At 58.6% G+C, this 57671-nt stretch carries 43 protein-coding genes (2 of these 43 only partly in view); 26 read left to right on the forward strand and 17 right to left on the reverse strand.

The window, feature by feature from the left end; genetic code table 11:
• The 5 genes from ACM6HV_RS15210 to ACM6HV_RS15230 form a co-directional block, all read right to left on the reverse strand.
• Positions 1-216 carry the 5' portion of a serralysin family metalloprotease gene (locus ACM6HV_RS15210; protein WP_414904626.1) on the reverse strand. 1248 nt of this gene lie to the left of the window's left edge, so 216 of the gene's 1464 nt are visible here — the first part of the coding sequence; the start codon lies at positions 214-216; its stop codon lies off the left edge, out of view.
• A gap of 437 nt (positions 217-653) precedes the next feature.
• Positions 654-1739 carry a polyamine ABC transporter substrate-binding protein gene (locus tag ACM6HV_RS15215; protein ID WP_414904627.1) on the reverse strand — a complete coding sequence of 362 codons (1086 nt, stop codon included), beginning with the start codon at positions 1737-1739 and terminating at the stop codon, positions 654-656.
• 56 nt (positions 1740-1795) lie between these two features.
• Positions 1796-2140 carry a cupin domain-containing protein gene (locus ACM6HV_RS15220; RefSeq protein ID WP_414904628.1) on the reverse strand — a complete coding sequence of 115 codons (345 nt, stop codon included), beginning with the start codon at positions 2138-2140 and terminating at the stop codon, positions 1796-1798.
• Between the two features lie 30 nt (positions 2141-2170).
• Complete coding sequence (locus ACM6HV_RS15225) at positions 2171-3577, reverse strand: NAD(P)/FAD-dependent oxidoreductase (RefSeq protein WP_414904629.1); 1407 nt, start codon at positions 3575-3577, stop codon at positions 2171-2173.
• Positions 3578-3629: 52 nt separating this feature from the next.
• Positions 3630-4445, reverse strand: coding sequence for an AraC family transcriptional regulator (locus ACM6HV_RS15230; RefSeq protein WP_086791340.1), 816 nt, complete (start codon positions 4443-4445; stop codon positions 3630-3632).
• 263 nt (positions 4446-4708) lie between these two features.
• Here ACM6HV_RS15230 and ACM6HV_RS15235 point away from each other — a divergent pair, with 263 nt between their 5' ends.
• Positions 4709-4981 carry a DUF1652 domain-containing protein gene (locus tag ACM6HV_RS15235; protein WP_414904630.1) on the forward strand — a complete coding sequence of 91 codons (273 nt, stop codon included), beginning with the start codon at positions 4709-4711 and terminating at the stop codon, positions 4979-4981.
• A 61-nt stretch (positions 4982-5042) separates the two neighbouring features.
• Here the strand turns inward: ACM6HV_RS15235 and ACM6HV_RS15240 are convergent, their stop codons facing one another.
• Entirely contained in the window at positions 5043-7517 is a 2475-nt protein-coding gene (locus ACM6HV_RS15240) for a UvrD-helicase domain-containing protein (protein ID WP_414904631.1), read from the reverse strand.
• Between the two features lie 280 nt (positions 7518-7797).
• Between ACM6HV_RS15240 and ACM6HV_RS15245 the strand changes: the two genes are divergently transcribed.
• Positions 7798-8493 (forward strand): pirin family protein, encoded by a 696-nt coding sequence (locus tag ACM6HV_RS15245; protein WP_414904632.1) that lies wholly within the window; start codon positions 7798-7800, stop codon positions 8491-8493.
• Between the two features lie 179 nt (positions 8494-8672).
• Here ACM6HV_RS15245 and pgm read toward each other — a convergent pair whose 3' ends face one another.
• From pgm to ACM6HV_RS15265, 4 genes are all read right to left on the reverse strand, one after another.
• Positions 8673-10319 (reverse strand): phosphoglucomutase (alpha-D-glucose-1,6-bisphosphate-dependent), encoded by a 1647-nt coding sequence (gene pgm / locus ACM6HV_RS15250; RefSeq protein ID WP_414904633.1) that lies wholly within the window; start codon positions 10317-10319, stop codon positions 8673-8675.
• A gap of 96 nt (positions 10320-10415) precedes the next feature.
• The gene (locus ACM6HV_RS15255) at positions 10416-11816 is read right to left on the reverse strand and encodes an aminotransferase class I/II-fold pyridoxal phosphate-dependent enzyme (protein ID WP_414904634.1); all 1401 of its coding nucleotides are present in this window, start codon (positions 11814-11816) and stop codon (positions 10416-10418) included.
• A gap of 48 nt (positions 11817-11864) precedes the next feature.
• Complete coding sequence (locus tag ACM6HV_RS15260; protein ID WP_414904635.1) at positions 11865-13325, reverse strand: hypothetical protein; 1461 nt, start codon at positions 13323-13325, stop codon at positions 11865-11867.
• A 548-nt stretch (positions 13326-13873) separates the two neighbouring features.
• Entirely contained in the window at positions 13874-14896 is a 1023-nt protein-coding gene (locus tag ACM6HV_RS15265; protein WP_041064212.1) for a zinc-dependent alcohol dehydrogenase family protein, read from the reverse strand.
• A 270-nt stretch (positions 14897-15166) separates the two neighbouring features.
• Here ACM6HV_RS15265 and ACM6HV_RS15270 point away from each other — a divergent pair, with 270 nt between their 5' ends.
• Positions 15167-16096: a LysR family transcriptional regulator gene (locus ACM6HV_RS15270; RefSeq protein ID WP_095669104.1), complete on the forward strand. Its 930-nt coding sequence runs from the start codon at positions 15167-15169 to the stop codon at positions 16094-16096.
• Between the two features lie 16 nt (positions 16097-16112).
• Here ACM6HV_RS15270 and ACM6HV_RS15275 read toward each other — a convergent pair whose 3' ends face one another.
• A complete protein-coding gene (locus ACM6HV_RS15275; RefSeq protein WP_414904636.1) occupies positions 16113-17291 on the reverse strand; it encodes a sugar transporter in 1179 nt (392 codons plus the stop codon).
• A 426-nt stretch (positions 17292-17717) separates the two neighbouring features.
• Here ACM6HV_RS15275 and mexE point away from each other — a divergent pair, with 426 nt between their 5' ends.
• From mexE to ACM6HV_RS15305, 6 genes are all read left to right on the forward strand, one after another.
• On the forward strand, positions 17718-18971 hold the full coding sequence (mexE, locus tag ACM6HV_RS15280) for a multidrug efflux RND transporter periplasmic adaptor subunit MexE (protein WP_139053919.1): 1254 nt from the start codon (positions 17718-17720) through the stop codon (positions 18969-18971).
• A 15-nt stretch (positions 18972-18986) separates the two neighbouring features.
• Positions 18987-22175, forward strand: a complete 3189-nt coding sequence (locus ACM6HV_RS15285) for an efflux RND transporter permease subunit (protein WP_041064272.1) — start codon at positions 18987-18989, stop codon at positions 22173-22175.
• Positions 22175-23596 carry an efflux transporter outer membrane subunit gene (locus tag ACM6HV_RS15290; protein ID WP_041064275.1) on the forward strand — a complete coding sequence of 474 codons (1422 nt, stop codon included), beginning with the start codon at positions 22175-22177 and terminating at the stop codon, positions 23594-23596. The genes ACM6HV_RS15285 and ACM6HV_RS15290 overlap by 1 nt, the downstream gene beginning before the upstream one ends.
• Positions 23597-23855: 259 nt before the next feature.
• Positions 23856-24911, forward strand: a complete 1056-nt coding sequence (locus ACM6HV_RS15295) for a tetratricopeptide repeat protein (RefSeq protein ID WP_145598197.1) — start codon at positions 23856-23858, stop codon at positions 24909-24911.
• A 140-nt stretch (positions 24912-25051) separates the two neighbouring features.
• The gene (locus ACM6HV_RS15300; protein WP_414904637.1) at positions 25052-26554 is read left to right on the forward strand and encodes an ATPase domain-containing protein; all 1503 of its coding nucleotides are present in this window, start codon (positions 25052-25054) and stop codon (positions 26552-26554) included.
• Positions 26551-28221 carry an ATP-binding protein gene (locus ACM6HV_RS15305; protein WP_414904638.1) on the forward strand — a complete coding sequence of 557 codons (1671 nt, stop codon included), beginning with the start codon at positions 26551-26553 and terminating at the stop codon, positions 28219-28221. The genes ACM6HV_RS15300 and ACM6HV_RS15305 overlap by 4 nt, the downstream gene beginning before the upstream one ends.
• Before the next feature lie 111 nt (positions 28222-28332).
• Here ACM6HV_RS15305 and ACM6HV_RS15310 read toward each other — a convergent pair whose 3' ends face one another.
• The 5 genes from ACM6HV_RS15310 to ACM6HV_RS15330 are packed head-to-tail and all read right to left on the reverse strand — an operon-like array spanning position 28333 to position 34886.
• Positions 28333-28710, reverse strand: coding sequence for a response regulator (locus ACM6HV_RS15310; RefSeq protein ID WP_016774860.1), 378 nt, complete (start codon positions 28708-28710; stop codon positions 28333-28335).
• A gap of 44 nt (positions 28711-28754) precedes the next feature.
• Positions 28755-29969, reverse strand: coding sequence for an ATP-binding protein (locus tag ACM6HV_RS15315; protein ID WP_414904639.1), 1215 nt, complete (start codon positions 29967-29969; stop codon positions 28755-28757).
• Complete coding sequence (locus tag ACM6HV_RS15320) at positions 29963-30556, reverse strand: chemotaxis protein CheB (protein WP_047294607.1); 594 nt, start codon at positions 30554-30556, stop codon at positions 29963-29965. The genes ACM6HV_RS15315 and ACM6HV_RS15320 overlap by 7 nt, the downstream gene beginning before the upstream one ends.
• Positions 30553-31386 carry a CheR family methyltransferase gene (locus tag ACM6HV_RS15325; RefSeq protein ID WP_041064296.1) on the reverse strand — a complete coding sequence of 278 codons (834 nt, stop codon included), beginning with the start codon at positions 31384-31386 and terminating at the stop codon, positions 30553-30555. The genes ACM6HV_RS15320 and ACM6HV_RS15325 overlap by 4 nt, the downstream gene beginning before the upstream one ends.
• Positions 31386-34886, reverse strand: a complete 3501-nt coding sequence (locus ACM6HV_RS15330) for a response regulator (protein WP_414904640.1) — start codon at positions 34884-34886, stop codon at positions 31386-31388. The genes ACM6HV_RS15325 and ACM6HV_RS15330 overlap by 1 nt, the downstream gene beginning before the upstream one ends.
• A gap of 260 nt (positions 34887-35146) precedes the next feature.
• On the opposite strand from ACM6HV_RS15330, the gene ACM6HV_RS15335 reads away from it, so the two are divergent.
• From ACM6HV_RS15335 to ACM6HV_RS15390, 12 genes are all read left to right on the forward strand, one after another.
• Positions 35147-35509 carry a response regulator gene (locus ACM6HV_RS15335; protein ID WP_145598202.1) on the forward strand — a complete coding sequence of 121 codons (363 nt, stop codon included), beginning with the start codon at positions 35147-35149 and terminating at the stop codon, positions 35507-35509.
• An 82-nt stretch (positions 35510-35591) separates the two neighbouring features.
• Positions 35592-36884, forward strand: coding sequence for a glycosyltransferase (locus ACM6HV_RS15340; protein WP_414904641.1), 1293 nt, complete (start codon positions 35592-35594; stop codon positions 36882-36884).
• A 147-nt stretch (positions 36885-37031) separates the two neighbouring features.
• Positions 37032-37901 (forward strand): phospholipase, encoded by an 870-nt coding sequence (locus tag ACM6HV_RS15345; protein ID WP_414904642.1) that lies wholly within the window; start codon positions 37032-37034, stop codon positions 37899-37901.
• Positions 37902-37969: 68 nt separating this feature from the next.
• A complete protein-coding gene (locus ACM6HV_RS15350; RefSeq protein ID WP_041064319.1) occupies positions 37970-38875 on the forward strand; it encodes an AraC family transcriptional regulator in 906 nt (301 codons plus the stop codon).
• A 233-nt stretch (positions 38876-39108) separates the two neighbouring features.
• The gene (locus ACM6HV_RS15355) at positions 39109-40419 is read left to right on the forward strand and encodes an ABC transporter substrate-binding protein (RefSeq protein WP_145598205.1); all 1311 of its coding nucleotides are present in this window, start codon (positions 39109-39111) and stop codon (positions 40417-40419) included.
• A 155-nt stretch (positions 40420-40574) separates the two neighbouring features.
• On the forward strand, positions 40575-41501 hold the full coding sequence (locus ACM6HV_RS15360; RefSeq protein ID WP_041064327.1) for a carbohydrate ABC transporter permease: 927 nt from the start codon (positions 40575-40577) through the stop codon (positions 41499-41501).
• An 8-nt stretch (positions 41502-41509) separates the two neighbouring features.
• On the forward strand, positions 41510-42340 hold the full coding sequence (locus tag ACM6HV_RS15365; protein ID WP_047294621.1) for a carbohydrate ABC transporter permease: 831 nt from the start codon (positions 41510-41512) through the stop codon (positions 42338-42340).
• A gap of 123 nt (positions 42341-42463) precedes the next feature.
• Positions 42464-43567: an ABC transporter ATP-binding protein gene (locus ACM6HV_RS15370; protein WP_145598206.1), complete on the forward strand. Its 1104-nt coding sequence runs from the start codon at positions 42464-42466 to the stop codon at positions 43565-43567.
• 17 nt (positions 43568-43584) lie between these two features.
• Positions 43585-45060 (forward strand): mannitol dehydrogenase family protein, encoded by a 1476-nt coding sequence (locus tag ACM6HV_RS15375; protein WP_414904643.1) that lies wholly within the window; start codon positions 43585-43587, stop codon positions 45058-45060.
• A gap of 131 nt (positions 45061-45191) precedes the next feature.
• Positions 45192-46688, forward strand: a complete 1497-nt coding sequence (gene xylB, locus ACM6HV_RS15380) for a xylulokinase (RefSeq protein ID WP_414904644.1) — start codon at positions 45192-45194, stop codon at positions 46686-46688.
• Positions 46689-46701: 13 nt separating this feature from the next.
• A complete protein-coding gene (locus tag ACM6HV_RS15385) occupies positions 46702-47640 on the forward strand; it encodes a carbohydrate kinase family protein (protein WP_414904645.1) in 939 nt (312 codons plus the stop codon).
• A gap of 46 nt (positions 47641-47686) precedes the next feature.
• Positions 47687-48304, forward strand: coding sequence for a hypothetical protein (locus ACM6HV_RS15390; protein WP_414904646.1), 618 nt, complete (start codon positions 47687-47689; stop codon positions 48302-48304).
• A 112-nt stretch (positions 48305-48416) separates the two neighbouring features.
• Here ACM6HV_RS15390 and ACM6HV_RS15395 read toward each other — a convergent pair whose 3' ends face one another.
• A complete protein-coding gene (locus ACM6HV_RS15395) occupies positions 48417-49718 on the reverse strand; it encodes an OprD family porin (protein WP_414904647.1) in 1302 nt (433 codons plus the stop codon).
• A 374-nt stretch (positions 49719-50092) separates the two neighbouring features.
• Between ACM6HV_RS15395 and ACM6HV_RS15400 the strand changes: the two genes are divergently transcribed.
• From ACM6HV_RS15400 to ACM6HV_RS15420, 5 genes are all read left to right on the forward strand, one after another.
• Complete coding sequence (locus ACM6HV_RS15400) at positions 50093-52147, forward strand: type VI secretion system tip protein VgrG (RefSeq protein WP_414904648.1); 2055 nt, start codon at positions 50093-50095, stop codon at positions 52145-52147.
• A complete protein-coding gene (locus ACM6HV_RS15405) occupies positions 52138-53001 on the forward strand; it encodes a DUF4123 domain-containing protein (protein ID WP_414904649.1) in 864 nt (287 codons plus the stop codon). The genes ACM6HV_RS15400 and ACM6HV_RS15405 overlap by 10 nt, the downstream gene beginning before the upstream one ends.
• Positions 53002-53034: 33 nt before the next feature.
• Positions 53035-56331 (forward strand): hypothetical protein, encoded by a 3297-nt coding sequence (locus tag ACM6HV_RS15410; RefSeq protein ID WP_414904650.1) that lies wholly within the window; start codon positions 53035-53037, stop codon positions 56329-56331.
• A gap of 14 nt (positions 56332-56345) precedes the next feature.
• Positions 56346-57320 (forward strand): tetratricopeptide repeat protein, encoded by a 975-nt coding sequence (locus ACM6HV_RS15415; protein WP_183779994.1) that lies wholly within the window; start codon positions 56346-56348, stop codon positions 57318-57320.
• Between the two features lie 116 nt (positions 57321-57436).
• Positions 57437-57671, forward strand: the 5' portion of a protein-coding gene (locus ACM6HV_RS15420; RefSeq protein ID WP_414904651.1) for a hypothetical protein. 221 nt of this gene lie beyond the right edge of the window; only the first 235 of its 456 coding nucleotides appear in the window; the start codon lies at positions 57437-57439; its stop codon lies beyond the right edge, outside the window.

Raw genomic sequence — 57671 nt, forward strand, 5'->3', positions numbered from 1 at the left:
CCAGGAAGCACCGTCTCGCAGCAGTTGGGTGGCGGCTTGATCCACCGAGAAGGAGGGTTTGCCATTGACCGTGAGGTTGCCGCCACGATCGTATTGATGGCTGAAGCTATTGATCTGATTCCAGGCGGAACTGGTTGCCGCCAGAGACTGCACTGCACCCACAGGCACGAATGTGTCTGCGGTGATATCAATAGCGTTAGCTTTAACTTTCGACATAAACACACTTCCTTGTTTAGCAATGGAACAGTTTTTGTCAGATAGCGACGATCCCTGGCGAGATCGTCCTATCACTCGCCCAATGAAGGCGTAACGAACCTGACACAATTTGAAATCATACGTCTAGCCTTTTTTTGAGATCAAATTGCACTGTTGCGCAAAACTACCGTAAACAAAGCCTGCGGGGTCGAAAGATTGTTTTACCCGGTTTCACCGCCTCCAATTGTCTGACGATTTTCTATTTAAATATTAAATATTGGTAAGTTGTTTTTTGTTAGACGCGTCTCACTTTCCTGCACTCTATTAGTGCAATGCCAGTGTATTGATATCAACTAAATTAACGCGATTTTCTGTAGGAGCTGCCGCAGGCTGCGATCTTTCGATTTTAAAATCAAAGATCGCAGCCTGCGGCAGCTCCTACAGGGTTTCGGGTTGGCTCAGCTACCGGTACGGATTTTGTTCCAGACACGGGTGCGAATCCGGTCGATGTTCAGCGGCATGGCCTCCAGCGCAAACAGCTTGCCCATCATCTCCGGACTCGGGTAGACCTTGGTGTCACCTTTGATGGCCGGGTCGATAAGCCCGTCGGCCTGTTGGTTGCCGTTGGCGTAGTGCACGTAATTGCTGATGCCGGCCATCACGTCCGGGCGCAGCAGGTAGTTCATGAACGCGTACCCGGCCTTCTCATCCGGCGCATCGGCGGGCATGGCGACCATGTCGAACCAGATGGCGGCGCCCTCTTTGGGAATCGCGTAACCAATGTCGATGCCGTTCTTCGCTTCTTTGGCGCGGTTTTCCGCTTGCAGGATGTCGCCGGAAAAGCCGACCGCTACGCAGATATCGCCATTGGCCAGGTCACTGGTGTATTTCGAGGAATGGAAGTAGCTGACATACGGCCGAACTTTCATCAGCAGTGCTTCGGCTTTCTTGTAGTCCTCGGGGTTCTTGCTATGCGGTGGCAAACCCAGGTAGTTGAGTGCCGCCGGCAGCAGTTCCGGGCCGTTATCAAGGATCGCCACGCCGCATTTCTGCAGTTTTTCCATGTACTCGGGTTTGAAGATCAGGTCCCAGGAATCCACCGGCGCGTTGTCGCCCAGTACCGCTTTGACCTTGGCGACGTTGTAGCCGATGCCGGTGCTGCCCCACAGGTACGGAAAGCCGTGCTCGTTGTTCGGGTCATTGACCTGCAAGGCCTTGAGCAACACCGGGTTGAGGTTCTTCCAGTTCGGCAACTGGCTCTTGTCGAGCTTCTTCAGCGCCCCGCCCTGGATCTGCCGCGCCATGAAGTGGTTGGACGGGAACACCACGTCATACCCGGATTTACCGGTCATCAACTTGCCGTCGAGGGTTTCGTTGCTGTCGTAGACGTCGTAGGTGACGCCAATGCCGGTGTCTTTCTGAAAGTTTTTCGTGGTATCCGGCGCGATGTAATCGGACCAGTTGTAAATCTTCACCGTTTCGGCGGCATGGCTAATGGAGGCAGCCAGCAGCAGCGGCGCCAGAGCGAGGGTTTTCTGGATCATGGGGTCGATTCCTGTAGTGGCTATTTTTGTTGGCAGGCAATCAAAGGATCAAACAATCAGAAAATAAGGACGTAGGTCTTGCGCACGGTCTCATGGATATCCCAGATGCCGAGCGTGTTGGCCGGCAACATCAGTGCGTCGCCACCTTGTATGTGCAGGGTTTCACCGCCGTTGTCCGGGGTGAACGTGCAACGCCCGGAGATGAAATGGCAGAACTCTTGCGCGGTGATCTGCCGGCGCCAGCGCCCCGGGGTGCATTCCCAGACGCCGGTTTCGACGCCGTCGTCGCGCTCGACGCTGGTGGTCGAGGCCATCGCGACCGGCTCGCCGATCGGCACGGCGACCGGGTTGGATTGGTCCAGTTGCAGGCTGGCGGTGTTCTTGAACTGCGTAATGCTCATGGTGAGACCTGTCTTGTGAAGAAACGGCGGTTAGTGCATGAAACCTTCCATGAAGCCCGCGACCTGACTGGCGAGCTTGCGCCGCCACGGTGCGGTGGCCGAATTGGCCAGGGTCTGGTCTTCGTGGACAAAACTTTTGATGATCGCGTTGTAACCGAGCCAGCGGCACGGTTCCGGCTCCCAGGCGCGCAGCGCATGGATCCCGCCGTCCGGCAGCACCCACGGCTGGTGTACCAGTTCGGTATCGCGCTCCAGAATCAGATCAGCCAGGGTGCGGCCGCCAAGGTTGCTGGCACCCACGCCCTCCCCGCCATAACCGCCGGACAGCGCGATGCCATTGGCGCGATCGCAAAGCATGTGCGGCTTGAAGTGCCGCGACATGCCGAGGTTGCCGCCCCAGGCGTGGGTGATTTGCACGTTTTTCAGTTGCGGGAACAGCTCACCGAACAGATAACGCCGCAGTTCGACTTCATCGCGGGTCAGATCGAAGTTGTGGCGCAACTTGCCGGCGAACTGGTAGCCGCCGCGAGCGCCGAAGATCAGGCGGTTATCAGCACTGCGCTGGCCATAAGTGACCTGACGGCTGAACTCGCTGAAGGCCTGGCCACGGTTAAGGCCGATTTCATCCCAAGTCGCAGCCGACAGTGGTTCGGTGGCGACAATCAGACTTTGCACCGGCAACTGATAGCGACCCAGCGGCGGCAGCGTCACCGAATAGCCTTCAACGGCCGGCACGATCCAGCGGCTGCGCACACGGGCCCTGGCCGTGCGCAAACTACCCGACTGCCAGTGCGTGACCGGGCTGTTTTCGTAGATCTTCACGCCCATGTTCTGCACGGTACGCGCCAGACCGCGCACCAGTTTCGCCGGGTGAATCGTCGCCACGTGCGGCGCATAGATGCCGCCGTAGGGTTTCGCCACGCGAATCTGTTGCGCCAGTTGTTCGGGGCTCAGCCAGCGGTAATCGTTGTCGGTCAGGCCTTGGGCGTGCAGCTTGTCGAGGTATTCGCGCAGGCTGGCTTCCTGTTCCGGGTAGCGAGCGGCGCAGTACAGCACCCCGCCCTTGCGGTAATCGCAGTCGATACCCTCACGTTCGAGGACAACTTCCACTTCATCGGGGATGCTGTGCAGCAGATCAAAAGACGCGCGGCGTTGTTGTGGCGAGAGGCCGGCGAGCAGTCGATCCTCGCCCAGCAGATTGCCCATCAGCCAGCCACCATTGCGCCCGGACGCACCGAAACCGGCGGTTTGCGCCTCGATGATGGCGATATCCAGACCCGGCGCGAGTTTTTTCAGGTAGTACGCGGTCCACAGCCCGGTATAACCGGCGCCGATGATGGCCACGTCGACATCCAGATCCTGTTCCAGCGCCGGCCGCGCGATCAGCGGCTCGTCGAGTTGATCCATCCACAAACTGATAGTGCGCCACGCCGGCATGCAAGACTCCGCCACTGAAAACCTTCGATGGCGTCGATCCTAGTGCGTGACTTCAATCACTGTCTTGCGCGCGTGCCCGCAAAGAAATTTGTTTGGCGTAGGCCTTCGGCGACTGGCCGGTGTGCTGGCGAAAGCAACTGTAGAACGCCGACAGCGAGTTGAAACCGGCAGCAAATGCCAGTTCATCGATACGCAGCGGTGGCGTGGCGTGATCCAGTGACTTGAGCAAGTGCTGCAGGCGCGCCTGGTTGACGTATCGATAGAAGCTCTGCCCCAGCACCTGATTGAGCAGGTAGGAAATCTGATTGCGGCTGTACCCGCACTCCTTCGCCACCCGTTGCAGATCCAGCTCGGGATCGAGATAAGGCTGTTGCCGTTCGAAATATTGCTGCAGGTCTTCGGCCATGAAACTGATCTGGCGCGGTGACAGGCCCAGTCGACTCACTGCCGGACGCTGGCTGGGAGCGACGGTGCCACTGGTTGGCGTGCGAACCAGCGAGGCATATTCATTGACCCGCCAGATCAGGCCGTCCTTCACCGTGATCGCTTCACTGGAACGGAACGACACCAGTCCGTCGCCACCGCGCAAGGTCACTTCGTACTGAATGTAGGCAGTGTTGCCATCCACGCGGATCCGGTCGCAATGCTCCAGCGCTTCGTCGGATTCTCGCGGCATGCTGACACGCACGTACTCACGTAACTCATCAAAACCGAGCACCCGGTTCTGAAAGAAATCGTTGTACTGAACGTCCGGGTGGTACAGCGCCATGACGCTGTCCAGGTCGCGATGTTTCCAGCTCAAGTGATAGCGCATGACCGTAGCGGCCGTGGCCGGGGTCTGTTCTGGGCCGTCGTCGTCGACATGCATAAAGGGCTCTGCGCAAAAGCACCGAGCTTGCCCAACTTCACCCAGACGATCAATCAGTAAACCGTAGTGGCCTTTTGGCGAAGAGTGAATGAGGCGTGACTTACATCAAAAAATGCGCAGCAATCGCAAAATGAACTGAAAAAGCTCACGGAAAATTCACATGCGGATGCTACTTTTAATGTCACTGACCGGTTGAGCCAATGAAGGCTCTTCCCACCTAACATGAGCAAAAGGAATCGCTCGATGAAGAAGGCGGGCAACACATGAATAAAGGTTCCAGTAAAGTCACTTTCCCCAACGCGTGCCAGTTGATGCGCTGGCATTTTCATCCAATGGGTTTTGAAGCGACGATGGATGCGCCGGGCAGCATGATTGCCCGACTGTTCGATCGTGCCAGCGGTGAGACCATGATCGCCATCGCCGGCATTCCCTGCGCCACGGTGATGAACGCGGCCGATGTCGAACGAATCATCGAAGCCGTGGAAGACGAACTGGAGACTTTCATTCCTCCAGAGTCTCTCAAGAATTACGCTTAAGCTTTTGTTTTTTAATAAAAAAGCCCGCCAATTCCGGCGGGCTTTTTTGTGCGCGCGTGCATCACGCGGTTTGCGGCTGCTTCCGCTGATCGACGAAGAATGCCTTGTCCTGGGCCACCCGGTCAGACGCTCTCGGCATATTGACTGACTGAGCGTCCTGCGGCTCGACGTACCAATAGCAATGGCTGACCGCCCGGGTGATGCCGACGTAGGCCAGCCGCAATATCTCGTCCTTCTGCGCCGTGTCATAGGGCTCACTGTCGCCAGCCTTGCCCAAGCCAGCCATGCGATACACCTGGTTCTTGTACGGAGAACTGGTCAGGTGCTGGCAGTCACCCAGCAGAAACACCGCATCGGCCTGCAGTCCCTTGGCACTGTGGTAAGTCAGCTGTTTCAGGCGTCGCGCTTCATACGGCAAGCTCGAATCAACATTAACTACAGATTGAATATGCTTTTCAATCAATGACTTATCACTGCTTTTTCGATACAGCATCAAGATTGAGTCGCCGCGATTATAGTGTTCAGCCAGGCGCAGCCCCAAAGCCTGATCATCGCGTTCCAGCACGCTCACCGGCCGCAAGGCCTTGGGGGCGCCGCTGGCTTTGGCTTTTTTGCCCGGGATTGCCGGCGCCGCACGGACGATGTGTTCAGCGGCATCGATGATATGTTGATGGCTGCGGTAATTGTCGCTGAGCATCACCCGTGTAGTGCCCGGTGAAGGGAATTCCTTGTTGAATTCCATGAAATAACTCGGCGAACTGCCACGCCAGCCGTAGATCGACTGCCAGTCATCGCCCACACACAGCAACGACGAACGCTGCGCGCCTCGCCCAACATGCATCGCCGGGCCACGACTGCGGATTTCCGCCAGACTGGCACGGATCCAGGAGACGATTTGCGGCGAAACGTCCTGAAACTCGTCAATCATCAAGTGCGACATGGGGCGCAGCAGCTCGTCACTGAGCAGTTTGAGGTTCTCTGGCGAATGTTCGCTGAACAGCGCAAACATCCGGTTATAGGTCATCACCGGCGGTTTCTGATCGAGCAAATGATCTTCCAGGGCACGCCAGAACAGGCTCAGCGCCTCAAAGAAGAACCGATCCGGATCGTCCTTGGCAAAACTCATCCGGCCGACAGCGTCCGGCACGTCCAGCCCGAGGTTTTCGATAAAGCCGGCCGCCGCGACAAAACAGTCCAGCAGCGGCGCTGAAACCAGCTCTCCTTTGACCTTGTAGTCGAAGCCTGGACCGGCGCTCGCGTCGCCCGCCAACGTCGACAACACCCGCTTCGACGCCTCGTAACTATCCATCCAAATCAATGGCTTACGGCAGAAAGCTTGAAACAGGGTGCGCTTGACTGCCCACTCGGCGCGCACTCCGAGCCTGGCGTTGGGTCGGCAGATCTGCGGGTTTTCCCGAGGATCGAAACCGAGCATCACCCAGGCATCGAGGCTGGGAATGTAGCCATGGCAGTGAAAGGTCGAACCGTTGATCTCGAATGTTTGCCGGCTGGGCTCGATGCCTTTGATCGGCCAGGCACCTGCGCGAAACCACAAGTCTTCGATGGCATCGCACAGCTCTTCATCGCGCTTGGCCGCCAACTCCGTCACCGCCATGCGCTTTTGCACGTCCGGGTGATCGCGCTCCAGCTCCTTGAGCTGCAAACCCGCCTTGGCCAACGGCTGAATGAGCTGACGGAAACGCTCGTCTTCCGTGAACAACCGGTGGTAACAGGCATTGAGTTGGCGGCGCTGAGCGTCGTTGATCCGCAAATCGAACGGATTGCTGTCGACCTCTTCGTCAGCACCCTGAATTCGGTCGCTGAGGTTCTCGAACGCCTGCAAGCGCTCAAATCCCGGCAGACTGCGCACCATCGGCAGAATCCGCGAGTGAAAGGTGCGCACCAGTTCCCGCGCGTGTTTCAGGCTCAGGGCCAAGCCCCAGAGTGCAAACAGCTCGATCAGTTTCTTGATGAAATCCTTGCGCGACTCGCGGGTGAAGGTCACCACGGTCATCGAATCAAGTTCAAAGCCCAGGTAGTGAGTGAGCAACAGAATCCTCAGCACCAGCGTCGTCGACTTGCCCGCTCCGGCACCGGCAATCACCGAGGTCGAAGGCGTATCACTGAAAATCATCTTCCATTGCGCGGCGCTTGGCTGGGCATGTTCGGGCAGCAAGCGCGCCACATCGGCCTTCATGCGTTTCTTCAGCTCGGCACTGAGTGGCAGGCGCCAGTCATCGAACAAATGATTGTCCACGCTCGGCGGACGATGTTCGGTGCTGCGACTGTCACGAATCAACAGCACTTGCCGGCCTTCCTCCAGGCCTTCGAGTTTGCCCTCCTTGAAGCCGTACTCCACGCCAGCGGTATGGCCACTGCGAAAGCCGTCAGCCTGACCGTGCAACCATGACGCGCGGTGTTGAGCGCGCAAGCGCGTCAGGCCGTGGCCGAAGAAACGCGCGGCCAGACGCTTGAACCATGGCATCTCGGCCAATGGACGGAGTTCGGGAGGCAGATCGGGAGTGTGTTGCGCCACGCTGAGGGGCTCCAGTGTGTGAGGCTGTTGCGGCTATGGTGTCTTTATTTGCCCCTGAGTTCTAGCGAAATGCTTACAGCTCATTGGTTTAGGCGATGAAGTGAAAGTGGGGTGAGACCGTTTCGAGCCAGTTTCCCATCAATGGATTCGATGGGAATGCCGCACTTTTTACGCTTTTTCTCGTTGGTTGACTGATGGATGATGCCTGCCATTAACCGACGGTCTCGCTTCGTGGCTCTGGCGCTACGCCCCCATGACGAACCTTTTGAGGAAGACGATCATGCTTGAACTCAGACCCTTCAATACGCTGGGCGGCGCTCATCACGGCTGGCTGGATGCCCATCACCACTTTTCCTTCGCCGAATACTACGATCCGCAACGCATGAACTGGGGCAATCTGCGGGTGTGGAATGACGACGTGATCGCCGCCGGCACCGGGTTCCCGTTACACTCGCACCGCGACATGGAAATCATCACCTATGTGCGTGAAGGTGCGATTACTCACCAGGACAACCTTGGCAACAAGGGACGCACTGAAGCCGGCGACGTGCAGGTCATGAGCGCCGGTACCGGCATCGCACACAGCGAATACAACCTGGAAAACAAAGAGACTCGAATCTTTCAGATCTGGATTCTGCCGACGGAAACTGGCGCGCCGCCATCGTGGGGTGCCAAACCGTTCCCCAAAGGTCAGCGCGAAGGCTTTGTCACCCTGGCCAGCGGCAAAGAAGGCGATGATCAGAGCTTGCGCATTCGCGCCGATGCGCGACTGGTCGCAGCCAACCTCAAGGCGGGCGAAACAGCTGAATATCAACTGGATGCAGGACGCCGTGCGTATCTGGTGCCCGCCACCGGCCTGATTGAAGTCAATGGCTTGCGTGCACAAGCTCGAGATGGCGTTGCCGTCGAGCAGGAGGCGGTACTGACGGTGACGGCACTCGAAGACAGCGAAATCGTTTTGGTGGATTTGGCTTAGATTGCGGGTATGAAAAAGGGTGACCCATTGGATCACCCTTTTTACACAGGATTTAACGGCTGCCAACCTCGTGGCGAGGGAGCTTGCTCCCGCTGGGGCGCGAAGCGTCCCTGTTTTGCGACCGCTTTGCAGCCGAGCGGGAGCAAGCTCCCTCGCCACAGTTTCTTTGGTGATTACTACTATTTCGTGGAAATAGCACCATCCACCAAGATTTGCGCCTCAGCCACCAGTTGCTTGAGGTGGTCGTCGCCAATGAAGCTTTCAGCGTAGATCTTGTAGATATCTTCGGTGCCGGAAGGACGCGCGGCGAACCAACCGTTTTCGGTCATCACCTTCAAACCGCCGATGGCCTGATCGTTGCCCGGCGCATGGCTGAGAATGCTCTGAATCTTCTCGCCTGCCAGTTCGGTCGACGTCACTTGCTCTGGCGACAGTTTGCTCAGCAGGGCTTTCTGCTCAGGATTGGCCTTGGCATCGACGCGCACCGAGAACGGTTCGCCCAGCTCATCGGTCAGGGCGCGATAGGCCTGGCTTGGGTCACGACCGGTACGCGCGGTCATTTCAGCCGCCAGCAGAGCTGGAATCAGGCCGTCCTTGTCGGTACTCCAGACGCCGCCATCCTTGCGCAGGAACGAAGCGCCGGCACTCTCCTCGCCACCAAAACCCAATGAGCCGTCGAACAGGCCATCGGCAAACCATTTGAAGCCGACCGGGACTTCGTACAAGCGCCGACCCAGGCGCTTGGCCACACGATCAATCAGGCCGCTGCTGACCACGGTTTTACCCACGGCAGCATCGGCGCGCCATTGCGGGCGGTTCTGGAACAGGTAATCGATGGATACCGCCAGATAGTTGTTCGGTGCCAGCAGACCGCCTGAAGGCGTAACAATGCCATGACGGTCGTGATCCGGGTCGCAGGCGAACGCCACGTCGTAACGTTCCTTGAGACCGATCAAACCTTGCATCGCATGGCTGGACGATGGGTCCATGCGAATCTGACCGTCCCAATCGACCGTCATGAAACGGAACGTCGAATCGACCTGTTTGTTAACAACGTCCAGATCAAGACGATAATGCTCGGCAATCGCCGACCAGTAACGCACCCCTGCTCCACCCAGCGGATCGACACCCAGGCGCAATTTGGCGCCACGAATGGCATCGAAGTCGATCACGTTGATCAGGTCGGCGACGTAGGTGTTGAGGTAGTCATGGCGGTGCGTGGTGCTCGCCTTGAGCGCCTGCTCGTAACTGATGCGTTTGACACCTGCCAGCTTGTTGGCCAGCAGTTCGTTGGCCTTGGCTTCGATCCACTTGGTGATATGGGTGTCGGCCGGGCCGCCATTGGTAGGGTTGTATTTGTAGCCACCACTTTGTGGCGGGTTGTGCGACGGCGTGATGACGATGCCATCGGCCAGACCCGAGGTGCGGCCACGGTTGTAGCAGAGAATTGCATGCGAAACCGCCGGCGTCGGCGTGTATTCGTCGCCTTCGGCGATCATTACGGTCACGCCGTTGGCCGCCAGCACTTCCAGCGCACTGGCTCCGGCCGGAGTCGACAGTGCGTGAGTGTCGATACCGACAAACAACGGGCCATCAATGCCCTGTGCTTCGCGGTACAGGCAGATGGCCTGGCTGATCGCCAGAACGTGCCACTCATTGAAGCTCAGGTCAAAGGAGCTGCCCCGATGCCCGGAAGTACCAAACGCCACACGCTGGGTGGAAATCGAAGCATCCGGTTGGCCGGTGTAATAAGCCGTTACCAGTCGCGGGATGTCGACCAACAATTCTGCCGATGCCGGTTTGCCCGCAAAAGGACTGATAGTCATGCAAAACCTCAGAAATAGAGTGGTTCAGGAAATACAGCGCAGTTTACTGGCAGTTTGACCGCTGCGCGACGGGATCTATCCGACGGTTTCCAACGTTCATTCCACAGCAGCCAGACGCAATGCATCCCCGAGCATTGCAATCGCCCCGCTCAAGCCCGTTTCCCCCTGATCCAGAAGGTTCAGACGCAGATGCCGACGGTGCAAACCCTGCAAACTGAACAGTTCTCCCGGCGCGATCAGAATCTGTTGTCTGAGCAGGCGCTGAAATACGTCGCGCATGTCCACCGGACGCCTTGCCCGCACCCAGACAGTCGCGCCGCCCTGCGGCTCAACGACCTGCAGTGCATCGCCCAAGCGTTCGCGCAGCAAATGGATCATGGGCGTTCGACGTTCCCTGAGCAGCCGGCGAAGGACATGCAGATGCTGATCGATCCGACCGTTTCCATACAGTCGAGCGATAGCCTTCTGGCGGATGGGTGACAGTCGGAACGAACGCATCAGAAAATGTCGCAGTAATTCGCTCTTCCATTGGCGCGACAACACGAACCCGTAAGGTGCTTCGATTCCGATGAATTTTTCGAACGTGGAGAAGACCAGCAGCCGATCAGGATCCAGCAAGTCACGCAGGCAATCGCCGTCCATGACTTCTCCAAGCTCACCATAACAATCGTTTTCCAGAACCCAGGCGCCGTGTTTGACAAGCAGCCCGGCGATGCGGCTGCGGTTGTCTGCAGGAACCTGTGTGCCACGCGGCATACTCAACCCCGAAGAAAGCACCACCAACCTGACATGTTCAGTGTTGAGCAGCGCTTCCAGGCGTTGCGGTTCCAGACCGCCGCAGACCTGCAGGGGCAACTCAATTACGCGTACCTCTGCTGCCTGCAGCAGCCGCAGTATTACCCAGTCGCAGGGCGATTCGACCAAGACCGTTGCGTGTTTGAGCTGTAGAACGGCGACCAGAATTTCCAGCACCCCGCGCAGATCCGCACCGATGTAAACATCCTCGGCGTGCCAGCACTGCTGCGGTGAAGTGGTATAGCGGGCTGCTACGACCGTGCGTAATTCAAACTCACCGCAAGGCTGATCAAGCGGCGTCGGTTGCCGGGGGTACTGCCGCAGCAGTTCGCGTTCGAGCAATAGCAACGGGCTGTCCATCGATTGCACGGAGACCGGATCTTCGGCGCTCAACAGACGCATTCCCGGGCGCCGCGCATTGACGTAGAGCGTTTCAAGCAGATCATTGCCAACGGCTGGAGAAGACAGATCCGCTAACGCCCGGGCGTAATAACCGGACTTGGCAACTGAATAGACCCGCCCTTCTTTCTCCAGCAACGAATAAGCATATTGAATGGTTGAAATCGACACATTGAGACGCTCTGCCAGCTGACGCAGCGACGGTAGCCTGGCGTTGTCATTACCGGTCGTCTCCGCCATCAATCGCATCAGGTAACGATAAACGGCCTGATAAGCAAAACCGGGCTCTCGTACCCCTTTCATGAGCCCGATACCGGGACGACAGGCGCTCTGAAGGATGAATCACTCACCTCAACGCTCCGCTGACCGGCCACCCACGCCGGTGTCGGCATTACCAGCATCCGCCGCGGCTCCTGCCGACCGGGCAGCACCACGGGCCGGCAGTGGCTCCATGGCGTAGAGATGCCCGATCAGCCTGATCGGCAGCCCGCTGACATCCGTCATCCATTGCAACACTTGCTCGGGGCCATGCAGCCCTTGCATGGCCCGGTGCAAATCGGGCAATGCCACCAACATGCCGGGATGACAACTGCGCAGAAACCGCTCAAGCCCGGCCCCCCGTTCGATGAACGGCGTGAACAGCAGACACACCCATTGCGCTTCGTTAAGACCGTAGGTCTGGTGCAGAGCTGTTGCCGCCTCTTCACGCAACGCCTCAGTCTGCTGTAACCCTAGCCTCGCGATCATCTGTTCACAAACGGGATCCGGCACCTGCATTTGCTGCATGTTTACCAGCATGCGTTGAACATGTTCCGCAAAACCGCACTCATAACCGCTTCCGTCAATGAACTCGGCCTCAAGACCGCGAAGATGAGCCTCGATCAAAGGATCGGCGTATTCACCTTCGCCCTGATGAAACACCCATTCCTCCGCCTGATACCCGAGAAACTCGCTAAGCAACGGCCAGCGCTCCTCCAGCTTGCCCACCGCCATGTCGTGAATATCGACGAATGTAGTGCGACGGCATGACTCGAATCCGTCTTCGGGACGCCAGCGCAATAGTTCGGATTCGGCGTAAAGACCGCGATACAGATCCCCTCCCAGGCCGTCGAGAATCGCGAACAAATCATCGAATGAAACGGCATTGGATGGCAGAGCCTCCAGGCCGGCTTTCTGCACCGCTCGCGCGAGATCATTGATGAATTGCTTCTGACGCCGCGGCGACTCACTGGCAACCCAGGCGTCAACACCATTGTTCCAGCGGGCAATCTGGCCGCAAAACTCGGCCCGCGCCAGGCAAACGTCGTCCCATAATTCAAGCGGCTCGTCCCTCGCCCGCCGATGTCCCATCATCAAAAGATTGATGCGATTGGCATCAGCACTGTCCTTGTCGGGTGACTTCTGGTGATTGAACGGCAGTACTTGGCGATGATCCACCATCAGCATTTCGACGCGGGGGTCATCATAAAGAAACAGTGCAGCAAAGCTGCGGTGCAGATTGTCGAGTGCCGCATTGCCCATGCTGCCGCTGCGCAGGACGGCGACACGCAACTGGAAGGTGGCGGGTGCGCGGCCGGCGATACTCAGCTGAGCGGCACGCAACAACGCCAGGGTGTAGCAGCTGTCACGAGTACCGGACGGTGTCACCAGAACCTTGTACTCCCCCATGCGTTCCGCTCCGCCGGCGGCGACCATCAGCCGCTGGATCAGCAACTGCAGTGCAGTCCGTTCGGCTCTGGAAAAGAAACTCAGCAAACGTTGCAGTACTTGCTGGTAGACATAGTTCATTGCCTGATCATGGATCGTGCTCATCAGTACTTTACCCGGCGTAAAAAATTCATATCGCACATCAGTGAAGACACTGGCGCGATAAATTCATCAATAAGTAATAGACGATCAAATACTAACACTTATGATTTTGAAGTTATTTGAAACACTTGCACCTGAGAAGTCGACAATAACGCCACCCTAAGTGACGCAAACCCCTGCCAGCGCTGGGTTTTCCCTGATAGAAAAATATCTGAGGAAACTTCTTACAGCGTCCCACGAACATTGAGTACAAGAAAAGCAGAACGATAATAGGAAAGACCCTACACCGATTAAACAGAAACCGGCATATCGCTCTCGAGATGAATTATTCAACACGGGATAGAAAACAGAATGCACAGACATGGCTCATTCCTTGAGATGAAAGTAATCATTCAATTATCAGGGCTTAGAGGGCGATTAAAAGATACAGATCGCGAGCAAAAACCGGTTCAGATGCACAGACAGCCATGCACTGAATCCGGCAACTGTTGTGATGGCAAGGGAGCAACACGCTGGAGTCCGTGGGACCACGGACTCTGATCGGAGGGGGGTTACGCGGGTTCGACCTGCAGGGCGACCCGCTCGCGGCATGGGCATTCGTCCATGTAACGATGCGCTTCAACGAACTCGTTGAACGGGAAGACCCGAGTCTTGAGCGGCAGCAATACGCGGTCGGCGGTGAGCTGGTTGATGTCACGCAGGGCCCGCTGCAAGGCGACGTGATCCTGAGTGATACCGAGCTCGGGTTTGCCGGTGAAATTGCCGATGCAGTGCACAAAGAACTGGATGTTCTTCTGAAAGGCCGCACAGGCCGGAAATGGTGTCTGATTACCGCCTTGCAGGCCATACAGAACGAGGCTGCCACGCGGCGCAAGCACATCACCGAGCAACGACATCTGCGGGCCGCCAAGACCGTCAAAGACCACATCGACACCACGGTTGTCGGTGATCTTGTTGATTCGCATCAACAGATCTTCTTCCTCGGTGACGATGACTTTCTCGGCCCCCAGCGACAGCAGGTATTCACGCTCATCTGCGGTTTTCGTCGCGGCAATCACCCGCACCCCCATGGCTTTGCCCAACTGGACAAAGGACGGACCGGCGCAATGGCTGGCGTCAGTGACCAGAGCAAACTGCCCGGGTTTGACCCGCGCCAGATCGGCATAGGCGAAATAGGCGATCAACAGCGGCGTGTAATGCACGCTGGCTTCGATCGGGCTGAGCACATCCGGATAGCGCGTCAGCGCGGTGCGCGGCAATACAATCTGCTCGCCATACACCGGGTAGTCGTTCGGGCTTTCGGCCGGAAAACTGGCCACCTTGTCGCCAACCGACAGGTCGTCGACACCGTCACCGATCGCGGTGACCACGCCGGCCATTTCATGGCCGAGACCGGACGGCAAGCGTGCCTGGGACGAGGCCAGGTTCTGACGCCAGAGAATGTCATACCAGCTGATGCCGATCGCTTCGACACGCACCTGCACTTCGCCAGGACCTGGCTGAGCGGCCGCATGCTCTTCGCATTTGAGCACCTCGGCCGGACCAAACTTGTGAAAACGGATCGTGCGGGACATCGCAAACCTCGTCAAAGTAACCTCTAATGCCCTGAACTCTATCTGGGCTTTTGACCCAAGACTATCAGTGGCTATTAATAGTCGACATGCCTGTCATTGATTCCGCAGTATGAACGGCATTGGCAAAATCGATGAAAAAAATGCCGCAACCGGCTCGGTAAAGCTGAATTTAGCGGTGCAGAGTACCAGCCTTTCCCCGTAATATTCATGCCGGCCATTGTTCTCATATGGTCGCTCTCGTCAAGCTTGATGACTCTGCCAGGACTCCAGATGAATCGTAATGACCTGCGTCGTGTCGACCTGAACCTGTTGATCGTGTTCGAAACCCTGATGCACGAACGCAGCGTGACCCGCGCCGCCGAGAAGCTGTTTCTCGGCCAGCCGGCGATCAGTGCGGCGCTCTCGCGCCTGCGCAGCCTGTTCGATGACCCGTTGTTCGTGCGCACCGGACGCAGCATGGAACCGTCCGCTCGCGCCGTGGAAATCTTCGCCCTGCTCTCGCCGGCACTCGACTCGATTTCCACCGCTGTCAGCCGAGCGGCGGACTTCGATCCGGCCACCAGCACCTCGGTATTTCGCATCGGCCTGTCCGACGACGTCGAATTCGCCCTGCTGCCGATGCTGCTCAAGCGCCTGCGCGCCGAAGCACCGGGGATCGTCCTCGTCGTGCGCCGGGTCAACTACATATTGATGCCAAGCCTGCTGGCCTCCGGCGAAATTTCCATCGGTGTCAGCTACACCACCGACCTGCCGGCCAACGCCAAGCGCAAGGTGTTGCGGCGCAGCCAGCCGAAACTGCTGCGCGCCGACACGGTGCCCGGCCCACTGAGCCTCGACGACTACTGCGCCCGCCCCCATGCGCTGGTGTCGTTCGCCGGCGACCTCAGTGGCTTCATTGATGAAGAGCTGGAGAAACTCGGCCGCAAACGCCACGTGGTGCTGGCCGTGCCCCAATTCAACGGGTTGAGTACGTTGCTCGCCGGTACCGACATCGTCGCAACCGTGCCGGATTACACGGCGGATGCGCTGACGGCGGCGGGCGGTGTGCGCGCAGAAGATCCACCGTTGCCGACGCGCACGTTTGAGCTGCACATGGCCTGGCGTGGGTCGCAGGACAACGATCCGGGGGAGCGCTGGTTGCGGTCGCGGATTCAGATGTTCTTTGGCGACCCAGACAGCCTCGAGCTGCCTGCACATTAAGCAGGCAGCTAAAGGTTCAAGTCCTCGGCCGGCTGATGCGATAGATCGACACGCAGTAAGACGACAACGCCAACGCCGCCAGCATCCCGCCGACAAGCCCGACGTAAGCAAAGCCGAACTGGCTGCCAACCCAGCTCCCCACCAGCGCCCCGCCGCCGATGCCGATGTTGTAGATCCCGGAAAACAGCGCCATCGCCACGTCGGTGGCGTCCGGCGCCAGCACCAGGACTTTCGACTGCAGCGCCAGCCCGAAGCCCATGATCGCCATGCCCCAGAACACACTCAACACGCCGAGGTATGAGACGTTGCCGCTGAACGGCAACAGCAACGCCAGGCACAGGGCGAGCACCGATACGCAGATGATCAGAAAGCGTTGCGGGTTATAGCTGTGCAAATAGCTGAACAGCAGCGAGCCGAAAATGCCGGCGCCGCCGAATAACAACAGCAGGAGCGTCACCACCTCACCGCTCATGTTGGCCACGGTCAGTACGAAAGGCTCGATGTAGCTGTAGGCGGTGAACTGTGCAGTCACCACCAGAGCTGTCAGGACATAAACGGCTACCAGCGCAGGTCGCTTCAGCAATATGGGCAGGCTCTTGAGCGAACCCGAGTTCTGGCTGGGCAGCAACGGCAGCACCTTCGCCAGACAGAACACCAGCGCCGCCGCGAAGCCCGCAATCACGATAAAGGTTGTGCGCCACCCCATCGCCTCGCCCAGCAAGCGGCCGAGAGGAATGCCCAGCACCATCGCCAGCGAAGTACCGGTTGCGAGCAAGCCCAGCGCCTGAACCTGCTTGCCCGGCGGAGCCAGGCGCACGGCCAGAGAAGCGGTGATCGACCAGAACAGCGCATGCGATAGCGCCACGCCGATCCGGCTCACCAGCAGCACCCCGAAGCTGGTCGCCAGACCCGACAGAATGTGGCTGGCGATAAACATTGCGAACAGCACGAGCAACAGTTTGCGTCGCTCGACGTTGCGCGTCAGCAGCATGATCGGCAGCGACGTCAGAGACACCACCCACGCGTAAATGGTCAGCATCAGACCGACCTGCGCCGTCGACATGGCGAAGCTGCTGCCGATCGAGCTCAACAGCCCGACAGGCACAAACTCGGTGGTATTGAACACAAACGCGGCCAATGCCAGGGCAATGACTGCGTACCAGTTGCCGGTGTTTGTCGCCGTAGAATCACTCATTGAACGTCTTATTACTCGTCGATGATCGCGTGCGAGCTGTGCGCAAGCGATCTGTGCCCATCTGTCGGTGACTCGTACACCGATTGCCGAATGCGTTCAGGGGACGCTGGGTACACTGAACAAGCCACAAGAAGCCGCGCTGTACGGTCATATATTGGCCGTTCAAGGTCGATAGAAAGCAAGTAATGGTGCGGTGAATCTGTTTCTGCGCGCGAGCAATTTCAATGCCTGTAGATTCTTGCCCGATCCGCAACATACATTTGTCATCAGACCAATTGATAGCACCCTAACGAAAGGTGCATGCTAGAGGGCTCGAATCGCTCTTATATCATTCCGAATGATAGTTACCTTTGCTTCATTCGATTCGTGCCATCACAGCCCGCCGAGCATCATCCGCCCATCTTCAATACATTGGCGGATGATTCCATGGAACAGTCACTCAAACATTTGCGCTTCCCCTTGGCCATGCTGGCCGTGCTGGTGATGAGCGCTTGCGGCAAGACTCCGGAGACTGCCGCCACTATGCCCGCTGCCAAAGTCAGCGTGGCCAAGGTGCTGGAACAACCGGTCAACGAGTGGGACGAATTCACCGGGCGCCTCGAAGCGCCGGAAACCGTTGAAATCCGTCCACGGGTCTCCGGCCAGATCGACGAGGTGGCGTTCACCGAAGGCGCGCTGGTCAAGAAAGGCGACCTGCTGTTCCAGATCGATCCGCGCCCTTTCCAGGCAGAAGTTCGCCGTCTCGAAGCTTTGGTAGCCCAGGCGCGCGCCAATGCCACCCGCAGTGAAAACGAAGCCGGTCGTGGCGAACGTCTGCGTGCGAGCAACGCGATTTCCGCTGAACTGGCCGACTCGCGCACCAGCGCTGCCCAGGAAGCCCGCGCCGCCGTCGGCGCCCTGCAGGCGCAACTGGACCTGGCCAAACTGAACCTGAGCTTCACCCGCGTCACCGCACCGATCAGTGGCCGCGTCAGCCGTGCCGAGATTACCGCCGGTAACCTGGTGACTGCCGACACCACCCCGCTGACCAGCGTGGTTTCCACCGACAAGGTTTACGCCTACTTCGACGCCGACGAGCGTGTGTTCCTCAAATACACCCAACTCGCTCGCAACGGCCAACGTGGCGCCACCACGCCGGTGTACATGGGCCTGTCCAATGAAGACGGCAACCCACACCTCGGTCAGATGAACTTCGTCGACAACCAGGTCAACCCGAAAACCGGCACCATCCGTGGTCGCGCGGTGTTCGACAACAGCGACGGCACCTACACCCCGGGCCTGTACGCACGGCTGAAACTGGTCGGCAGCGGCACCTACAACGCCATGCTGATCAACGACGAAGCGGTCGGTACCGACCTGGGCAAGAAGTTCGTGCTGGTGATGGATGCGGACAACAAGACCGCTTATCGCGCCGTTGAACTGGGGCCGAAGATCGAAGGCCTGCGCATCGTGCGCACCGGTCTGAACAAGGACGACACGATCATCGTCAAGGGCCTGCAGCGGGTTCGTCCGGGTTCGCCGGTGACGCCTGAAGTGATCCCGATGGCCAGCGAGCAGACCATTGCTGCCCTGGCTCAACAACGTCAAGCGCTGGAAGCCAGCAACCTGCCCAAAGTCGCACCTGCCAAAGGTGCACAGGGTACGGCTGTGAAGCTGGCCGCTACGACCCCACGCGGTTAAGGGACGACAACTCCGATGAATTTTTCCCAATTCTTCATTTCACGGCCGATCTTCGCAGCGGTGCTCTCGCTGTTGATCCTGATCGCCGGTGCGATCTCGCTGTTCCAGTTGCCGATCAGCGAATACCCGGAAGTGGTGCCACCGACCGTGGTGGTACGCGCCAACTTCCCGGGTGCCAACCCCAAAGTCATCGGTGAAACCGTGGCCGCTCCGCTGGAGCAGGCCATCACCGGCGTCGAGAACATGCTGTACATGTCCTCGCAATCCACCGCTGACGGCAAGATCACCCTGACCATCACCTTCGCCCTGGGCACCGACCTGGACAACGCGCAGGTGCAGGTGCAGAACCGGGTGACCCGTACCGAGCCGAAACTTCCCGAAGAAGTGACGCGCATCGGTATCACCGTCGACAAGGCTTCGCCCGACCTGACCATGGTTGTGCACTTGACCTCGCCGGACAAACGCTACGACATGCTCTACCTGTCCAACTACGCGATCCTCAACATCAAGGATGAGCTCGCGCGTCTGGGCGGTGTCGGTGACGTGCAGCTGTTCGGCATGGGCGACTACTCGCTGCGGGTCTGGCTCGATCCGAACAAGACCGCTTCGCGTAACCTGACTGCCACCGACGTGGTGACGGCGATTCGTGAGCAGAACCGTCAGGTTGCTGCCGGTCAGCTCGGTGCGCCCCCTGCGCCGAATGCCCAGAGCTTCCAGCTGTCGGTCAACACCCAGGGCCGTCTGGTGTCCGAGGAAGAGTTCGAGAACATCATTATTCGCTCCGGCGACAACGGTGAAATCACTCGCCTCAAGGACATCGCGCGCGTCGAGTTGGGTTCCAGTCAGTACGCCCTGCGTTCGTTGCTGAATAACCAGCCAGCGGTAGCGATCCCGATCTTCCAGCGTCCAGGCTCCAACGCCATCGATATTTCGAACGAAGTTCGCGGCAAGATGGAAGAGCTGAAGAAAGGCTTCCCGCAAGGCATGGACTACAGCATCGTCTATGACCCGACGATCTTCGTGCGCGGCTCGATCGAGGCGGTGGTTCACACCCTCTTCGAAGCGCTGATCCTCGTGGTGCTGGTAGTGATCCTGTTCCTGCAGACCTGGCGCGCCTCGATCATTCCGTTGGTGGCGGTGCCGGTGTCGTTGATCGGTACGTTTGCGGTCATGCACCTGTTCGGCTTCTCGCTCAACGCCCTGTCGCTGTTCGGCCTGGTGCTGGCGATCGGTATCGTGGTGGACGACGCCATCGTGGTGGTGGAGAACGTCGAGCGCAACATTGAACTGGGGCTCAACCCGTTCGATGCGACCAAAAAGGCCATGGGCGAAGTGACCGGCCCGATCATCGCGACCGCACTGGTGCTGTGTGCAGTGTTCGTTCCGGCGGCATTCATCTCCGGCCTCACCGGTCAGTTCTACAAGCAGTTCGCGCTGACCATTGCGATCTCGACCGTGATCTCGGCGTTCAACTCGCTGACGCTGTCGCCAGCGCTGGCCGCCGTGTTGCTCAAAGGGCATGACGCGCCGAAAGACCGCTTCTCCAGGATTCTCGACAAGATCTTCGGTGGCTGGCTGTTCCGCCCGTTCAACCGTTTCTTTGACAAGGCCAGCCATGGCTATGTCGGCACGGTGCGCCGCGTGATCCGCAGCAGCGGCATCGCCCTGCTGCTGTATGCAGGCCTGATGGTGCTGACGTTCTTCGGTTTCTCCAGCACACCAACCGGTTTCGTACCCGGCCAGGACAAGCAATACCTGGTGGCCTTCGCGCAACTGCCGGACGCCGCGAGCCTGGATCGCACCGAAGACGTGATCAAGCGCATGTCCGACCTGGCGTTGAAACAACCGGGCGTGGAAAGCGCCGTAGCGTTCCCGGGCCTGTCGATCAACGGTTTCACCAACAGCCCGAACGCCGGCATCGTGTTCGTGACCCTGAAACCGTTCGACGAACGTAAAGACCCGAGCATGTCCGCCGGTGCCATCGCCGGGGCCTTGAACGGTCAATACGCGAACATTCAGGAAGCGTACATGGCGATCTTCCCGCCACCGCCGGTACAAGGTCTGGGCACCATTGGTGGCTTCCGCCTGCAAATCGAAGACCGGGGCAACCTGGGCTACGACGAGCTGTACAAGGAAACCATGAACATCATCGCCAAGAGCCACAACGTGCCGGAACTGGCCGGACTGTTCACCAGCTACACCGTGAACGTGCCGCAAGTCGATGCCGCCATCGACCGCGAAAAGGCCAAGACCCACGGCGTGGCCGTCAGCGACATCTTCGACACCCTGCAGATCTACCTGGGTTCGCTGTATGCCAACGACTTCAACCGCTTCGGGCGCACCTATCAGGTCAACGTTCAGGCTGAACAGCAGTTCCGCCTCGAATCCGATCAGATCGGTCAGCTGAAGGTACGCAACAACAAGGGCGAAATGATCCCGCTGGCGACCTTCATCAAGGTCAGCGACACCTCGGGTCCGGATCGCGTGATGCACTACAACGGCTTTATCACCGCGGAAATCAACGGTGCGGCAGCCCCCGGCTACAGCTCCGGCCAGGCCGAAAAAGCCATCGAAAAACTGCTCAAGGATGAACTGCCAAACGGCATGACCTACGAGTGGACCGACCTGACCTACCAGCAGATTCTGTCCGGCAACACTGCGCTGTTCGTGTTCCCGCTCTGCGTACTGCTGGCGTTCCTGGTACTCGCGGCTCAATACGAAAGCTGGAGCCTGCCACTGGCGGTGATCCTGATCGTACCGATGACCCTGCTGTCGGCCATCACCGGGGTGATTGTCTCCGGCGGCGACAACAACATCTTTACCCAGATCGGTTTGATCGTACTGGTGGGCCTGGCCTGTAAGAACGCGATTCTGATCGTCGAATTCGCCAAGGACAAACAGCTGGAAGGTCTCGACCCGCTGGCTGCGGTACTGGAAGCCTGCCGTCTGCGTCTGCGGCCGATTCTGATGACTTCGTTCGCGTTCATCATGGGTGTGGTTCCACTGGTGTTCTCCAGCGGTGCCGGTGCCGAGATGCGTCACGCCATGGGTGTGGCCGTGTTCTCCGGGATGCTCGGGGTGACCTTCTTCGGTCTGTTGCTGACGCCAGTGTTCTACGTGTTGATCCGTAACTTTGTCGAACGCGGGGAAGCCCGCAAAGCGGCCAGAGCGCACGCTCTTCAAAAGCCACTGGAGGCGCAATAATGAGTCTGAAAGTCTTCCTGCCGAGTCTTCTGGTGCTGGCGCTGAGCGCCTGTGCCGTCGGCCCCGACTACAAGACCCCAGCCACGGAGGCGGCCAATATCACGGCCGCCACCGATGGCGCCGCCGGGCAAAAGAACTTTGACCGTTCGAAATTCGAAGGCATCTGGTGGCAGCAATTCGACGATCCGACCCTCAACCAGTTGGTGACTCAATCGCTGCAAGGCAACCGTCAACTGCGCGTGGCGTTCGCCCGCTGGAAAGCCGCCCGGGCGATCCGCGACGACGTCAGCAACGATGCGATGCCGACCATCACCAGCCGCGCCAGCAGTGATCTGGCCAAGGGACAAATCCCCGGACAGACCACCAAGCGGGTCAACAGCGAGCGCTACGATCTGGGCCTGGACATGGCTTGGGAGCTGGACCTTTTCGGTCGGATCCAGCGCAATCTGGAAGCCAGCGACGCCGACCAGCAGGCGGCCGAAGCCGATCTGTATCAACTGCAAGTCACGATGATTGCCGAACTGGTCGACGCCTACGGTCAACTGCGCGGTGCGCAACTGCGCGAGAAAATCGCCGTGGCCAACCTGGAAAACCAGCAGGAGTCGCGCAAGATCACCATCAGCCTGCGTGACGCCGGCGTCGGTGATCAGCTCGACGTCGAGCGTGCCGATGCGCGTCTGGCCTCGGTCGAAGCCAGCGTGCCGCAACTGCAGGCGGAACAGGTACGGCAGAAAAACCGCATCGCCACCCTTTTGGGTGAGCGTCCGGACAAAATGACCGTGGACTTGAGCCCGAAAGACTTGCCGGCAATTGCCAAGGCTTTGCCAATCGGTGATCCGGGTGAGCTGCTGCAACGCCGTCCGGACATCCTCAGCGCCGAACGCAAACTGGCCTCGGCCACTGCGCGGATCGGTGTGGCGAAAGCCGATCTGTTTCCACGGGTCAGCCTCAGCGGGTTCCTGGGCTGGACGGCCGGGCGTGGTTCGCAGATCGGCTCCTCGGCGGCCAACGCCTGGGCACTCGGCCCGAGCATTACTTGGGCAGCGTTCGATCTGGGTAGCGTGCGCGCCCGCTTGCGTGGCGCCGATGCCGATGCCGAAGGCGCACTCGCCACCTACGAGCAGCAAGTGTTGCTGGCGCTGGAAGAATCGGAAAACGCCTTCAGCGATTACGGCAAGCGTCAGCAACGGTTGATCTCGCTGATTCGTCAGAGTGAATCGAGCCGCAAGGCTGCCGACCTGGCTGAAATCCGCTACCGCGAAGGCACCACCGACTTCCTCGTGCTGCTCGACGCCCAGCGTGAACGGCTGAACGCCGAAGACAGTCAGGCCCAGGCCGAGGTTGATCTGTATCGCGGCATCGTCGCGATTTACAAAGCCTTGGGTGGTGGCTGGCAGCCAGAAACCGTCGCCAGCAAGTAAAGGTTTTCAAAGCGCTCCTTTGGTTGGCCGCAACCAACCAATTTTTTGCCCCGCGTATCATTCGGTCGCGGGGCTTTTTTGTGCCCGCCCCTGTAGGAGCTGACGCAGGCTGCGATCTTTTGATCTTGAACATCAAAGTCAAAAGATCGCAGCCTGCGGCAGCTCCTACAGGCCAATTCGCAAGCACGGGTTTGACTCATGGCCTTCTCTGACCGAAGCTTGCCCCTCTGCTATAGAACGCCAGTTCACGGAAATCTGCATGCCTCAGTCCCGCCGCTACCTGCTCATCAGCCTTGGCCTTGTGCTGCTCGTCGTCATTGCCTGGTTATCTCTGCGCTCCACCGCTCCGGTGGTGCCGGAAGCGATCAAGCGCGGCTACAGCGAAGCCCTGACGGCCGCCCGTTCCGGTCAGCCGGGAGCGGCGCGGCAGTTGTATCAGCAATTGGGTCGCCCGGACCTGTCGGTCAAACGCAGTGTCTGGCTGCTGGCCGAGCTGCCCAACTATCCGAGCCCGCAAGCGCTGAAACTGGCCGACGCCCATCTGCAGAACGAAGCCCCCGAAGTCCGGCTGGCAGCGATTCAAAGTGTGGTCGGGCTGGTGCCTGGCGGGCAACGCAGCCTGCTGCTCGGGCCGATGCTCGACGATGAAGATCAAAACGTGCGTTTTGCCGCAATCAACGCCCTCCTCGGTCTGACGCCGGATGAGTTGGGGCTGTATTTTGCCCCGCTACAGCAAGCCATCGATGGCTGGGAACAAGTGCTTCAGGGCCAACCGGAAAGCGCCGCCACCTATGCGCAGCTGGCGCGCCTGTATCTGCACAACGCCGAGCTCAAACAGGCGCAGCAAGCGCTGGACAACACGCTGCGTCTGGAACCGGGCAACCTGCCGGCGCTGGTGATGCAAATCGATGTGCTCGACCGCCAGGGCCAGAGCGACGCCGCGCGCCAGTTGCTCGCCAAACAACTGCAGGCCCAGCCGGATTCCGCCTATCTACAACACGCCTTGGGCCTGTGGCTGTTGCACCACGGCCAGCGCGAATTCGCCCTGCTCGGCTTGTCCAAAGCCGTCGAACTGGAACCGGACAACAAGGATTACCGCTACGACCTCGCCACCACCCTGCATGCCGCCGAAGAACTGGAAGCGGCGCAAAAACAACTGCAGGAAGTCGTGCAGCGCCACCCCGCCGACCGTAAGGCACGGGTGCTGTTGATCAATTACTGGAAGGAAAGCGGACAGTTGCAGAACGTGCAGATTCTGCTGGCGCAACTGGAACAGATGAACCCCGACGACCCGGCCCTGCAGCAGGGACTTTGAGCCGTTGGCCGCTGATTCAATGACACTTTGCTATCGAAACCTCGGAACCGTCATGAGCGCCAGCGGTCAAGTAATCAGGTAGAGCACAACGGCTGGTACAGCCTGCTGCCTCGATTCCCCTAGTCATGAGAGGGCATTCTTTGTCTACGTCCAACGAGTTGATCAGTGCAAAAGCCGCCACCGGCATCATTGGCCTGGATGACATCCTCGCCGGTGGTCTGTCCCGAGGGCATGTGTTTTTGCTCGAGGGTGAACCCGGTACAGGCAAAACCACCGTCGCGTTGCATTTCCTGTTGGCGGGCGCCCGTGCCGGCGAACGCTGTCTGTACATCACACTGTCGGAAACCGAGCGTGAACTGCGTCAGGGCGCAGCCTCTCACGGCTGGGAACTGAACGAGAACATCGAGATTTTCGAGCTGACACCGCCGGAAAGCCTGCTCAACGCCGAACATCAGCAAAGCCTGCTGTACTCCTCCGACCTTGAGCTCGGTGAAGCCACCAAGCAGATTTTCGAGGTGGTCGAGCGCTTCAAACCGACCCGTGTAGTGCTCGACAGCCTGTCGGAGATCCGCCTGCTGGCGCAAAGCTCGCTGCGTTACCGCCGGCAGATTCTGGCGATCAAACATTACTTCGTGCGTTACGACGCCACGGTCCTGCTGCTAGACGACCTGACCACCGAGTCCCTCGACAAGACCGTGCACAGCGTCGCCCACGGCGTCATCCGCCTCGAAGAGCTGACCCCCAATTACGGCGCCGAGCGCCGCCGCGTGCGCATCATCAAGTACCGCGGGCAGAAGTACCGTGGCGGTTACCATGACTTCACCATCATGGGCGACGGGGTCCATGTATTTCCGCGCCTGGTCGCTGCCGAACACCGTGGCGACTATCCACGCCTGCAATTGACCAGCGGCATCAAGGAAATGGACGCCCTGCTCGGTGGTGGCATCGAGACCGGTTCCAGCACATTGATCCTGGGCCCGGCCGGTACCGGCAAATCGCTGATTTCAATGATCTTCGCCGCCGCTGCCGTAGCACGCGGCGAAAAAGCGGCGCTGTTCATCTTTGATGAAGAGCTGGGTCTGCTCTTCGAGCGGATGAAAAATATCGGCATCGACCTCAAGGCCCTGCAAGCGACCGGCAACCTGCTGATCGATCAGGTGGATGCCGCCGAACTGTCCCCCGGCGAGTTCTCGCACCGGGTGCGTCGCTGCGTCGATGAGGGCAACATCAAGACCGTCGTGATTGACAGTATCAACGGCTATCAGGCCGCGATGCCGGAAGAAAACGCGCTGGTGCTGCACATGCATGAGTTGCTGCTGTATCTGAACCGCAAAGGTGCGGCGACATTCATGACGGTTGCCCAGCATGGTCTGGTCGGCGACATGCAGGCGCCGGTCGATATCACTTACCTGGCCGACACGGTGATCCTGCTGCGCTACTTCGAAGCCATCGGCAAGGTCCGCCGAGCCATTTCCATCATCAAGAAACGCACCGGCAACCACGAGTCGACCATCCGTGAATACCGCATTTCAAGCCAGGGCATGACCATTGGCGAACCGCTGGAAGCATTCCAGGGTGTGTTGCGGGGCGTACCGACTTACCTTGGCGCCAGCAATCCGCTGTTGCGGGAAGATGCCTTGTGACAGCCTCCGTTTCACTGCCGGAACGGGCGCTGATTCTCGCGCCCATGGGCCGCGACAGCCAAGTGGCGCTGATGATCCTCAATGAGGCGGGTTACGGCGGGGTCATCACCCCGGATCTGGGCGCATTGTGCGCTGAACTGGAACCTGGCGCCGGGCTCTTGTTGATTGCTGCCGAAGCGTTGCGCGGCCCGGAACTGGAAACGCTTCTGCATTTTCTGGAGCAGCAACCGGCCTGGTCGGATCTGCCGATCGTCTTGCTGACGCACCACGGCGGCCCCGAACAAGGCCCGTCCTCACGCCTGAGTGAATTATTGGGCAACGTGACCTTTCTCGAGCGTCCGTTTCATCCGGCGACCCTGGTCAGTCTGGTGTCCACCGCCCTGCGCGGGCGACGACGACAGTACGAAGCCCGTGATCGCCTGATCGATCTGAGTGAAAGTGAACGGCGCCTGCAATCAACCCTTGAAACCCTTGAGCAGCAAGTCGAGGAACGCACCGCGCAACTTCGCCACAACGAGGAAGCCTTGCGTCAGTCGCAGAAAATGGAAGCGGTCGGTCAACTCACCGGCGGTATTGCTCACGACTTCAACAACATGCTCACCGGGATCATCGGCAGCCTTGAATTACTGCGCCGGCGACTGGCTCGCGGGCGCCTTGATGACCTCGACAGCCTGATCGATCTGGGCGTTACCTCAGCCAACCGCGCCGCCGGCCTGACCCACCGTTTGCTGGCATTTTCCCGCCGGCAATCGCTGGACTCCAAAGCCGTGCAGATGAATACCCTGGTGCTGTCGATGGGCGAGTTGCTGCAACGCAGCCTCAACGAAAGCATTCAGCTCGACATGCGTCTGAGCGACGATTTGTGGGTCGCTGAAGCCGACCCCAATCAACTGGAAAGCGCCCTGCTCAACCTGGTGCTCAACGCCCGGGATGCGATGCCCGAGGGTGGCAAACTGGTGGTCGAAACCAGCAATCAGGTCCTTAAACAGGCATTCACCGAGGCCTACACCAACCTCGAACCTGGCGAGTACGTCATGCTCAGCGTCACCGACAACGGCAGCGGCATGCCACAGAGCGTGATCAACCGCGCGTTCGATCCATTCTTCACCACCAAGCCCATCGGCCAGGGCACCGGTTTAGGCCTGTCGATGATCTATGGCTTCAGCAAACAGTCCCGTGGTCACGTCTCGATCGACAGCGAAATCGATCAGGGCACCACGGTCAAACTGTACCTGCCGCGCTTCCGCGGCGAGGAACTGGAGCATCCAGTATCCGATGTTCAACAGGCCCCGGAGGCGCTGGACGGCGAGACGGTGTTGATCGTCGAAGACGACCCTGCCGTGCGCGTGCTGGTCAGCGCGGTGCTCAGTGAGTTGGGTTATGCGTTTGTCGAAGCCGGCGATGCCGATGGCGCCTTACCGATCCTCAACTCGACGCAGCGCATTGATCTGTTGATCAGTGACGTCGGCCTGCCGGGCATGAACGGCCGGCAACTGGCGGAAATCGGTCGGCAGTACCGGCCGGGGCTGAAGGTGCTGTTCATTACCGGTTATGCCGAGCACGCCGCTGTGCGCGGCGGGTTCCTCGACCCGGGCATGCAGATGATCACCAAGCCGTTCACCTTTGATCTGCTGACCGCCAAGGTCCGCGAGATGATCAAGAACTGATCCCAAAAACACCTGTAGGAGCTGCCGCAGGCTGCGATCTTTTGATTTAAAAACAAGATCAAAAGATCGCAGCCTGCGGCAGCTCCTACAGGGGCATTTCAGTGTTTTTGTTCAGGCCAGCAATTCCTGAATCTTTTCCTGCAACACGTCCAGATCGAACGGTTTTTCCAGGATCGGCGCCTTGCTGGTGATCGGACTGCCGGTCTCGCGGATTTCCTGCGGGTAGCCGCTGATGAAGATTACTTTCAGGTCCGGACGCAGCTTGACTGCCGGCTCGGCGATCTGCACGCCGGAGATCCCGCCCGGCAGGCGGAAGTCAGTGATCAGCATGTCCAGATGCGGTTTGCTCGCGAGGATCTCGAACGCCTGCTCGCCGTTTTCGGCCTGCAACACGCGGTAACCCTGCCCCGACAGATAGTCTGTCAGCACCATCAAGATAACCGGTTCGTCCTCGACGACGAGTACTACATCTTGTGCATCTACGCTCATGGGAAGCCTTTGTTCGGTCAATAGCTGCTGATACGACCGTGCGGTCACTCAGAGGTTGCGTCGGATATGCCGTTTTCCTGGATTGGCAGACAAACGCGAAACAGGGCGCCTTCGTTGATTTGACTCTCGACGACGATGGAACCGCCATGGGCGGCGACGATCTGCTCGGAAATGAACAGACCCAGCCCGAGACCAGCCACTACCGTCTTGGCGGAAACCCGTTCGAACTGTTGAAAAATACGCTTCTGATTCTCTTCACTGATGCCGATGCCCCGGTCCTGAACCTCGACCCGCGCCTCATCACCTTCACGGTACACCCGCACCTGGATCGGGCTGCGACCGCCGTACCGCAGAGCATTGGTCAGCAGGTTGGAGACCACCTGCTCAATGCGGAACTCGTCCCAATAACCTTCCACCGGCCCGGACGCAGTGAACGACACTTCGGTCTCGGCGGCCTCTATCTGCTGGGCAAAATTCTGCAGCAGGTTGCTCACCAGTTGCACCAGATCGAAACGCACCGGACGGATCGACAACTTGCCGGTACGAATCCGCGAGACGTCGAGCATGTCTTCGATCAGACGGATCAGGCTTTTGATCTGGCGCTCGTCGCGATCGACCATCGCATGCATCTTGTCGAGGGTGAACGCTGCAGCGTTGTCCCGGGCCAGGTGCATCTTGCGCAATTGGGTTTCGAGTATCAGGCCATTGAGCGGCGTGCGGACTTCGTGGGCGACAATTGACATGAAGTCGTCGCGCATACGCACCGCCTGCTCCAGTTCCAACTGAGTGCTCTGCAGCTGTTGCAGCAGCGCTTCCTGCTCGCGGCGCGCCTGCTCCAGGGCTTCGACCTGTTGCTTCATGGCCTTGCTCTGGCGGTACAGGTCGACGAACACGTTGACCTTGCTCTTCACCGCATGGATGTCCAGCGGCTTGTGAAGGAAGTCCACCGCCCCGCTCTCGTAGCCCTTGAACGCGTAATTGAGTTCACGGCCGGCGGCGCTGACGAAAATGATCGGGATGTTTTTGGTTTTCTCGGTGCCGCGCATCAACTCGGCGAGTTCAAAGCCGTTCATGCCCGGCATCTGTACATCGAGGATGGCCATGGCGAACTCGTGTTGCAGCAGCAGCGAAAGTGCTTCGTCCGCCGACAGCGCCTTGTACACCGTGCGGTCCTCGCGCTTGATCAGCGCTTCGAGGGCCAGCAGGTTCTCCGGCAGATCGTCGACGATCAGCAATTTGGCCTGGATATTACTCAGCATGCGATTCGTTCCAGCTCGACAAGCAGACGGCCGATGCCGTGAATGGGTAGGACATGGTCAGGCTGCTGAATCTTCAGCGCAGCCAGAGGCATGGTGGCGACCTGCGCGTCCTGCGGGTCTTGAACAATGGTCAGTCCGCCGCGCCGTTTGACTTGCGCCAGACCGCGAGCACCATCGTGATTGGCACCGGTCAGCAACACGGCAGCCAGGGTTGCGCCGTAAGCATCAGCGGCGGATTCAAACAGGTAGTCAATGGCTGGCCGGGAATGGTGCACGCGGTCTTCAAGACTCAGCGACAGACTGCGATCCTGCTCAACCGACAGGTGGTAACCGGGTGTCGCGAAGTAAACCGTACCGGGAGCGATGTCCTGTTTGTCGGTCGCCTCTTCCACCGGCAGCATCAACCGTCGGGCGAATACTTCGGCCAACTGGCTGCGGCGCTCTTCCGGCAGGTGCAACACGACAATGATTGGCAGCACATAGCCTTGGCGCAGCGGCGCGAGCAGGGTCAGCAGGGCCTCGACCCCACCAGCCGAAGCGCCGACCACGATGGCCTCGACACGAGGCAAATCCAAGGCATCGTTCATAATTTGCGGTAGATCCGTTCTTGTTTGACCAGCGGCTCGAACTGATTCGAGTAGCCGGAAAAATCCAGCGTTTCCTTGCTGCCCAGCACCAGAAAGCCACGATGGCACAGCGATTCATGAAACAGACCGAAGGCACGGTCCTGAAGTTTCTTGTTGAAGTAAATCAGTACGTTGCGGCAGGAAATCAATTGAGTTTCGGAGAACACGCTGTCGGTCGCCAGGCTGTGATCGGCAAAGGTCACGTTCTCGCACAGACTCTTGTCGAAAATCGCGTAGCCGTAGGCGGCGGTGTAGTAATCGGCGAAGGAGCGCTGGCCGCCGGCCTGCTGATAATTGGCGGTGTAGGCGCGCACGTTCTCCATCGAGAAAATCCCCTGCTTGGCCTTGTCCAGCGAGCGCGGGTTGATGTCGGTGGCGTAGATGATCGTACGCTCGAGCAGGCCTTCCTCGCGCAGCAGAATCGCCATCGAATAGACCTCCTCACCGGTGCTGCACCCGGCGATCCAGATCTTCAGCGACGGGTAGGTGCGCAGCAGCGGCACCACTTCCTGGCGGATCGCCAGAAAGTGCGACGGATCGCGAAACATCTCACTGACCGGGATCGTCAGCAACTGCAGCAGCTGCATGAACGCGGTCGGATCGTGCAGCACTTTCTCCTGCAACGCCGAGATCGTCGCGCACTCGAACTGGCTCAAGGCGTGCTGCACCCGGCGCTTGATCGAAGCGCCCGAGTAATCACGAAAATCGTAGCTGTACTTGAGGTAGATCGCCTCAATCAACAAGCGTAATTCGATTTCGCTGTTGCGCTCCACGGAGTGACTGCTATCCACTAAATGCGTTCCATCTTCGGTAACCACACGCGAATCAACGAGAACAGGCGATCCAGGTCGATGGGCTTGGCCAGGTAATCGTTGGCGCCCGCCTGCAGGCAGCGCTCCTGATCGTCTTTCATGGCCTTGGCCGTCACCGCGATGATCGGCAGTTTGCGCCAGCGCGGATCCTTGCGGATTTCAATGGTGGCTTCAAAGCCATCCATCTCCGGCATCATCACGTCCATCAACACCAGATCGATGTCCTCGACTTCATTCAACTTATCAATCGCTTCGCGACCATTACGGCCGATCACCACGACTGCACCTTTGTGTTCCAGCGCACTGGTCAGGGCGAAGATGTTGCGTACGTCGTCGTCCACCAGCAACACCTTGCGGCCTTCGAAGACCTTGTCGCGGCTGCGGGCGGTCTTGAGCATCTTCTGCCGTTCATGGGACAACTGCGATTCGACTTTGTGCAGAAAGAGTGTGACCTCATCCAGCAGGCGTTCCGGCGAGCGCGCGCCCTTGATGATGATCGAACGCGAATACTTGCGCAGCTCGGCTTCTTCATCGCGGGTCAGATTGCGCCCGGTGTAGACGATCACTGGCGGGAACGAGCAGATGTCCTCGGTGGACATGCGCTTGAGCAGATCGTTGCCGAGCATGTCCGGCAACTTCAGGTCGATCACCATGCAGTCGTAGATCGTGGTACGCAGTTTCTCCAGCGCATCCTGCGCCAGACCGACGGCCGTGATCTCGATGTCATCGTCACCGATCAGGCGGGCAATGCTTTCGCGCTGCAGATCGTCATCTTCGACCAGCAGCACGCGTTTGACTTTCTGGGTCAGCTTGGCTTCGAGACGGGCGAACACGTCCTTGAGTTCTTCACGGGTGGTCGGCTTGACCGCATAACCGATCGCGCCCATGTGCATCGCCGCTTCAACGCGGTCTTCGACCGAGATCACATGCACCGGGATGTGCCGGGTTTCGGCATGTTCTTTCAGGCGTTGCAGCACCGTCAGCCCGGAATGGTCCGGCAGACGCATGTCGAGCAGGATCGCATCCGGTACGAATTCGCGAGCCAAGTCGTAACCTTCGTCGGCACCGTGAGCCACCAGGCACTGGTAACCCAGTTCGTGGGCCAGATCGTAAAGAATGTGGGCGAAATTCGGCTCGTCCTCCACCACCAGAATGCAGCGCGTGGCGAACGGTGCCTTGCCACGGTCATCGGCAAAGCGCGGGATGTGCACCGGGGCCATGGGCGATACCGCAATCGACGGCGGCGCCACCGGGGCCGGGCTCGATACCGGCGGCGGCGTAAAGGACAACGGCGCGGACGGTGTGTCGCCTGGCTCGCTGTATTGCTGTGGTAACACGAGGGTGAACACACTGCCCTGCCCCGGCGCGCTGCTGACGCTGATCGAGCCGCCGAGCAAGGCCGCCAGATCCCGCGAAATCGACAGACCAAGGCCAGTGCCACCGTACTTGCGGTTGGTGGTGCCGTCAGCCTGGCGGAACGCTTCGAAGATACTTTCCTGCTGATCCGCGGCGATACCGATCCCCGAATCGCGCACAATGAATGCAATGCGCTCGTCTGGCTGGCCGGCGATGGTCAGGCTGACCGCGCCGTGCTCGGTGAACTTCACGGCGTTGGACAGCAAGTTCTTGATCACCTGCTCCAGGCGCTGACGGTCGGTGTACAGCATGATCGGCGCATCCGGCTGCAACTCGACGCTGAAGGTCAATTGCTTGTCCGCCGCCAATGGCTCGAACACGCTGCGCAGGCCGTCGGCCAGCCGCGCGACACTGGTGTTTTCCGGGATCACTTCCAGCTTGCCGGCCTCGACCTTGGAAATGTCGAGAATGTCGTTGATCAGGTTCAGCAGATCGTTGCCGGCGGAATAGATCGACTCGGCGAACTTGACCTGCTCGGCCGTCAGGTTGTCCTGCGGGTTCTCGGCCAGCAGCTTGGCGAGGATCAGCGAACTGTTCAGCGGCGTGCGCAGTTCGTGGGACATGTTGGCGAGGAATTCGGACTTGTACTTGCTTGAGCGCTGTAGCTCCTCGGCGCGCTCTTCAAGCTGCACCTGAGCCTGATTGAGCTCGGTGTTCTTCTGGTCCATGGCGTCGCGCTGCTCGGCCAGGGTTTGCGCCTGTTCGGCCAACTGCTCGTTGGTCTGTTCCAGCTCGACTTGCTGGGTTTCCAGATGCGCCTGGGATTCCTTGAGAATCCGCGACTGTTCTTCCAGCTCTTCGTTGGCGGTTTTCAGCTCTTCCTGCTGCACCTGCAACTCTTCGTTGAGCTGCTGGGTTTCGGCCAGCACTTCCTGCAGACGCTGGCGATAACGCGCCGCTTCGATCGACGTGCCGATGTTGCCGGCAATCAGTTCCAGCAAATCGATATCGCGGTCGGTGAGCGGACGCAGGAAGCCCAGCTCGATCACGCCGTTGACTCGGTCGTCATCACTGGTCGGCACCACCAGCACACTGTGCGGCAGGCCCGCGCCCAGGCCGGAGCTGACCTTGAAGTAGTCGGCCGGAACCGAATCCAGCCGAATCAGTTGCCCCTGCTGGGCAACCTGGCCGACGATGCCTTCGCCGCTGTAGATCTGCTGATCCTTTTCTTCCTGCTCGCGGGAGAACCCGTAGGACGCCACGCGCTTGAGGCCGCCGTGTTCTTCACGCACGTACAGCGCCGCCACCGCCGTGCCGAGGTATTGCGCGCAGAACTGCAGAATATTGCGCCCCAGCAGGTTCAGCGTCAGTTGCCCCAGCACCTGCTCCGCCAGTTCGGTCTGACCGCTGCGCATCCATGCCTGGCGTTCCAGACGCTCGGCGCTGGCCTGTTGCGCGGCGAGAGTGGCGCTGTAGCTGTCAGACAAACGAACCAGATCACGGCGACCGACATACGCCAGCAAACCGCTGATCCCGGCGATAAACAGCAGGTACAGGGTGATGCTCCAGATTGTGGTGCGGCGCACCTCTTCGTTGCGCGTGGTGCGCAACTGCTGCTCCATGTCGATCACGTCTTCGAATTGCTTGCGGATCTCGTCGGTCAAGCGCTTGCCGCGCCCGGCCTTGACCGCGCCCCGGTAATCACCGCTGGTGCGCTGCAGATCGATCATCGATTGTGCGTAGTTGGCCCACTCGGTCTGCAGCGCCTGCAGACGACGCAGACGATCGGTCTGCACCGGGTTGTCGGCGGTCAGTTCGAGCAAGGTGTTGAGGGCCACGTTGATCCGCGGCTTGGCGGTCTCGTACGGGTCGAGGAAATGCTCATCGCCACTGAGCAGGAAGCCGCGCATGCCGGTTTCCAGATCAACCGTGAGTTTCACCGCTTCGTTGGCGTTATTGATGACGCGATCGGTGTGCTCCACCCACTGGATCACCGACAGCAGATAAGTAATCAGGGATACAAAGAACACGGCGCTGAGCGCGCCAACGCCCAGCGGCAATCCGATGTTGCGCGTCAGGAGTTTGCGAAACCGTGTTTCATCAATCGAAGACGGAGTGGGCATGGGGCGGCCTTGTCGAACTGTCGAAACCCGGGAGTTTGCCCCAAAACGGTCGTATGGATCCATTTTTCTGACTGCTTTGGCAGCGATTTCCTACATTTTCCTGCGCTTACCGAGCACCAACCGTTATCCTTGCGCCGCGAAGAGCAGCTAATCTTTTTTCCGTTGAATCGGGAACTTGTGGCCATGCGCCACTTACTCATGCAAGAGCCCGGCATTTTCGACCGGTCGCCATTCCGATTTCCTTTTTTGAGAGCCCCAATATGTCCACCCCAGCGCCCACCATCCTTGTAGTAGAAGACGACGACATCGTACGCATGCTCATCGTCGATGTGCTGGAGGAACTGGAGTTCAGTGTGCTGGAGGCGGACGACGGTGAGTCTGCGCTGAATATTCTCGGGGATCAGAGCAAGGGTATCGACTTGATGATGACCGACTACGGCCTGCCGGGCATGACAGGCAGTGAACTGGCCGGCAAGGCACGTGAGCTACGCGCCACCCTGCCCGTCCTGTTCGCCAGCGGTTACGCCGAAAACATCGACGTACCTGCCGGCATGCACGTGATCGGCAAACCGTTCTCCATCGATCAATTGCGTGACAAGGTCAAGAGCATTCTGGGGCAGTGATTGGCCTTGATCCGGCACCGGCTGCAGATGTGGTCTAATTGCGCGCCATTTTTAGCCGCCTGCCTGCAAGGAACACCTGTCAATGACTGCATCCCCCGCCACCAAAGTTCTGGTCATCGGTTACGTCTGGCCCGAACCGCGCTCCTCGGCCGCCAGCGGGCATGTGATGCAGATCCTCGAGACGTTCCTGCAGCAAGGCTGGGACATCACCTTCAGCAGCCCGGCGGGCCCGGGCGAGCACAAGGCTGATCTGACGGCACTGGGCATCCGCGAAGTGCCGATCGAACTCAACAACAGCAGCTTCGATGTTTTCATCCGTGAACTGGCGCCGGATATCGTGCTGTTCGACCAGTTCATGATGGAAGAGCAATTTGGCTGGCGCGTCGAGAAGCAATGCCCGAATGCCTTGCGGGTGCTGGAGACTTCCGACCTTCAGAGCCTGCGCCACGCCCGCCACCAACGGCTCAAGGAACGCTTGAAAGACGATCCGGACAATCAGGACTTCAGCGCACTGTTCGCGCCGGCGCTGCGCGAGGAGTTCGAGTTGATGGCCGATACCGATCTGGCCAAGCGGGAAATCGCCGCGTTGTACCGCTGCGATCTGAATCTGATGATTTCCGAAGTGGAAATCCAGTTGCTGGTCGAACAGTTTCAAGTCCCTGGCGAACTGCTGCACTGGTGCCCGCTGATGCTTGAACCCCCGCGCGGTTCGTTCATTCCCTTTGAAGAGCGCGCGCACTTTCTGAGTATTGGCAACTTCCGTCACGCGCCCAACTGGGACGCCGTGCTGTGGATGAAGACTGCTGTCTGGCCGCTGATCCGCCAGCAATTGCCCGGCGCTCAACTGCATATCTATGGTGCCTATACGCCGCCCAAAGCCACAGCGCTACACAACGCGGCACAGGGGTTTCATGTGATGAACTGGGCAGAGGATGCACTGCAAGTGATGTCGCAAGCCCGGGTTTGCCTGGCGCCTTTGCGTTTCGGCGCTGGGATCAAGGGCAAGATCGTCGATGCGATGCTCTGCGGCACGCCCAATGTCACGACGCCCATCGGCGCCGAAGGCATGGGCGGTGCGCTGTCATGGCCGGGTGAAGTAGCCCTGTCGGCCCTGGCCCTGGCCGATGCCGCGGTCGCTCTGCACGAAGACCAACAGCGCTGGACTGACGCACAGCAGGCCGGCGTCGCGTTGTTGAACGCGCGTTATCGGCAGACTGATCACGGCCCGGCGCTGATCGCTCGCTTGCAACATTGTCGCGATAACTTGCCAGCATTACGGCGCGCCAACTTTACTGGCAGCATGTTGCGTCACCACTTGCACAAAAGTACCCAATACATGGCGCAGTGGATCGAAGCCAAAAACCAGAAAAGTTGATAAAACCAAAACTGAGAAAGCGCAGCACCAACACTTTGCAAAGAGTGCTGACTTGTACTTTTGTCCGCTTGCATCAAAGAATAACTTCCGAACTGACCAAACAATGTGACTGGTCGGAATAAAACTTTATCTGCAACGGAATGCATCATGAACAACTACCCTTTGAAAAACTGGATGGCGTCGGCACCCGGTATCGACCAACTGACCCTGGGCGAAGTGGTCTGGCCCGGAGCCCATAACGCCGGGCTGGATTACGACTTTTCGTATCCGGCATATCTGCAGCCGGCGAAAAACTGGTTTGTCTGCCAGGATGGCCCGTTCATTCAGCAACTTAACGAAGGCGTGCGCGCTTTCGACGTGCGCCTGCATGCCGATGAACACTGGCTGGGCATCAAGAAGTTCCATACGTTTCATGGCTTGAAACTGTTCCGGGGGCGTGCTTTGAGCGAACTTGTCAAAAGTCTCAACGTCTTCCTCAGTGATAACCCGAACGAGTTCATCGTATTGGACATACATGAACTCAAGGGCATCAATAATCAATCATTCGATTACAAGGGTTTGCACGAAGTCATCACCACGGAACTGGGCTCGCGGCTTATTCCCAGAAACAACAGCCAGCTGACCATTGAACAACTTAAAAGGATCAGTCCGGTACAACGAGTGGTGTTGGCAAGCGACTCGCACCCCGACTTCAGGTCGCCCCTGTACTGGCCGAAAATCCGTCATGAGTGGAGCGGTTCAGATATCACCTCTGCCGAGCAACTCAAGCAACACATCACACGAACACTGGCCAATCCGCAGCCGTCCGGCAGCCTCTGGTCGTTATCGGCCACCAGCTATGGCGAACTGGCCGGCGTAAAGCGGATCACCCACGAACTCAATCAATGGTTTGGCCCGGACTCGGGCTGGGCGCCAAAGTGCAGCATTATCAATGCCGATTTTGTCGGTGCCACGCGGCTTGCGGAATATTGCCAGCAGATCAACCACGCCAAAGGCCTGGTCAAGGCTCGAGGCTGAGGTGCTGGCACTGTCCGTGACGCGCGTGCATGATGAGCATCCGGACATAACAACAGAACGTATCGGACATGACTCGGGCAACCAGAATCACTGATCCCTCCTACGAGCTGATGGACGATCATAACGGGTTGTCCATCATCTACCGTCAGCATGGTTTTCCCTGCCCTTTAGTGCGTTGGCATTTTCACAAGGAATACGAACTGCACCTGATCGTCGCCAGTTCCGGCAAGGTCTTCATCGGCGACTACATCGGCAACTTTTATCCTCAAACACTGTTCCTCACCGGGCCCAATCTGCCGCACAACTGGATCAGCCAGGTGGCCGAAGACGAAGTGGTGGAAAAGCGCGACATGCTGGTGAACTTCACCGATGAGTTGTTCGACAGCGGGCACCAGGTATTTGCCGAACTCAAGACTCTGGCGCCGCTGCTGGAGCGCGCGCAATACGGCATCGAGTTTCGCGACAAAGACACGATCCGCCAGGCCATGACGCTGATGCAGCGAATTGCCGATACGCGCGGCATCACTCGTCTGGGGCATTTTTTCATTCTGATGGAGTTGCTGGCGGCGACAGACGACTATCAGTTGCTGTCCGGCGCCACCAACACGCAACTGGCCGACGAGCACAATATCGACCGCACCAACCGCGCCGTTGATTTCATCTTCGACCATTACGCCCGGGAGCTGACGCTGGAAGAAGTCGCCGAGCATCTGGGGATGAAGCCGACCTACTTCAGTCGCGTATTCAAACAGGCCACCGGGCGCAACTTCATCGAGTTCGTCAATCGTCTGCGCATCAGCAAATCCTGCGAACTGCTGGCCGACGGCGACAAGCCAGTGACCGAGGTGTGTTTCGAGTCGGGGTTCAACAATATTTCCAACTTCAATCGGCGCTTCCAGCAACTCAAGGGCATGACGCCGTCGCACTATCGACGCCTCGCCGTGCAGCGCCTGACGGAACAGAATCACGCATAACAGCCACATCAAAAGATCGCAGCCTGCGGCAGCTCCTACTCCGATCCCTGTAGGAGCTGCCGCAGGCTGCGATCTTTTTTGCCAGTGCAAAAAAGTATCGGTTCAAGTGCGATGGATGATTTGTCAGTCCGTCGATAGAGGGCTGTAATCAGCACACATTCTTCCTGCACCGGAAGACACAAAAACAATAACTGTCCTTCTGCCTCCCAACGGACGCAGAAAAGGAGTGCACGATGCAACCCACTGCAAAAGCTCTGCTAGCCCTCACCTGCATGTCCCTCAGCAGCGTCAGCCTTGGCGCCCAGACCCTGACCATCGCCACCGTCAACAACAGCGACATGATCCGCATGCAAAAACTCTCGAAAACTTTCGAGGCCGAGCATCCGGAGATCAAGCTCAATTGGGTGGTGCTGGAAGAAAACGTGTTGCGCCAACGCCTGACCACCGACATCGCCACCCAGGGCGGGCAGTTCGATGTGTTGACCATTGGCATGTACGAAGCGGCACTCTGGGGCGCCAAAGGCTGGCTGGAACCGATGAAGGACTTGCCGGCCAGTTACGCCCTCGACGACGTGTTCCCGTCGGTGCGCGAAGGGCTGTCGGTCAAGGGTTCGCTGTATGCTTTGCCGTTCTACGCTGAGAGTTCGATCACCTATTACCGCACCGACCTGTTCAAGGATGCCGGTCTGAGCATGCCCGAGCGCCCGACCTGGGAACAGATCGCCGGCTTCGCCGAAAAACTCACCAACAAGGACAAAGAGCAGTACGGCATCTGTCTGCGCGGCAAGGCCGGTTGGGGCGAGAACATGGCGTTGATCACCACCGTCGCCAATGCTTACGGCGCACGCTGGTTCGATGAGCAGTGGAAACCTGAGTTCAGCGGGCCGGAATGGAAAAACGCGCTGAATTTCTACGTCGACACCATGAAAAAATCCGGCCCGCCGGGCGCTTCCAGCAACGGTTTCAACGAGAACCTCGCGCTGTTCAACAGTGGCAAGTGCGCGATGTGGGTGGATGCGTCTGTCGCCGGTTCGTTCGTCACCGACAAGACCCAGAGCAAGGTCGCCGATCACGTCGGCTTCACCTTCGCCCCGCATCAGGTCACTGACAAGGGCTCGGCATGGTTGTACTCGTGGGCACTGGCGATTCCGACCAGCTCCAAGGCCAAGGACGCCGCCAAGGCCTTCAGTGCCTGGGCGACCTCCAAGGAATACGGCGAGCTGGTGGCCAAGACCGACGGCATCGCCAACGTGCCGCCAGGCACCCGCGCCTCGACCTACAGCGATGCTTACATGAGCGCGGCGCCGTTCGCCAAGGTCACGCTGGAATCGTTGAAAGCGGCAGATCCGAGCAAACCGACGCTGAAACCGGTGCCGTACATCGGCATTCAACTGGTGACCATTCCTGAATTCCAGGGCGTGGGCACCCAGGTCGGCAAGCTGTTCTCGGCGGCGCTGATCGGCCAGACCACGGTGGATCAGGCCTTGGCCGCCGCGCAGCAAACCACCGAACGCGAGATGAAGCGCGCGGGTTATCCCAAGTAACCGCTGAACGACTTGCTCCTGCCTCCTGTGGGAGCGAGCCTGCTCGCGAAGGCGTCGTGCCAGCCAATACACATGGCACTGATCCCGCGCTTTCGCGAGCAGGCTCGCTCCCACATGGGATCTCCATAGGTCTGTATGACTCGGTTGTGATCACCATGAATACTTCAACTGCCAAAGCCCACCTCGACCTGGCGCAACCCCAGCGCAAAGTCCGCGTACGCAATCCCGGCTGGTTTCTGGTCAGCCCTTCGGTGGCCCTGTTGCTGCTGTGGATGATCGTGCCGTTGGGCATGACCCTCTACTTCTCGATGATTCGCTATAACCTGCTCGATCCGGGGGTGAACGAATTCGTCGGGCTGGAGAACTTCACCTACTTCCTGACCGATTCCGGGTTCCTGCCCGGTGCCACCAATACCCTGTTGCTGGTGGGCAGCGTGCTGCTGATCAGCGTGGTGTTCGGCGTGTTGATCAGCGCGTTGCTCGAGGCCAGCGAGTTTCTCGGTCGCGGCATCGTGCGGGTGATGCTGATCTCGCCGTTCTTCATCATGCCCACGGTCGGCGCGCTGATCTGGAAAAACCTGATTTTCCATCCGGTGTCGGGGATTCTCGCCTACGTCTGGCGGCTGTTCGGCGCCGAGCCGGTGGACTGGCTGGCGCACTATCCGCTGCTGTCGATCATCATCATTGTTTCGTGGCAATGGCTGCCCTTCGCGATCCTGATCCTGATGACCGCCATGCAGTCCCTCGACCAGGAACAGAAGGAGGCCGCGCGTCTGGATGGTGCCGGTCCCGTCGCGATCTTCTGGCACCTGACCCTGCCGCACCTGGCGCGGCCGATTGCCGTGGTGGTGATGATCGAAACGATCTTCCTGCTGTCGGTGTTCGCCGAGATTTTCACCACCACCAACGGCGGCCCCGGCTACGCCTCGACCAACCTCGCCTACCTGATCTACAACCAGGCGCTGGTGCAGTTCGACGTCGGCATGGCCTCGGCCGGCGGCTTGATTGCCGTGGTCATCGCCAACATCGCCGCGATCATTCTGGTGCGGATGATCGGCAAAAACCTGACTGACAAAGCCTGAGGCCTGCCATGACCCTTCAACAATCCCGCCGGCTGCAAAGCCTGCTGCTCGGCACCCTGGCCTGGGCCATCGCGATCGTGATTTTCTTCCCGATCTTCTGGATGGTGATGACCAGTTTCAAAACCGAAATCGACGCGTTCGCCACGCCGCCGCAGTTCATCTTCACGCCGACGCTGGAGAACTACCTGCACATCAACGAGCGCAGCGACTACTTCAGTTTTGCCTGGAACTCGGTGGTGATCTCGTTCAGCGCCACGGCGCTGTGCCTGCTGATCGCGGTGCCGGCGGCCTACTCGATGGCGTTCTACGAAACCCAGCGCACCAAGGGCACGCTGCTGTGGATGCTCTCGACCAAGATGCTGCCGCCGGTGGGTGTGCTGATGCCGATCTATCTGCTGGCCAAGAGTTTCGGCCTGCTCGATACGCGCATCGCGCTGATCGTGATCTACACCCTGATCAACCTGCCGATCGTGGTCTGGATGGTTTACACCTACTTCAAGGACATCCCCAAGGACATCCTCGAAGCCGCCCGCCTCGACGGCGCCACCCTCGCCCAGGAAATGCTCCGCGTGCTGCTGCCGATCGCCAAGGGCGGCCTGGCCTCGACCGTGCTGCTGTCGCTGATCCTGTGCTGGAACGAGGCGTTCTGGTCGCTGAACCTGACGTCGTCGAAAGCCGCACCACTGACCGCGTTGATCGCCTCGTACTCCAGCCCCGAAGGCTTGTTCTGGGCCAAGTTGTCAGCGGTCTCGACCCTCGCCTGTGCGCCGATCCTGATCTTTGGCTGGATCAGCCAGAAACAACTGGTGCGCGGCCTCTCATTTGGCGCCGTGAAATGAATCAAAAGCAAAAGATCGCAGCCTGCGGCAGCTCCTACACAGTGCCAGCCATCCCGCTGTAGGAGCTGCCGCAGGCTGCGATCTTTTGATCTTAAAAAAACAACAATGTGGAGGCCCACCACCATGGCCAACCTGAAAATCAAGAATCTGCAAAAAGGCTTCGAAGGTTTCTCCATCATCAAGGGCATCGACCTTGAGGTGAACGACAAGGAATTCGTGGTCTTCGTCGGCCCGTCCGGCTGCGGCAAATCCACCCTGCTGCGGCTGATCGCCGGGCTGGAAGAAGTCAGCGGCGGCACCATCGAACTCGATGGCCGCGACATCACCGAAGTCAGTCCGGCCAAGCGCGATCTGGCGATGGTGTTCCAGACCTACGCGCTGTACCCGCACATGACCGTGAAAAAGAACATGTCGTTCGCTCTTGATCTGGCCGGTGTGCCAAAAGCCGAAGTCGAGAAAAAGGTCGGCGAAGCGGCGCGGATTCTCGAACTGGGGCCGATGCTCGAACGCAAGCCGAAACAGCTCTCCGGCGGCCAACGGCAACGGGTCGCCATCGGCCGTGCCATCGTGCGCAATCCGAAAATCTTCCTGTTCGACGAGCCGCTGTCCAACCTCGACGCCGCGCTGCGGGTGCAGATGCGTCTGGAGCTGCTGCGCCTGCACAAGGACCTGCAAGCCACGATGATCTACGTGACCCACGATCAGGTCGAAGCCATGACCATGGCCGACAAAGTGGTGGTGCTCAACGGCGGCAAAATCGAGCAGGTCGGCTCGCCGCTGGACCTCTATCACAACCCGGCCAACCTGTTCGTCGCCGGGTTCCTCGGCACGCCGAAAATGGGCTTCCTCAAGGGCAAGATCGCCCGCATCGACGGCCAGAGCTGCGAAGTCTCGCTGGACGCCGGTACACGCATCACCCTGCCGTTCAACGCCGCCAACCTGAGCGTCGGCAGCGCGGTGACCCTGGGCATTCGCCCGGAACATCTGGAGCTGGCGCAACCGGGCGACTGCACCCTGCAAGTCACCGCCGACGTCAGCGAGCGCCTGGGCAGCGACACCTTCTGCCACGTCACCACCAACGCCGGCGAAGCCCTGACCATGCGCGTGCGCGGTGACTTGGCGAGCCGCTACGGCGAGCAACTGAACCTGCACCTGGACGCCAGCCATTGCCACCTGTTCGACGCCAATGGCGTGGCGCTGACCCGCCCGCTGCGCGCCGCGGCTTGAACCTCGAGACTTGTCCGATGAAACTCAATAAGCAAAATCTGCAGCGCCTCGCCCCCGAGGTGCAACTGCCGGCCTACAGCCTCAGCGACACCCGCCAGGGCATCGCGCACATTGGCGTCGGCGGCTTCCATCGCGCGCATCAGGCGTATTACACCGACGCACTGATGAATACCGGTCAGGCGCTGGACTGGGCAATCTGCGGCGTCGGCCTGCGCACAGAAGACCGCCGTGCCCGCGACGATCTCAAAGAGCAGGATTACCTGTTCACCCTGTTCGAACTCGGCGACAGCGACGACACCGAAGTGCGGGTGATCGGTGCGATTCGCGACATGCTCCTCGCCGAAGACGGCGCGCAGGCGCTGATCGACAAACTCGCCGATCCGCAGATCCGCATCGTCTCGCTGACCATCACCGAAGGCGGTTATTGCATCGACGACAGCAACGGCGAGTTCATGGCGCACCTGCCGCAGATTCAACACGATCTGGCACACCCGCGAACGCCGAAAACCGTGTTCGGTTTCCTCTGCGAGGCGCTGGAAAAACGCCGTGGCGCGGGCACGCCAGCGTTCACGATCATGTCCTGCGATAACCTGCCGCATAACGGCGCAGTGACCCGCAAGGCACTACTGGCCTTCGCCACCCTGCGTGACCCAGGACTGCGCGACTGGATCGCGCAGAACGCCAGTTTCCCCAACGCCATGGTCGACCGCATCACGCCGATGACCAGCACCGCGCATCGTCTGCAACTGGCCGACAAACACGGCGTCGACGATGCCTGGCCAGTGGTCTGCGAACCGTTCGTGCAATGGGTGCTGGAAGACAAATTCGTCAACGGTCGCCCGGCCTGGGAACAGGTTGGCGTGCAGTTCACTGATGATGTTTCGCCCTACGAAGAGATGAAGATCAAACTGCTCAACGGCAGCCACCTGGCCCTGACTTACCTAGGTTTTTTGAAGGGCTATCGCTTCGTCCACGAGACCATGAACGACCCGCTGTTCGTACGCTACATGCGCGCCTACATGGACCTTGACGTCACCCCGCAACTGGCGCCGGTGCCGGGCATCGACCTGACCGACTACAAGGACACGCTGGTGGCGCGCTTCTCCAATCAGGCGATTGCCGATCAACTGGAGCGGGTGTGTTCGGACGGTTCATCGAAGTTTCCCAAGTTCACCATTCCGACGATCAATCGCTTGATTGCCGATGGCCAGGAAACCAGGCGCGCAGCGTTGGTGGTGGCAGCCTGGGCGTTGTATCTGAAGGGCGTCGATGAAAATGGCGACACCTATTCGATTCCGGATCCACGGGCAGAATTTTGTCAGGGACTGGTAGCGGATGATGCGTTGATTACTCAGCGCTTGTTGGCGGTCGAGGAGATTTTCGGCACGGCGATTCCACGTTCGGCGGCATTTGTGGCAGCGTTTGAGTGGTGCTGCAACAGCTTGCGTGAGGTGGGTGTGACGCGCACTTTGGAGCGGATTTTGACTGAGTGATGCGGTGACTTTACTGCCGCCTTCGCGAGCAGGCTCGCTCCCACAGGTGAACGCGTTTCAAAATGTGGGAGCGAGCCTGCTCGCGAATGGCGGTCTCACCTTGGCAGACCTGACACCCTGAGGGCCTCACTATGACCACCCGACAACTCTTCCTCGGCATCGACTGCGGCACCCAGGGCACCAAGGCGATCATCCTCGATGCCAGCAGCGGTCAAGTGCTCGGCGAAGGCGCCGCCACGCACACGATGATCAGCGGCGCCAATGGTCGCCGCGAGCAGGACACCCGACAGTGGCTCGACGCCTTCGCCCTCGCCACCCGCCGCGCCCTGCTCGCGGCCGATGTCGACGGGCAGGCGATCCTCGGCGTCGGCGTCTCCGGCCAGCAACACGGCCTGGTGCTGCTCGACGATCAGGGCCAGGTGCTGCGCCCGGCCAAGCTGTGGTGCGACACCGAAACCACCGATGAAAACGACCGTCTGCTCAAACACTTGGGCGGTGAAAAAGGCTCGTTGGAGCGCCTGGGCGTGGTTATCGCGCCGGGCTACACAGTGTCGAAACTGCTGTGGACCAAGGAACAGCACCCAGAGGTGTTCTCGCGTATCGCGCGGATTCTGCTGCCCCACGATTACCTGAATTTCTGGCTCACCGGGCGCGCCTGCAGCGAGTACGGGGATGCTTCCGGCACCGGCTATTTCAACGTGCGCAGCCGCCAGTGGGACTTGCAGTTGCTGCGTGACATTGACCCCACCGGTCGCCTGCAAGCGGCATTGCCGGAGCTGATCGACGCGCATCAGGCGGTGGGCACGCTGCTGCCAGCGATTGCCGAACAGCTCGGCCTCAACCCGAATGCACTGGTCGCCAGCGGCGGTGGCGACAACATGATGGGCGCCATCGGTACCGGCAACATTCAACCCGGGGCGATCACCATGAGCCTCGGCTCCTCCGGCACGGTGTACGCCTACGCCGAGGCGCCGCAGGTCAGCGCGGATGCTTCGGTTGCCACATTCTGCTCGTCCAGCGGCGGCTGGCTGCCGCTGATCTGCACCATGAACCTGACCAACGCCACCGGCGCAATCCGCGAGCTGTTCAACCTCGACCTGGAGCAGTTCAATCGACTCGTGGCCCAGGCGCCCATAGGCGCGGAAGGCGTGAGCATGCTGCCATTCCTCAACGGCGAACGCGTCCCCGCCCTGCCCCATGCCACCGGCAGCCTGCACGGCTTGACCCTGAACAACCTGACCCAGGCCAATCTGTGTCGCGCCGTGGTCGAGGGTACGACCTTCGGTTTGCGATATGGACTGGATCTGTTGCGCCACAATGGTTTACAAAGCCGCAGCATTTGCCTGATCGGCGGCGGTTCGAAAAGTGCAGTGTGGCGGCAGATCGTCGCCGACATCATGAACACCCCGGTGATCTGCACCGAACACAGCGAAGCCGCAGCCCTTGGCGCGGCGATTCAGGCGGCGTGGTGCAAGTCATGGTCGAACGGCCACGAAGACACTTTGGCCGATCTGTGCCAGCGCTGCGTGAAGCTCAATCTACACAGTGAAACCCTGCCGGTCGCCGCCAATGTTGCGGCGCTCCAGCAGGTCTATGAACGCTATCAACAGCATGTCGCAACCCTATAAAGAGCAAACAATCATGTATTTGGTGTGTGGCGAAGCCCTGTTCGATTTTTTCAGCGAAGACGATGCCAGCGGTCTGGCCTCGAAGGTGAATTTCAAGGCGATTGCCGGCGGCTCGCCGTTCAACGTCGCGGTCGGCTTGCGCCGTTTGGGTGTGGATTCGGCGCTGTTTGCCGGGCTGTCCACCGACTATCTCGGTCGACGTTTGCAGCAAGTGCTGCGGGATGAAGGCGTGCGGGCGGACTACTTGGTCGACTTTGCCGCGCCAACCACGCTGGCGATGGTCGCGGTCGGTGCCAATGGCTCGCCGCATTACAGCTTTCGCGGTGAAGGCTGCGCTGATCGCCAGTTGAGCCTCGCCCATCTGCCGCAACTCGGAGATGACGTGCGTGGCCTGCACATCGGCTCGTTCTCGCTGGTGGTGCAACCGATTGCCGACACCCTGTTGACGCTGGTGCAGCGCGAAAGCGGCAAGCGCCTGATCACCCTCGACCCCAACGTGCGCCTCAACCCCGAGCCGAACATCAACCTGTGGCGCGAACGCGTGGCGACGCTGGTGCAACTGGCCGACATGATCAAGGTCAGCGACGAAGACCTGAGCCTGTTGTATCCCGAGCAAGACCCACAACACGTGATCGAAGGCTGGCTGCAGCATCGCTGCCAGTTGGTGTTCCTGACCCGTGGCGGCGAAGGCGCAACGGTGTTCAGTCGCGCCCATGGCTCGTGGTCAGTACCAGCATGCTCGGTGCAGATCGCCGATACCGTCGGCGCCGGCGATACCTTTCAGGCGGCGCTGATCACCTGGCTGACCGAGCAGGCACTGGACTCGGTCGAAGGTGTTCAGGCACTCAGCCGCGAGCAGATCGACGCGATGCTCAGGTTTGCCGTACAGGCGGCCGCCCTTACGTGCAGCAAGACCGGTCCGGATTTGCCCTATCGTCACCAGTTGAGCTGAGCGCGTAGACTGTCGGCCTTTTTGCGCGCATGGGGATGACGGTTTGATGTCGGGGCGGACGGCGGGACTTTTGATACTGGCGGGACTACTCAGCGGCTGCGGCACCTCGCCGCCGCGTTCGCCGGAAAACATCTGCGAGATCTTCCGCGAGAAAAGCGACTGGTACGACGCGGCGCAAGTCACGCAAAAGCGCTGGGGCGTGCCGATCCAGGTGCCCTTCGCGATCATGTATCAGGAGTCCGGCTACCGCTACGACGCCAAGACGCCGCGCAAATACCTGTTGTGGGTGATTCCGTGGGGCCGGGTGTCGACGGCCGCCGGCTATGCCCAGGCCAAGGATGAGGTCTGGGCCGATTACCAGAAGAGTACCGGGCGCAATTGGGCTGACCGCGAAGACTTTGACGACGCCATCGACTTCGTCGGCTGGTACATGGACAAGACCACCTCGATCAACGGCGTGTACAAATACGACGCCTATAACCAGTACCTGAACTACCACGAAGGCTGGGGCGGTTTCCGCAACAAGACCTACGCCAGCAAGGCCTGGCTGATGCCGACTGCACGCAAGGTGCAGGCGCGTTCCGACGTGTATGCGCGGCAGTATGCCGGGTGCAAGGAAGATTTGAATCGCGGCTTCTGGAGCCGGTTCTGGCATTGGTTGTAGGCCGCCGAAGATCCCCTGTAGGGGCTGCCGAAGGCTGCGATCTTTTGATTTTGTTTTTTACAATCAAGATCAAAAGATCGCAGCCTTCGGCAGCTCCTACAGGGGGTGAGGTTTACAGGACGGAGAAGTTGTAACTCACAATCAACCGCGTCTCATCCACATCCCGCGCAAATTTCTCATAATTGGTGCGGTAAGTCGCATTGCGCAGACGCAGGCTGACATCCTTGAACGTGCCCGTCTGGACCACGTACTTCAGCTCGCTGTCGCGTTCCCACTCTTTGCCTTCCTGATCGCTGCCAGGGACCTTGATGTGGTCACCGTTGACATAACGGGTCAGGAAGCTCAGGCCGTTGATGCCGATGGCTTTGAAGTCATAGTCATAACGCAGCTGCCAGGAGCGTTCCTGCGCCGCCGCGAAGTCGTTGACCTGCACGTAGTTGACCAGATACGGGTTGCTGCCATCGAGGTACGGCATCGAGTTGTCGCCGTTCATGCGCTGCCAGCCGGCGCTGAACGTGTGGCCGCTGATGCCGTACGAGAGCATGCCGCTCAACGCGCGGTTGTCGATGGAGCCGGCCTTGGCATCACCGCTGTCGGCGCTTTTCAGCAAACGCAGATCGGCCTTCAGCACACCGTCACCCAGCGGCTGGTTAGCCAACATCCCCACAAAGTGCTGGCGATAGATGTCTTCCAGTTCCGCGTAGTGATACTGCGCGGTCAGGCGATCGTTGATCTTGTAATCGATGCCGTACATGTCGAAATGGTCGGCGGTGGTGTTGCAGGCGTAGCGCTTGTTCTTGCAGTGCACGCGGATGTCTTGCGAATCAGTGGAATCCCGTGCGGTGTACTTGTCCAGACGCGCGGCCATGAAGGTCAGGTCCTTCACTTCTTTGGAGGTCAGCATCGCACCGTTGAACATCGTCGGCAGCAGACGACCGTCGTTGTACTTGAGCAACGGCAGATCCGGCAGCAGTGCGCCGTACTTCAGCACCGTGTCCGAAACCTTGACCTTGGCGGTCAGGCCCATTTTTGCGTACTGGCCCTTCGAGCCGCGCGGGTTGTCTCCGCTGGACGGCAGCAAGCCGCTGTTACTGCGATCAGGGCTGGAATCGAGCTGGAAGCCGAGCATGCCCAGCGCATCGATACCGAAGCCGACCGTGCCCTCGGTGTAACCCGATTGCAGATTGAGAATAAAGCCTTGCGCCGACTCTTCACGCTTGGAAGCGCCCTGGTCGCTTGAGGTGTGCCCATCACGGAAATCGCGGTTGAAATACACTGTGCGCGATTCGATTTTCGCCGTGGTGTCTTCGAGAAAACCGCTGGCTTGAACCTGCGCGGCAAAACCGGCGCACAGCACAGCGGCTCCGAAGCCAAACGACTGGCGCGGGGTGATGAGAGGGAATGGGGGACGCATGAAAAACTCCAACAGTACAGCGTTTGCGCCAGGGCGCAGTCAGCCAGAAAAATAGCTTCCGTCCCGGGTCAGAAACAGCCGGGAAGAAGTGGACACGCAGGGGTGAGTTGCAATGATGGCAGATGGCTTTGACGGCCTGAAGGCGACTTTAGTCTGAAACTGACTGGCGATTCTTCGGCGTGCGATTGGCTCAAAACATGCGTTGACCAATGGCTCACGACTGCGAAGCCCCCGGTTTCATTGGGTTTAAACGCCATCATAGGGGTTTTCCCTATACCCCGCGGGGCCCCTCTCTACGGCATTTGCGCCTTGAACGAGGCGGTCTAATCCTCCATCATCCGTCACCTGCTTATTCAATGGACGGAATTCAAGGCATGCTGGACGCCAACGCTACCCACATTACCCTTACCCTCGAAGGCGCCTCCGCCGACCTGCAAGTGCTGAGCTTCACCGGTCGCGAAGCCCTCAACGAGCCTTTCCGTTTCGACCTCGAACTGGTCAGCGCCCGCCCCGACCTCAAACTCGAAGAGCTGCTGCACAAGCCCGGCGTCCTGACCTTCGGCGCCACCGGCGAAGGCAAGATCCACGGCCTGGTGTATCGCATCGAACAAGGCGATTCCGGCAAGACCCTGACCCGTTACAGCATCAGCCTGGTGCCGCAACTGGCCTATCTGCGGCACAACCATGACCAGCAGATTTTCCAGAACCTCACGGTGCCGAAAATCATCGCCCAGGTCCTCGAAGATCGCGGCATCCTCGCCGACGCCTACAGCTTCCAGCTCAACGCCGAGTACCCGCAGCGCGATTACTGCGTGCAGTACGACGAGTCCGACCTGCATTTCATTCAGCGCCTGTGCGAAGAGGAAGGCATTCACTTCCACTTCCAGCACAGCAGCAGCGGCCACAAACTGGTGTTCGGCGACGATCAGACGGTGTTCCGCAAACTCAAGGCCGTGAGCTACCAGCAAGACTCCGGCATGAGCGCCGACAAACCGGTGATCAAACGCTTCAACCTGCGCCTGGAAACCCGCACCACCCGCGTCAGCCGCCGCGACTACGACTTCGAAAAACCGAAGATCCTGCCCGAAGGCGCGGTCAAATCCGAGTTCGCTCCGGACCTTGAGGACTATGATTACCCCGGCCGCTTCACCACCCGCGAGCGCGGCAAATTCCTCTCGACCCGCGCCCTGGAACGCCATCGCAGCGACTACAAACTCGCCGAAGGCAAAGGTGACGAACCGACCCTGACCAGCGGCCACTTCCTGACCCTGGCCGAACACCCGCGCGCTGAATGGAACGACTTGTGGCTGCTGCTGGAAGTCTTCCACGAAGGCAAACAACCGCAAGTGCTCGGTGAAAACGTCACCAGCGACGTCACCGACAACAAAAGCGATTTCCACCAGGGCTATCGCAACAGCTTCCTCGCCACCCCGTGGGACGCGCACTACCGCCCTGCCCTCGAACACCCGAAACCCAAAGTCCTCGGCAGCCAGACCGCGGTGGTCACCGGCCCGGCCGGCGAAGAGATCCACTGCGACCCGTACGGCCGCATCAAAGTCCAGTTCCACTGGGACCGCGACGGCCAATCCGACGACAAAACCACCTGCTGGCTACGCGTCGCCAGCGGCTGGGCCGGCGCGGCCTACGGCGGCATCGCCATCCCGCGCATCGGCATGGAAGTCCTCGTCACCTTCCTCGAAGGCGACCCCGACCAGCCACTTGTCACCGGCTGCCTGTACCACAAGGAAAACGTCGTCCCCTACGACCTGCCGGCAAACAAAACCCGCAGCACCTTCAAAACCCTCAGCTCCCCGGGCGGCAAGGGCTACAACGAGTTTCGGATTGAAGACAAAAAGGGTGCCGAGCAGATCTACATCCATGCCCAGCGCGATTGGGATGAAAACATCGAGCACGACCAGAAGATCCGCGTGGGCAATGAGCGGCATGACACGGTTGAGGCCAACACCTACAGCGAATTCAAAGTCGAAGAGCACCGCATCACCCATTTGAATCGCGTCAGTGAAATGCGCGCAGATGATCACCTGACCGTCGCAGTCACCCAGCACCTCAAAGTAGGCACAGCGCAATTCGTCGAAGCCGGCAGCGAAATCCATTACTACGCCGGCCAGAAAGTCGTCGTCGAAGGCGCGATGGAACTGACCGCCAAAGCCGGCGGCAGCTTCGTCAAGGTCGACGCCGGTGGCGTGACCATCAGCGGTGCCGAGGTGAAGGTCAATACCGGCGGCGCACCGGGCGTAGGTACGCCGGCCGCGCCGTTGCTGCCAGGGCCGATGAAGGTGGCGGATGCGGATAAGGCGGGCAAAGTGCTCATCCCGCTGCCCAAACGCCTCAACGAGTCCGGTATCACGCCGTTGTGCGGCAAACAAAGCAACGGCGCTTGCAGCCGTAAGGATTGCACATGCATGTAAAAACGCTCAGCGCCCTCCTCGAAGCACCACGCTACGCCTTCGAGGGTTTGCCGAAAGAAAGCTCCGACCTGAGCCTATGTTTCATCATTGATCGCGTCCGTCAGCCAGAAGCCATGAGCCGCCTCTACCGTGTCGGCGAACCCGTCGACACTCAAGGCCTGTTCCTCAACACCGACTTCGCCGAAATCGCCACTGACGGCCCTCTCTGGCTGGTCGCACCGTGGGGCAGTCGCCTCGCTGCAGAAGCGGCAAGTCTCTGCGAAGAGAACTTCGCCGGCATCGCCCTCACCACAGCAGATCCAGCCAAGGCACTGGCACACGCACGCTGGCTCCTGCGTGCCAACGATGGCTCCGGCGGTCAAAGCCTGTTGAGTTATCACAAGCCAAGTCTGTGGGCCGCACTCGCCTACACCGCCGGTGAAAGTTCGCATCAGCTCTTCGGCCCTTGGCAGCACGTATACAGCCCGGCGCCGATCCACTTCGGGCGCAATCGCGGTCGCTGGCTCAGTTGGCGAGCCCTTTCGGAACTTGAATGGCTGAGCGACGTCTCAGCGTTCAACCTGCCACCAGCAGCGCCAAAGGTTCAGGAGCATCTGGGATGGGTTTACTGGGCAGACGAGCAATACGCTGCCTACGGTGAACCTACCGACGAACAACTGCCCAACCTCGTGGAAAACCTCAATGTGCTGGTTGCCCACAACATTTACGAAGGGCGTCATTTACTGAAACTGGGCCAAATCACCAACGGCCCGCTGCTCGAAACGCAGCCACAGGCAATGGCCATCCTGCAATCCAGGGAAGAGTCGTTCATCAAAGTGCAGCAGTTGCAGCAACTCGCTAACAGCGCAGCTTGATGACCCCGTCCGTAAAGAATGAATGGAAGCGAAATGGAAACTGAAATTTCAGAAGCCCCCAAGGTAGATCTCAACGGACCAAGTGCGAACGTATCGACTTCAGCGGTACCGGTAGAAAGCAAGCCAGCTTTGGAGCTTGATCCCCAGCCTGAAGCGCCTGACAGTTGCTCTAACGCGTTCGACAACGTGAAGACGCCTTGCTCGACGGAATATGGCGAAGTGATCTACGCCACCAAGGAAAAAATGTTCTACCTGTTGCCTAAACGAGCGGCCAGCTCGATCAAAGAGGCGATGAATGAACTCGAGCAACACATCAGCGCCAGCAAGTCTCCGGAAGAACGACTCAAAGGTATGAACACCGCAGGGCTTCTAGAGTACTTTCTGGAGCCCAAACTGAGTAATTTCCTGCAAGGCGAGCAAAAAAGCCGAATGCTCGAAATCGAGGCTCAGGAACCCGATATCGCGCAGCCCACCATGGCTATGCGATTGAAGGCTGTCAGCCGAGAGGCCCGAAACTCCGCTGCTTTGGACAAACTGCCAGACCAAAGCGAATACGCTCGCAATCGGGAGCTTGCCAATCAACAGCAAGCGAGCCTGCTTGAAGCCAACTCTGACGGCCAGAAACTGCAGCGCCTCTACAACGAATGGAAGAAGCTGAAAGCGATTGCAGTTGCACAGGCAAAAATTGCTGGCTACACCTACGAGAGCGGCAACCTGTTTTCCCCGGGGGCGATCGAAGCAAGAAATCGCGTGCAGACTTACTTGAAAGCCCGCGCTGCGCTCACGAAGAGTGGCAAGTTGACGACTCTGAAGGAGGCAGACTTTCAGAAAGACAAAAAGGCTTATCTGGACGCCACAAACTGCGTAATCGATGGCAAAGCCCGGATGTGTGGTTATTTAAAGGAAGTCGCTAACGAGCGCAAAAAAGTCGAAAAAGACTTCTCTGCTTATATCGATGCGATTTTGAAAGTTGCCGACTACGGATTGGCCCTACCGGAGTTTGCGCTCATTCCTGAGACGGGTGACATCAGCGCAGGTGTCGAGAAGTTCAAAGCATATCTCGAGATGGAGCAGCAACAGATCAAGCTCACCGAGCAGATCCGCACGAAATATAAAGCCTGGATTGACGCCAGCGGCCAAAACGTCGCGCCCCCCACAGGAATCGTGGAAGCGGAGCAAGCAGAGTGGCAGCGCATCCAACAAGATCGCCTTAAACTCCGCGAAGACGCAGAAGCGGCGGTTGCTGCAGCCCTGCCATTACGACATCTCCTGTGGGAACCAGAGCAGTTTCAACCAAAACCGGAAGAGCGCTTGGTCAAAGCAGAATTTCCTTTGCGCGAAGTTGCACTTTTCAATAGTCCCAACAGTCCCGTTAAACACCTGAGTCTGCTCAATCTGGAGGGCATCACAAAGGTACTGAAAAAGGACGCGAGTGAAATCGGCGCCAAAGCAAGCAAGGATTTGAAGAAACTTCCGGGAAACAGCAACGGAAAAGCAACATCGGACACTGACGACAATCCTTTCCATGAGTGGCTGCGAGCGGAAGGTGCACTAGCCATCAAAGATCAGCAGAGTGACTGGTTTGATGAGAAAGGCTGGTTTGATGTAGAGCTGTTCCATTCTTACCTGAAGTCGAAAAACTACAAGGTCGAAACCTTTGAGGATGCAGGAGCCCGCAAGGACTGGGGACTTCGTCTTCGTCAGTTGCTCTTCAAAGAAGAAGTCAGAAGCTCGTTGCGCCTGTTCGACAATAGCCCCCAAGCGCAACTCGTGCGTTGCCTCACACCGCCGCAGTCATCAATCCACACTGGCGCTAAAATAAACGGCCCGACATTCAGTGTCGCGGATAACTTCAAAGCTTCCGCCAAGGCTGAAGCAAGCCTGGGCATTGACCTCGCACGTGGCGAAGTCGAACTGATGAAAATGGATCTTCCGGGCAGAGATCAGGCCAAAGACATCCTGATTCCTTACCTCGACTACGACAAAAATCGCAAAAACCTGAATCTCGGTCGGTTCTCCATCCACCTGGGCGCCAGAGCCTGGGGATACACAGGTGCCACTCTCCTCCTTTCCTCCAGCGTGCAGTTGGGACGTGCAAACGTACAAGGCGGCCTAAATCTTCCGGAAATCACCGACGCAGAACGTCCAGAAGCGACAAATTCAACCGCTGGAACTGCGAGAAGCGAACCGGTGCTGGAAGGCAATGCCGCCAAAGTTCGAGTTGAGGACGGCGCCAAAGCTAAATTTAACCTCTTCGCGGGAGTGCAAGCAGGGATCCTGCTGACCGGCGCTTTGAACTGGGCACCACCGAAAGACATAGCAGCCCTGCGCACCGCGCCAACACCCGGAATGGGTAACAGTGTCAACAGCACAAAGGCCAGCCAATGGTCCAGTCTTGCCAGACTTACTGCTGGTTTTACCGCCGCATACGGGCTAGGCACGAATGCAGACATCGGCATTTCTTTGCACGAAGGCCGCTTCATTATGCGGTTCAAGGCATCACTCATTGTCGGTGCGGGAGCGGGAGGCGAATTCCAGTTCGAAGTCGGTTATGACGGGGTTACTGACCTGATTAATCTCGTGCGTCGAGAAATCCACAAAAACCAGGATAAATCGCTAATTTTTGTAACCGATGATGCAGCTGATTACATAGACAAGCTTAACTTCCTCGGCGCTGCAGGCATGGAAGTTGCGATGTTTTATATGCAAGGCGTGGACATGGTGATGTCCTTATACGAGGCGTTAACTGGCGGTGGCAGAGGGGCGACGATTGCACATACGATCATGAACTATCGCAATCAAACTGAGCTTGAACAATGGATATTAGCAGCAACCCCTGGTGCGCTTGGCCCAATGCTCATGACACTAACCTCTGAGGCCAGCTCATTTAAGATTAGAGAGTATGGGATGCAGGAAACTGATATTAAACCTGCGGAAAAGGAATACTCAAAAGCCCAATGCCACTTAATCCAACAGCAAGCTATTGAGCGCATACTTGGACTGATTGTTCGCCAAGCTGAAACACAGGGAACAATCCCCCTTGCACAAGCACAATTTGAAGAGGCGTGCATGAGCATGAATCGCTTTGGGACAAAAGACGCCAGCGACCCTGAGCAAACTTATTGTGAAAATAGACTAGGAATTGATAACTTCATGTCTGAAGCCGTCCTAAGACTAGTTAGCGTAGATAATGACAGAATGCGCAGTCGATACAAAAAGCACGTTGAGATGCTTGGCGCACGCTTGGATGGATATTGCAAGCGAATAAAATATTATGGCAATACATTCCTGCCGAGCGGTCAAGCTACTTATGTTGGCCCAAAGAATTAAAGAGAAGATTACTTATGTCAATCAAATCCATATTGTGCGCAGGATTATTTACCCTGACATTATGCAGCCAAGTGCATGCCGATCTTTCGTCATCACAAAAAGAGGCAAAAGAGAGAGGGTTGGTACTTTACAACCAATACAAACCCGCAGCCGCAGAATTAAAAATTGCTGCAGAAGCAGGTGACGCCGAGGCGCAATATTATTTAGCGGAAGAACTTCGACAGCAAAAACAATACATTACTTCCGAGGCTCAAAAATGGTATGAATCTGCTGCTTTGCAAGGCGATTTGTACGCAATGTTAAGACTTGCGACATCAAACAATGACTTATGCGAGGTCATGAATAATTGTCCTCAAGGCTCGAAAAAACGCGCCGACTGGTTAGAATTATTAAATAAAGAGACCGTACGAAAGTCAGACGATGGTGACGGTGAGGCGATGTATATTAAATATCTGTCTTCTGGGAAATTAGAGTGGCTGGAAAAATCCGCAACAGCTAACTTCGCCAGAGGGCAGTGGCTTTTGGCAAATCGCTACAAAGAAGGTGAAAAATTTTTTCTGCCTTGGAAACGAACGGAAGAAGTCGGACGTTGGTTAAAAGCATCAGCTGAAAATGGTTTTCCCGCAGGAATGCTTGAATACTCCGCATTTCTTTATGAAAACGGCGGCGATATCGGGGTAGCCCGACATTGGATAGAAGAGGCGGCAAAAACGGGGTATGAGTCTGGCGTTAGTAGCTACGGAGCTTATCTTGCTCATGCCCCTTCTCTATATGATTTCCCGCTTGACCTAGTAAAAGGCTACGCACTGACATCGTTACTGAAGGAACTTGATGGCGGTGGAAACATACAGCCTTACGTAGATGAAGTTCTGCCGGAAATTGCTGAAAAAATGAGTGCTGAGCAGCTAATAGAAGCCAAGGTATTCGCTCAGCAGTGGAAAAGCACACATCCACCTCTATCCTTTTATCCCGGAAAATATGGATTTTGACAAAAAAGTCTTTATTGCGCCAAAGGAACGCGTTTTAGAAAAATACTGTGTAAGTACGAAAACAGCTACATACCAAAATCGTCAGCAAGATACTCAGCTCCAGCGAGCAAACCAAATTGAAATTTATAAAATTATTCAACACCTCTCTTTGTATTTTCTTCATATTGCTCTGCAACACTGCGAATGCCGCTCTCACCCAGCAGCAAGAAGAAGCCAAAAAAAAAGGTATTGAACTTTACAATCAATACAAGGCTATTTCTGCAATCGAACCACTCAAAATAGCGACCGAAGGCGGTGATGACGAAGCACTTTATTATCTGGGTGAGGCATTAAGAAAAAACAACCGCTTCA

Source organism: Pseudomonas sp. IT-P260, from assembly GCF_949768395.1.
Taxonomy (GTDB): Bacteria; Pseudomonadota; Gammaproteobacteria; order Pseudomonadales; family Pseudomonadaceae; genus Aquipseudomonas; species Aquipseudomonas parakoreensis.

Bases quoted from the DNA above. Each gene is read 5' to 3' on its own strand.
- ACM6HV_RS15215 (WP_414904627.1), bottom strand. From the start codon at position 1,739: ATGATCCAGAAAACCCTCGCTCTGGCGCCGCTGCTGCTGGCTGCCTCC.
- ACM6HV_RS15220 (WP_414904628.1), bottom strand. From the start codon at position 2,140: ATGAGCATTACGCAGTTCAAGAACACCGCCAGCCTGCAACTGGACCAA.
- ACM6HV_RS15225 (WP_414904629.1), bottom strand. From the start codon at position 3,577: ATGCCGGCGTGGCGCACTATCAGTTTGTGGATGGATCAACTCGACGAG.
- ACM6HV_RS15230 (WP_086791340.1), bottom strand. From the start codon at position 4,445: ATGCATGTCGACGACGACGGCCCAGAACAGACCCCGGCCACGGCCGCT.
- ACM6HV_RS15235 (WP_414904630.1), top strand. From the start codon at position 4,709: ATGAATAAAGGTTCCAGTAAAGTCACTTTCCCCAACGCGTGCCAGTTG.
- ACM6HV_RS15245 (WP_414904632.1), top strand. From the start codon at position 7,798: ATGCTTGAACTCAGACCCTTCAATACGCTGGGCGGCGCTCATCACGGC.
- pgm (WP_414904633.1), bottom strand. From the start codon at position 10,319: ATGACTATCAGTCCTTTTGCGGGCAAACCGGCATCGGCAGAATTGTTG.
- ACM6HV_RS15255 (WP_414904634.1), bottom strand. From the start codon at position 11,816: ATGAAAGGGGTACGAGAGCCCGGTTTTGCTTATCAGGCCGTTTATCGT.
- ACM6HV_RS15260 (WP_414904635.1), bottom strand. From the start codon at position 13,325: ATGAGCACGATCCATGATCAGGCAATGAACTATGTCTACCAGCAAGTA.
- ACM6HV_RS15265 (WP_041064212.1), bottom strand. From the start codon at position 14,896: ATGTCCCGCACGATCCGTTTTCACAAGTTTGGTCCGGCCGAGGTGCTC.
- ACM6HV_RS15270 (WP_095669104.1), top strand. From the start codon at position 15,167: ATGAATCGTAATGACCTGCGTCGTGTCGACCTGAACCTGTTGATCGTG.
- ACM6HV_RS15275 (WP_414904636.1), bottom strand. From the start codon at position 17,291: ATGAGTGATTCTACGGCGACAAACACCGGCAACTGGTACGCAGTCATT.
- mexE (WP_139053919.1), top strand. From the start codon at position 17,718: ATGGAACAGTCACTCAAACATTTGCGCTTCCCCTTGGCCATGCTGGCC.
- ACM6HV_RS15285 (WP_041064272.1), top strand. From the start codon at position 18,987: ATGAATTTTTCCCAATTCTTCATTTCACGGCCGATCTTCGCAGCGGTG.
- ACM6HV_RS15290 (WP_041064275.1), top strand. From the start codon at position 22,175: ATGAGTCTGAAAGTCTTCCTGCCGAGTCTTCTGGTGCTGGCGCTGAGC.
- ACM6HV_RS15295 (WP_145598197.1), top strand. From the start codon at position 23,856: ATGCCTCAGTCCCGCCGCTACCTGCTCATCAGCCTTGGCCTTGTGCTG.
- ACM6HV_RS15310 (WP_016774860.1), bottom strand. From the start codon at position 28,710: ATGAGCGTAGATGCACAAGATGTAGTACTCGTCGTCGAGGACGAACCG.
- ACM6HV_RS15315 (WP_414904639.1), bottom strand. From the start codon at position 29,969: ATGCTGAGTAATATCCAGGCCAAATTGCTGATCGTCGACGATCTGCCG.
- ACM6HV_RS15320 (WP_047294607.1), bottom strand. From the start codon at position 30,556: ATGAACGATGCCTTGGATTTGCCTCGTGTCGAGGCCATCGTGGTCGGC.
- ACM6HV_RS15330 (WP_414904640.1), bottom strand. From the start codon at position 34,886: ATGCCCACTCCGTCTTCGATTGATGAAACACGGTTTCGCAAACTCCTG.
- ACM6HV_RS15335 (WP_145598202.1), top strand. From the start codon at position 35,147: ATGTCCACCCCAGCGCCCACCATCCTTGTAGTAGAAGACGACGACATC.
- ACM6HV_RS15340 (WP_414904641.1), top strand. From the start codon at position 35,592: ATGACTGCATCCCCCGCCACCAAAGTTCTGGTCATCGGTTACGTCTGG.
- ACM6HV_RS15345 (WP_414904642.1), top strand. From the start codon at position 37,032: ATGAACAACTACCCTTTGAAAAACTGGATGGCGTCGGCACCCGGTATC.
- ACM6HV_RS15350 (WP_041064319.1), top strand. From the start codon at position 37,970: ATGACTCGGGCAACCAGAATCACTGATCCCTCCTACGAGCTGATGGAC.
- ACM6HV_RS15355 (WP_145598205.1), top strand. From the start codon at position 39,109: ATGCAACCCACTGCAAAAGCTCTGCTAGCCCTCACCTGCATGTCCCTC.
- ACM6HV_RS15360 (WP_041064327.1), top strand. From the start codon at position 40,575: ATGAATACTTCAACTGCCAAAGCCCACCTCGACCTGGCGCAACCCCAG.
- ACM6HV_RS15365 (WP_047294621.1), top strand. From the start codon at position 41,510: ATGACCCTTCAACAATCCCGCCGGCTGCAAAGCCTGCTGCTCGGCACC.
- ACM6HV_RS15370 (WP_145598206.1), top strand. From the start codon at position 42,464: ATGGCCAACCTGAAAATCAAGAATCTGCAAAAAGGCTTCGAAGGTTTC.
- ACM6HV_RS15375 (WP_414904643.1), top strand. From the start codon at position 43,585: ATGAAACTCAATAAGCAAAATCTGCAGCGCCTCGCCCCCGAGGTGCAA.
- xylB (WP_414904644.1), top strand. From the start codon at position 45,192: ATGACCACCCGACAACTCTTCCTCGGCATCGACTGCGGCACCCAGGGC.
- ACM6HV_RS15385 (WP_414904645.1), top strand. From the start codon at position 46,702: ATGTATTTGGTGTGTGGCGAAGCCCTGTTCGATTTTTTCAGCGAAGAC.
- ACM6HV_RS15390 (WP_414904646.1), top strand. From the start codon at position 47,687: ATGTCGGGGCGGACGGCGGGACTTTTGATACTGGCGGGACTACTCAGC.
- ACM6HV_RS15395 (WP_414904647.1), bottom strand. From the start codon at position 49,718: ATGCGTCCCCCATTCCCTCTCATCACCCCGCGCCAGTCGTTTGGCTTC.
- ACM6HV_RS15400 (WP_414904648.1), top strand. From the start codon at position 50,093: ATGCTGGACGCCAACGCTACCCACATTACCCTTACCCTCGAAGGCGCC.
- ACM6HV_RS15405 (WP_414904649.1), top strand. From the start codon at position 52,138: ATGCATGTAAAAACGCTCAGCGCCCTCCTCGAAGCACCACGCTACGCC.
- ACM6HV_RS15410 (WP_414904650.1), top strand. From the start codon at position 53,035: ATGGAAACTGAAATTTCAGAAGCCCCCAAGGTAGATCTCAACGGACCA.
- ACM6HV_RS15415 (WP_183779994.1), top strand. From the start codon at position 56,346: ATGTCAATCAAATCCATATTGTGCGCAGGATTATTTACCCTGACATTA.